Here is a 46,207-nt window from a genome sequence, read left to right as displayed (position 1 = left end):
ACGAGCGAACGAGGTGAACACCTCACCCGCAAAATCCTCAAGACGGCCACGCACCTCAGCCAACTCAGCCGGAGTCACCCCGAGATCATCTCAGACAAGATCTCCAACTAACAAAGTCCTACTAGTGCGTTGACCACATACGTTCACCGGGTCTGATGACACGCCGTTCCAGGTCCATGGCGGGTGTGCCGGGTGGCCCCACCAGTTAGCCCGAGTGACGGGGCGACTGTTACGTTCCGGGCATGAAAAGAGTCCCCTTCACTGGTGGTGAGAAGGAAAGCCTCCAGGCCAGCATGGACCGGCATCGCGACGCGGTGCTGTGGAAGGTCGAGGGCCTGGACGACGAGGCGCTGCGACGCCCCATGACCCCGTCTGGGACGAACCTCCTGGGCCTGGTCAAGCATCTGGCGGCCGTCGAGTACTGGTGGTTCGCCGACACGTTCGGGCAGGAGCACGAGGAGCTCCCGTTCGACGACGATGACGAGGACGCCGACCTGCGCGTCGACCTCGGCGAGACCACGGCCGACATCCTCGCCTTCTACGCCCGCGCCCGCGCGTCCTCGGACGAGGTCATCGAGAAGTTCGGCCTCGAGGACCTCGGCACCAACGAGCGCGGCGAGAGGATGACGCTGCGCTGGGTGCTCATTCACATGATCGAGGAGACCGCCCGGCACGTCGGCCACATGGACATCGTGCGCGAGCTCATCGACGGCGCGAGCGGCGACCACCGGCGCGCCTAGTGCTGTCACCGGAAACGATCATCAGGTTGGGTGGGGATTTCAGGCGGCTGGTGCAAGGGGTCGGCCGCCCCAGCGGAGACCCTTCTCGCTTCGGATGCGGGCGCGTTCGCGGCGTTGGGCGGCAAGCACGTCGGGGTGACGGGCGTGGACGTTACGCCAGCGCAGGTAGGCGTGCAGGGCCCCGGTCTGGACGGTGTGGTTGCGGTGGCTGGAGTTGGCCACGGTGAACTGGCGCAACGGTCCGAAGTGCGCCTCGATCGGGTTGGCCCAGGAGGCGTAGGTCGGCGTGAACAGCAGCCTGACCTTGTTCTTCTCGGCCCAGGCGCGGATGCGCCAGTTCTTATGCGCCGACAGATTGTCCAGGATGACGTAGATCGGGGCACCATCCGGCCGGGCGGCACGGATGGATTTCAGCGCGGCCCAGGTGGGGGCCTTGCGTGCGCGGTTGACGCCCCACAGCAGGTCGTCGCCGACGGAGTAGCAGCCATGGAAGTAGGTGACGCCCTGGGTGCGGCGGTAGGTGGCCGGCAGCCGGTCCGGCTTACCCGCAGGTGCCCAGCCGGATCCGGCGGTGGGCCGGATGCCCAAGGGTCTGAACTCGTCGAAGGCGAAGGTGCGTTCGGGCGCTTCGGTGGCGCGGCTGGCCTGCCGCTGATTCCGAGGACGTCGAGCGGGTCTGCGGTTCGGGCAGTTCGCTGTCAGCTGGCTCATAACGCCAGACGAACGCCGCCAGGCTGCCCTCACGGTCGATCAGCACTTCGGCGCGGCGGGCGTTGTTGACAACGGCCTCGATCTTGTCCCTGTGCCGTACGATCCCGGCGTCCGCAGGAGACGGTCGGCGTCGCTGTCGCTGAAGCGAGCGATGCCGGCAGTGCCGGTGAGCTCTGCGATCGATCTGGTCCACGAGCTTGTCCGCACTGGGCGCGCTTGAGGAGGTGGAGCGCGGTCGCCGTGAAGCTGTCGTGCTGTCGGATCACTGACGACCGGCTTCCCGGGAAATTCTTCAAAGAAGTCCGGGAGGCGGTGTCGGATCGGGGTGGTGGTGTTCGTAGCAGGGGTGAGACCGCCCGCAAGGGGGCGGCGCCAAGGCAGAGGAACCGCGATCATGAAGCTGACGACCATGACTCAGGTCACCATCGATGGAGTGATGCAGGGAAACGGCGGCGCGTCGGATGAGGACCGCAGGAACGGATTCGAGCGCGGCGGATGGGCCCTGGGCAAGGGCGACAACGAGACGCACGCGTTCATCAACGAGACCTACCAGCGCGCCGACGCGTTCCTGCTCGGCCGGCGGACCTACGAGCTGTTCGCCGACTCGTGGGGGTCCTGGACGGCCCAGGATGTCCCGGGCTGGGAGCCCGTCGCGCGGGCGTTGAACACACGGCCCAAGTACGTGGCATCGACCACACTCGCCGATCCGGCGTGGTCGGGCACCACCGTCCTGTCCGACGACCTTGTGACCGCCATCGCGGACCTGAAGGCCAAGCCGGGCGGTGAGCTGCAGGTGCACGGAAGTGGCACCCTGACCCGGTGGCTGCTGGAGAACGATCTGGTCGACGAGATGACTCTGATTAACGTTCCCGTGATTCTCGGCCAGGGCGCGCGGTTGTTCCCGGACGCCGGTCAGAATCTTGCGCTCGACCTGGTCGAGTCGCGCGTCGACTCGAAGGGCGTGACGATCCAGGTCTACCGGCCGGCCGGGCGTCCGCGGTATGCGACAGCTTGAAGTCCCTGACCACCGAACCACGCCGGCTTCACACCACAGGAGATGATCTTTAGATGCAGTACCTGGTTTCCGTGATCCACGACCAGGCCGGCCTCTCCACCCCGGACGAGGAGGCCGCGATCGACGTGTTCAACGATCGGCTCCAGGCCGAGGGCCACTGGGTCTTCGCCGGCGGCCTCGCCTCGCCCGACACGGCCACCGTCATCGACAACCGGGGCGGGGAGGCGATGGTCACCGACGGGCCCTTCCTGGAATCGAAGGAGTTCCTCGCCGGCTTCTGGATCATTGAGGCAGTCGACCTCGACGTGGCGCTCAAGCTGGCAGCCGAGGGGTCGAAGGCCTGCAATCGGAAAGTCGAGGTGCGGCCGTTCCTGTGAACAGAATCGACGTCCGCGAGGCGATCACCCAGGCCCACCATGAGGAGTGGGCACGGGTGGTCGCCTCCCTGACCAGGCGGTTCGGTGACCTCGACATCGCCGAGGAGGCGGCGGCCGAGGCGTTCGCGACCGCCGTCCAGCGGTGGCCGGCCGACGGCGTACCGCCCAACCCGGGCGCGTGGCTGACCACCACCGCCAACCGCAAGGCCATCGACCGGATCCGGCGCGAGAACAAACGCGACGACAAGCACAAGGAGGCTCAGATGTCATATGACGACCCGCCCGAGCCTCTCGGCGCCATCGACGACGACCGGCTCCGGCTGATCTTCACCTGCTGTCACCCGGCGCTGGCGATGGAAGCGCGCGTGGCGCTGACGCTGCGTATGGTCGCCGGCTTGACCATGCCCGAGATCGCCCGCGCCTTCCTGGTGGCCGAGAGCACCATGGGGCAGCGCATCACCCGCGCGAAGGCCAAGATCAAGGCGGCTCGCATTCCCTATCGGATGCCGTCCGCCGACGATCTCCCGGCGCGCGTCTCCGGCGTCCTCGCCGTCCTCTACCTCGTCTTCAACGAGGGCTACCTTGCCAGCGGCCCCGACACCGATCCCGTACGGCACGACCTGACCGCCGAGGCGATCCGGCTCACCCGCCTGATCCGTGCCCTCCTGCCGGACGACGGTGAGGTGGCCGGCCTGCTGGCGCTGATGCTGCTCATCGAGGCCCGCCGCCCCGCCCGGGTCTCGGCCAGCGGCGAACTGGTCCCCCTGGCCGAGCAGGACCGCGGCGCCTGGGACGCGGAACTGATCGCCGAGGGCCACCGGCTGGTGCGCGAGCGCCTCGCCGCTGCCGCCGCCGGGGTGGCTCCGGGTCGCTATCAGATCCTCGCCGCGATCAACGCGGTGCACACCTCCGCCCGCGACATCCGCGACACCGACTGGTCGCAGGTCCTCGCCCTCTACGACCAGCTCGTCCGCCTCGACCCCTCGCCGATCACCGCCCTCAACCGGGCCATCGCGGTCGCCGAGCTCGACGGCCCGGAGCTGGCACTGGCCATCGTTCACCGCCTCGCCGAGGCATTGGCCGGCTATCACGCCTACCACGCCACCCGCGCCGACCTGCTGCGCAGGCTGGGCCGCGGTCATGAGTCGCGCGCGGCCTACGACCGGGCCATCGAGCTGGCCGGCAACACCGCCGAGACCGCCTACCTGACCCGCCGTCGCGACCAACTGCGGTAGCGCCCACGGACGCATCTCGCACGGGAAGCCCGGTGGTGTTCCGTAAGGCGATCGCTCACCGGGCACTCCTCAAGGCGTCCGGTGGCCCCTGTGACCGGCCAGGCCTCGCGCAGCCAGCCCAGCTCGTCGGAGTACAGCACCACCGTGGTCCAGCGACGGGCCGCGGCACCTTCGGGCAGGTCGTCATCGCCCTCGTAGGATCCGGGCAGCTTCACCGCGATCCATACGTGGGAATGACGCGCTGAGCCGCCCCCGGCGCCCGCTTCGAAGGCCGCTGACCCCAGCCATCTCGATAGAACCAATTCAAAATTAGTTACCCCGTTCACTGGACAATCCCCGCACGCTATGGCCAGCAGCCGAACGAATAGTCAGTGGCCGGGGAGATATGTGATGAAAATTGAGATGTCTATCTCGTTGCGCGAAGCGGCATTTCATGCCCTTGCCAGTGGAGTCGACCTGCTGACGACCCTGCTGACCTGGGGGTGGACCATCTCGGACGGCAGAACGAGTGCGTGACTTCGGCCAGTGAAGGTGGCCGTTTCGACTTTTCCGGCGAATGCGGGCGACGTGTGTGGGGACAAGCGTCTACGGCAGGCCGTTAGAGTCAACTCCATGGAATGGAATTTTCAGGCGGCCGAAGACCTCGCAGCTGCATTGCGTGCCGGTGAAGTGAGCTCGGTGGAACTGACCGACGAGGCGATCGCCCGTATCGAGCGGGACGACGAGGTGATCAACGCTATTTGCGTGCCGGACTTCGACCGTGCGCGGGCCGCCGCGCGCGGTGCCGACCAGGCACGCGCGCGTGGTGAGGACCGGCCGCTGCTCGGCATTCCGGTGACGGTCAAGGAGTCGTACAACATCGCCGGGCTGCCCACGACCTGGGGCATGCCGCCGCACCGGAACTATATGCCGGCCGAGGACGCCGTACAGGTGTCGCGACTCAAGGCCGCGGGCGCGGTGCTGCTCGGCAAGACCAATGTGCCGTTGGGGCTGCAAGATATACAGAGCTTCAACGAGATCTACGGCACCACCACCAACCCGTGGGATCACGGTCGCACGCCGGGCGGATCCTCCGGCGGGTCGGCGGCGGCTCTGGCGTCCGGGTTCGGCGCGCTGTCCATCGGCTCCGACATCGCCGGCTCGCTGCGCACCCCCGCGCATTTCTGCGGCGTCTACGCGCACAAGCCGACGCTCGGACTGGCGGCTAGCCGCGGTATGGTCCCGCCGTCCGAGCCGGCATTGCCGGCCGACCTCGACCTCGCCGTCGTCGGTCCGATGGCGCGCACCGCCCGCGACCTCACGCTCCTGCTCGACGTCATGGCCGGACCGGACCCGCTGACGCTCGGCGTGGCGCACCGTCTGGCACTGCCGCCCGCCCGCCGCGAGCGGCTCTGCGATTTCCGGGTCTTGGTCCTCGACGAGCATCCGCTCATTCCGACCGGGTCCGCCGTGCGGGCGGGCGTGAACCGGGTGGCCGCCGCGCTCGTCGACGGCGGCGCCCGCGTCGAACGGCACAGTCCGCTGCTGCCCGATCTGACCGAAGCCGCGACGCTCTACATGCAGTTGCTAATTTCGGGCTCCGTTGCGCGCTTTCCCATCGAATCGCACGAGCAGCTGCGGACCCGCGCCGCCGGACTGAGCGCGGACGACCAGAGTCTTGACGCCGTGCGGCTGCGCGCGATGGTGTTCAGCCACGGCGACTGGATGGAGGCGAACAACCGCCGCGAGCTCCACCGCCACGGCTGGCGGCAGCTGTTCGCCGAGTTCGACGCCGTGGTGTGCCCGATCACGCCGACGCCCGCGTTCCCGCACGACCACCACCCCAATCCGTTGGAACGGCGTATCGACATCGACGGCGTCGAGTACCCGTACTTCGACCAGCTCGTCTGGGCCGGCCTGGCCACCATGCCCGGCCTGCCCGCCACCGCCATACCAGCGGGTCGGTCCCCCGAGGGCCTGCCGGTCGGAGTGCAGGTCATCGGTCCGATGTTCGAGGACCGCACCCCGCTGCGGCTGGCCGAACTGCTCGAGCAGAACATCGGCGGCTTCCACGCACCGAAATAGAGCGTATTGCTGGGTATCCGTCCGGCACGGGAAGTCCACGGTGCCGGCGATCCGGCGTCGGCACCCCCCGATGACGCCGCCATCGCGCCCCACGCCGGCCGTGGCTCCCTCTGCCGCACCGGCAAGGCCCGCTCATCTGGCCGGTTTACTCAGCGTTCCTACATATCCGGCTGGCCCACATCCAGTACGCGACAAATCCGGACAATGCTTCCCGGGTATACGGAGTTCGCATGGCAAAAATGGGAAGCGGCGAGGCGTAGGACAGAGCTAGGCTTCCTGGTGTTCCAGGCGCGAAGGCTCCGGCTACTTCTTTGGGTGAAACTACGCCGGTTGTCGTCCCCGACCTCTGGAGCGCACAACTTGATATGCACCTCCCGGTGCGAAGGCAACGGCTACTTCCTCTTCCAAAGGAGCAACGCGGGTTCGAATCCCGCCGCCGACTTGTTCGGCGTCGTCTAGTGGCCTAAGACGCTTACGTATCCCGTCGCCGAATTTGATCTCGGGGGGCACAACTTCATATGCACCTCCCGGTGCGCCGACAGCGGATACTTCGAGGTTCGATTCCTTGCAGCCCCCGTCTGGGGCTGTCGCCCGATTGGCGGGCAAGCCGCAGTCACCTTGATCTCGGGGGGAACACGACTTCAGAGCGTGCTCGGTGCGCAGGCGAGGCCTACTTCCACTGTTAATGGGGTTGTCGCTGGTTCGAGTCCAGCCGGGGGCTTCGGTCTCCGTAGCTCAGTTGGCAGAGCACCACGTGGCTTCACCGACTTGATCTCGGGCACGGTCTCTGAACGCGGGCTCCTCCCATCGCGGAAGGGGCCCGTTTTCATGTCCAAGTTCAACCGTGGCACGACCCAGGCCGCGACCAACAGCCCGGTAACCACCGAGGCGCAGCCGACCGGCCGCACGCACGAGGGTGCGCCCGGCTACATCCGCGACGCCAAGTCCGAGCTGTTCCTGCTCGCCGTCTCGAACATGGTCGGCGAGGACACCTTCTATGAGAAGGCCGGCGACCGCGACGGGCGCTTCCGCGCCCTCGTCCACCAGGTAGCCGTCGAGGACGGGGACTGGATGGCCCGCTTCCTGCCTTGGCTGCGCGGCGAGGCGAACATGCGGTCCGCACCGGTCGTGGCCGCACTGGAGGCCGTACGGGCCCGCCTGGCGGCTGGACAGCAGGGCGGCAACCGCGAGCTGGTCGCCTCCGTGCTGCAGCGTGCCGACGAGCCGGGCGAGGCACTTGCGTACTGGACGTCGCGATACGGCCGGGCCGTCCCGAAGCCGGTGAAGCGCGGCATCGCCGACGCCGTCCAGCGGCTCTACACGGAGCGGTCCCTGGCGAAGTACGACAGCGACGCCCGCGGCTTCCGCTTCGGCGACGTCATCGATCTCGTCCACCCCACCCCGGCCGGCGACAAGCGGCTGTGGCAGGGCGACCTGTTCGCTCACGCGCTCGACCGGCGTCACGGCCGGGACAAGCCGGTCCCGCAGTCGCTGCGCATGCTGTGCGACCGGACCGAGCTGCTCTCCATCCCGGTTGGGGAGCGACGCTCCGTGCTGGCCGACCCGCGCCGCCTGGCTGCCGCGGGCATCACCTGGGAGGCGCTCGCCGGCTGGCTGCAGAGCCCGATGGACGCCCAGGCCTGGGCGGCGGTCATTCCCTCCATGGGGTACATGGCGCTGCTTCGGAACCTGCGCAACTTCGATGAGGCCGGCATCAGTGACGAGCTCGCGGGTCAGATCATCACAAAGCTGACCAACCCGGAGGAGGTCGCGCGGTCGCGGCAGCTGCCGTTCCGCTTCTACTCGGCGTACCGGACGGCGCCGTCGCTGCGGTGGGGCCACGCGCTGGACACGGCGCTGACTCTGGCCACCCGGAACGTGCCCTCATTCCCGGGGCGGACGCTCGTGCTCGTCGATACGTCGGCGTCGATGTCGTCCGGCGCGGTCTCCGCGCGGTCGACGGTCACGCCGGTCCAGGCCGCTGCGCTGTTCGGCGTCACCTTGGCGGCGCGCGGCGACCAGGTGGACCTCGTGGGCTTCGCAGACGGCACGTTCCGGCACGAGATCCGGCCGGGAGCGTCGGTGCTGCGCGAGGTCGAGCGCTTCTGCGGACGGATCGGCGAGGTCGGCCACGGCACGCAAGTCGCCGACGCGCTGAGCAGGTCCTGGAAGGGGCACGACCGGGCGGTGATCCTCTCGGACATGCAGACCATGACGGGCTACTACGCGAGCGGGGTCACGACCGCGGTCCCGGCGCATGTGCCGCTGTACGGGTTCAACCTCGTCGGATACAAGGCGGCGGCGATGCCGACCGGCTCGGGCAACCGCCATGAGTTCGGCGGGTTCTCCGACGCGTGCTTCCGGCTGATCCCGCTGCTGGAGGCGGGCCGTCACGCCGGCTGGCCTTTCTGACAATGAGGCCGCCTCGCCTGCCATACGGTCGGGCGAGGCGGCCGTGAGCGGAGGACATGACGAACCCGATCTACGACAACCCGCCGCAGCCGAGCGCGGCGAGCCTGTACGGTTCCTCGCCGACGCCGTCGAGGTCCTCCGCCCGAACAGGCGCTGACGATCCCCAGACCGGCTGATCAGACTAGGGCGGATCGCGCTACCGTTCGCGTATGGAGGACGACGCCGCCCCGCCTCTAGCGAACCGATGGGTTGACGCCGTCGGCGAAGGTGAGCACTTGGCCGACAGGGAGATCTGCCGGTGTTTCGATCAGTACGAGGTACGTCCACCTCGCGTGGTGCGCTTCCACGGACAGCGTCAGGACACTGCATCTTCTGGGTGGCAACACCTGCTTGAGCTCGTGGAAGAAGCGGCGGCTGACGGCCGAGAGGTGTTCCGGCCCCTGCTTGAGCTCAGCCCGGCCGAACGGCGACAGATCATTACACTGCCACCGACCATTGCCAAGCTTGTTGAGGTTAAGCATCTGGTCCTCTACGGCAGCAATTTGCTGCGGATCCCACCGGAGATCGGCGCAATGACCAACTTGCAGGAGTTCACCCCCTACACGTCGCATCGCCTGCACTGGTTCCCTTACGAGCTGACCCGGTGCCGACAATTGAAGGCCAGCACGGTCAGCACCCGTTCGCTGTACGGCAACTCCAAGATTCGACCGCCGTTTCCTCCACTGCAGCCGAACAGAACATCAACCCGGGACCTCAATCTCATGAACCTCGACCCTGCGATGTGGGGGACCGAGATGATTCGGGCATGCAGCGTCTGCGATCGGCCGATCGCCGACGCCGGCCTCTACCAAGTATGGATCTCTCTACGGGTCGGCACCGACACTCTTCCTCTGTTGGTCAACGCCTGTTCGCTGGACTGCATCGACGCGCTTCCCGCTCCTTCGGAGGGCTATGTGCCAACGCCGCACACGGGTGGGGTCGGCATTGTTCAGCCCCCCGCCGACTACGCGTAGCGGGCCGGGGCACTCTGGGGGCCCATGGCCAGGACTACCGGCCCCTCACCCCACAGCAGCGCGAGTGTCCGGAAGACGCCTGATCCGATTGCGACCCCCAACAAGAGAGCCACCACGACCAGCTTCACCAGCGCGCGGTGAGCGCTGGGTTGAGTGCTGGGAAGTGTCAAGGCACTGATCCTTCGTCACCAGTGCCCGACTGGCCACGGTTGCTCTGTCGGAGGCACGGGACAGGATGAAAGTGTACGGAGCCGCGCGCAGGGTGAGGAGATCAGAGAAGCGGCCGCTCACGCACTGCAGAACCCGGACGGGGAAACGGGCCAGGTGCGGCCTGGCCCATTCACCGTGAAGTTCCTGTTGGTGCTCGGTGCCGAGATACTGCTGTTGTCCTTGGTGTTTAACGACTTCTGAGAATCGGCCAGGCACCCTGGTCCATCCGTGCCCGGAGGCGCTCAGGTGAGCCGGGCCCACCGCCTGAGGGTGTCCGTGGCCTCGGCGTAGTCGCGAGAGGACAGGTGGCTGATGCTCGCGCCGTGGTTGGCGCTCGGGGCGACATACACATGGCAGTCCGTCCCCTTCGGCGTGAACCGCTCGGCACTCCAGGGATCCCGCCCGCCGTAGACGAACATCATCCGGCTCGCCTGCCGGGTCACCCACGCGTCCACGTCCCGCATGGCCCTGCCGTCGAAGTGGGAGCGGAGGGACGCGGGCAGCACCGAGTTCGGCTGGTAGAGCCCCGGATACCGGGTCAGGCCCTTGAGGTGGGCGAAGCTCAGGGACGCCCAGCCGAGCTGGGTGGCCGCCTGGTAGTAGTAGGGCAGGTACGGCTCGATGCCCTGGTCGGTGTACTGCTTCCAGGTCTGGATCTTGTCCACCCATCGGAAGATGGCGGCGTCGGAAGCCTTCTCACCGGGGATTCCCTTGCAGTCCTGCTGCCGGAAGTACTGCCAGAACGTCCAGGCGGAGTCGAGCACGCTCATCTCGAAGGAGCGGTCGGCCGTGCCGATGGTGCGGCGGAAGGTGAGGCCCTCGCGCCTGGCCATGGCCGTAAGCCGGGGCACCAGGCTCTTGCGACGCTTGAGCGCCTCCCGCTGCACGGTACGCAGGGCGGCCCGGCACGACGGCGTGCCCACGGTCGTGAAGAACCGCTCGTAGACGCGGTCGTCATCGTTGACCGCGTCGTTGGGCGCGACATAGGCCACGACCCCGTCGAGGTCGTCCGGATAGAACCGGTGGTGGTAGACGGCGGTCATTCCGCCCTTGCTGGCCCCAGTGCCGATCCAGGCGCCGCCGTAGACCTGCTTGAGCGCCTCGACGATCGCGTGCTCGTCGCTCGCCTCCTGCCAGATGTCGAGCTTCGCCCAATCCTTCCGCTTCGGAAGCGAGGCGCCGAAGAAACGGTGCTCGACGGAGAGCTGGTTGGCGTCGAGCCCATAGGTGGGCTCCTGGAGCCACACCTTCTCCGGCATCAAGTATCCGCTGGTGTAGAGGACCATGGGCCGGTCCACGGACCGGTGCGAGAGAGTGAGCCGCTGCTGGAACGTGCCGCCGCGCGGGTTCCGGTGGTCCACCGGCTGGGTGAAGGTGAGGGTGTAGTCCTTGTAGCCCTTCGCCCGCCCCTTCTTCACCCTCACCACCCGGAGACCGGGGACGGCCCTGAGCCGCGCCAGGAGGTCGTCCTTCGCGATCCAGGCCGTGGAAGCCGCGGATTTCGCCAGGACCGTCCCGGCACCGGCCGCAGGGACGGCCGCCGCGGGGACCGCGACCAGGAGGGACGACGCCAGCGCCGCCGAGAACAACGCCAGGGGCCCTCGCGTCCGCCGGACCGGACTCTTCAGCCGCGCGTACCGGCGACCCGCCATGCCGTTTCCCCCCATGTCGACGTAGATCCACAACAGTGATCGGAAAGACTCTGGCGTATCCGTATATGTCGGCACAACCGCAAAAAGGGATCCGGCTCACGGCCGAACGTGTCGCCCCAGACCAGGCAGATGTTGTCGGTGGCGTAGTGCAGCATCGGATCACCGAGCTGTCGACGGAATGGGAGATCGCGGTGGCGCCGACGAACCGGCAGGTGGCCGAGCATGCCTTTCTGAAGGCCATGTACGAGGACGAGTACTTCCCCGATCACGTCGTCGGCAAGGGGAAAGCCATCCTCCTGCGGCTCTGCGAGCGGATCGAGGCCGAGCGACCGCCGGACCTGGCGGCGCTGTACGTGCTCACGGAGGCTGCGACAGAGGAGTTCAACGCGCTGGAGGCGGAGTTCGAGGCGGCCGGCAGTGAGATCGAGACTTGCGCACGAGAGGCGATCGCCGAAGACTTCTGGTTCGTGGCGTCGGCATACGGGTTCGCGGAGGCGGACGCGGAGGAGTTGATCGCCGGCCGGGAATGGTGAGCCGAGTCCCATAAGCCGCAGAGGCGGGGCACGCCGTGATCCGCCCCTTCCCTGGGCGGATCACGGCTCGTCGACCTTCTCGGACTTCGCGGGCTCGGCCCCGGGTCAGCGGGCGGGGCGGGGCAGCGCCTGGACCAGCGCGGCGACGGCGGCGGCCAGACCGACCAGGAGCGCCAGGCCGAGAGCGAAGGCGTGCGGGTAGTGGGCCGGGGCGGGAGCGCCAAGGGCGCCGTAGAAGACCATCCCGACCAGCGCCACCCCGATCGCGCCGCCCGCCTGCTGGGCCGTGCTCAGGACGCCCGAGGCCGCGGCGGCGTGCCGGGGATCGGTCCCCGCCAGGACGATCGCGGGCAACGGGGCCATGATCAAGCCCATTCCCGCACCGGCGACGAGCAGGCCCGGGATGATCCACGCGACGGGACGCCCGGTGCCCAGGGCCGAGGCCGTCTCGACCAGGGCCGCGTACCCGAGGGCGACGACCAGGGCTCCCAGGGCGATGACCTGGCGGCCGAGCCGGGCCGCGACCCGGCCGGACAGGGCCGAGGAGACGAAGTAGCCGAGGCCCAGAGGAAGGAAGATCAGGCCGGAGCCGAGAGCGTCCAGGCCGCGGCCCTCCTGGAGGTAGAGCGCCAGGACCAGGAAGAACGAGCCTGTCGTCATCGAATAGATCAGGCTGACGACCACGCCCGCGGAGAACGAGCGGTGCCGGAACAGCGCCGGGTCGATCAGGGGCGCGGCCGTCCTGCGCTGGTGCAGGGCGAAGGCGGCCAGGAGTGCGACGGCGGCGGCCAGGCAGAGCCACGTCCAGGCCGGCCAGCCCTGCTGCGGGCCCTGGACGAGCGGGTACACGATGGCCACCAGGCCCAGGCAGACCAACGCGGCCCCGGTCAGGTCCAGGCGGGCCCCGGTGGCCCGTGATTCGGGGATCAGCCGCCGGGTCAGCAGCAGTGTGACCGCGCCCACCGGGACGTTGATCAGGAAGATGGTGCGCCAGCCGAGGCCGGCGATGTCGGCCCTGATGAGCGCGCCGCCGATGAGCTGCCCGAACACGCCGCCGAAGCCGAGGGCCATGCCGTAGGCGTTGAACGCCTTGGTGCGGTGCTCGCCGGTGTAGAGGGTGTTGATGAGGGCGAGGACCTGCGGCATCAGCAGAGCCGCCCCGGCGCCCTGGGCCACCCGGGCACCGATGAGGAACCCCGCGGTCGGGGCCTCGCCGCAGGCCGCCGAGGCCAGGGTGAAGACGGCCAGGCCGATCGAGAAGAGCCGCCGGCGCCCGTACAGGTCACCCAGTCGTCCGCCGAGGACGAGCCCGGAGGCCAGGGCGATACCGAATCCGGCGACGATGAACTGGATCGCCGACGGGCTCGCGTTCAGCTCGCGCTGTGTCGCGGGAATCGCGACGTTGACGATGAAGAAATCGAGAGTGGTGATGAAGACACCGGTGAGGAGCACCAGCAGGCTTCCCCACCCGGCGCCGCCGCCGGTCGCCGCAACCCGCGTGGACCGCGGTGACGTGATGGTCGTCAATGTTCTCCTCCTGCTCGCGCCGTTCCACGCCCAGCTTCGCCGTGGGTACGGCATTACGGCGATTACGCCTGAGGTCATGAAGCCCGTGCGGATGCGGGCGGGGACTGACCGGGGCGTGCGGCCCGCGCGGGTGGCGCGGGCCGCGCCCCAGGGTCAGATCCCGGCCGGCACCTTGTCGAGGAACCCGTACACCTTGCCGATGCGTCCGTCGGCGGTGAGGACCGCGACGTCGAAGCCCACGACGAGGGCCTCGTGGCCGGCCGGCCCGAGTTCCCAGCAGAAGCGGGCGATGTCGTGGTGGGCGTCCACCGGGCCGGCCAGGGTGAAGGTGAGGCCCGGGAACTGGTCCTGCACGGCGGCGATGGTGGCGTCGATCTCCGCGCGGCCCTCGGCGACCGCGATCGGGTCGGTGTAGGCGCCGTCTTCGGCCCAGATCTCGTCGATCGCCGCGCGGCGGGCGGCCGGGTCGGTCTCGTTCCACGTGGCGATGTAGCGGGCGACGAGGTCGTTGACGTCGGACATGTGTTCCTCCGGTGTTCGTGCTTCGTGTCGATGCAGGTCACGAAGGTACGGAGAATCACCGGACGGGGAATCCGTCGTGCTTAGGCAACCGTGATCGCTGTGACCGGATTCGTATAGGTAACTTGTCCTCCATGCTGCACGGACGGGAACCGGAGATATCGGCCATCGATCGGCTTCTCGCCGAGGTTCGCGCGGGAAGCAGCGGCGCACTGGTCGTGCGCGGTGAACCGGGCATCGGCAAGACGGCGCTGCTGGAGTACGCGGCGGCGCACGGCGGCGACCTCCAGATCATGCGAAGCGTCGGCGTGCGGTCCGAGAGCGATCTGGCGTTCGCCGGGCTCCACCTGCTGATCCGTCCCATCCTCGACCGGATCGCGGCGCTGCCCGAACCGCAGCGGCAGGCCCTCGAAGGAGCCTTCGGCCTGGCCGACGCGCGGGGCGCCGACCGCCTGCTCGTCGGCCTCGGCGTGCTCTCCCTCCTGGCCGAGGCCGCCGAGGACGGGCCGGTCCTCTGCCTGGTGGACGACGCGCACTGGCTGGACCGCTCCTCGCTGGACGCGCTGACCTTCGCCGCGCGGCGGCTCGGCGCCGAGAGCGTCGCACTGATCATGGCCACCCGAGGCGACCACATGCCCGGCCTGCCGGAGATCAGGCTGCGGGGGCTGAGCGCGGCCGCAGCGGCGGCCGTACTGGAGGACGCGGCGCTGACCCCGGCCCTGCGTTACCGCGTGCTCGCCGAGGCGCAGGGCAACCCGCTGGCGCTGATCGAGCTGCCTGCCGCGCTGAGCGGCGACGCCTCGCCGTCGCGGCCCGGCGGCCTTCCATTGACCAGCAGGCTGCGGGCGGCGTTCGCCGGACAGGTCGACCACCTGCCCGAGGCGACCCAGACCCTGCTGCTGGTCGCGGCCATGACCGACCGGCTCGGCGAGGTGCTGGCGGCGGGAGAGCGGTTCGGCTTCGGCGCCGACGCCCTGCTGCCGGCCGAGAAGGCCGGGCTCGTGGCGGTCGACGAGCGGGCGGTCACCTTCCGCCATCCGCTGATCCGGGAGGCGGTCTACCAGCGCGCGCCGGTGGGCCTCCGCCTCGCCGTCCACGCCGCGCTCGCCGACGTCCTGTCCGGTGACCACAACGCCGACCGCCGGGCATGGCACCGGGCCGCGGCGGCTGTCGGGCCGGACGAGGAGACCGCGGCGGAGCTGGAGCGCACCGCTCTGCGAGCCGCCGGCCGCCGCGGCTACGCGGCCGCGGCGGCCGCGTACGAACGCGCCGCGGCGCTCACCGACGACGCCGGCGCACGGGGAAGACGGCTCGCCTTGGCCGCCGAGGCCGCCACCGAGGCCGGCGAGCTCGACCGGGCGGGGGCGCTGGCCGGGGAGGCGGCCGAGCACCTCACCGACCCGCTGCTGAAGGCGAGGCTCCTCCACGTCCGGTCCACCGCCGACTTCTGGCGCGGGCGGTACGGCGAGGCCCACCGGCTGGTGCTGTCGGCCGCCGACCTCGTCCGCGAGATCGCCCCGGCTCAGGCCGTGCGCATGCTGACGCAGGCATTCCACACCGGGTGGTACGTCGGCGAACCCGAACTCAAGGACGTGGCGCGGCGGCTGAGCCGCATCCCGATCCCGGCCGGTGACCCGATGGGAGCCGTCGCCCGGGTACAGGCCGGGGCGTTCGCCCGGCTGGTCGGCGGGACCGCCGCGGGCCTGCCTCCGCTCGACGAGGCCGTCGCCGACGCGCGGGCCCTGCTGACGAGCGATCACCCTCGCGAGCAGGTGCTGCTGGCGGGGGCCCCGCTTGTCATCGGGGCCGACTTCCACACCCTGGAGATCACCACGCGCCTGGCGGAGGAGTGCCGGGCGCGGGGACGCATCGGCATCCTGCCGACGGTGCTGTTCTTCCTGGCGGAGGCGGAGCTCTTCCACGAGGGGCGCCACCACGACGCGCTGACCACGGTGTCCTCGGCGCTGCGCATCGCCGAGGACACCGGCCAGCACCAGTGGGTCATCCAACTGAAGAGTGTCCTGGCCTATCTGGCCGCCCTCGCCGGTGACGAGGAGGGGTGCCGCCGGCTCTGCGACGAGGCGGTGGGCGGAGCGGTCGTCCCGATGCAGGGGGCGCTGTGGGTCGACTGGGCGCGTGGCGTGCTCGACCTCGGGTGCGGGCGGGTCGAGGCCGCCCTGACCCGGCTGGAGGCCCTCGCCCAGGGACCGGGCTGGTACCACATCTCCGCCATGCGTTGCGTGCCCGACCTGGTCGAGGCCGCCGTGCGTCACGGCGAGCCCGCGCGCGCCCGGCCCGCCTTCGCCCGCTACGAGCGCTGGGCACTGCTCTCCGAGCAGCCCCTGCCCCAGGCGCTGGCGGACCGGTGCCGCGCACTCCTGGGCGCGGAGGACGAGGTCGAGGACCGTTACCTGGCCGCGCTGAGCCACCGCGGCCAGCCGTTCGAGCACGCCCGCACGTCATTGCTGTACGGCGAGTGGCTGCGCCGGTCCCGCCGGAAGGCGGCGGCGGGCGGCCACCTGCGTGAGGCGCTGGAGACGTTCGAGAGGCTGGGCGCGCGCCCCTGGGCCGACCGCGCCAGGGCGGAGCTCGAGGCGACCGGTACGAGGGCCCCGAAGCTCCGCGCCAGGGGGATCCTGGCCGACCTCACGCCGCAGGAACTGCAGATCGTACGCCTGGCGGCCCAAGGCTCGTCGAACAAGGACATCGCCGCCCAGCTGATCCTCAGCCCACGCACCGTCGGCTACCACCTGTACAAGGCCTACCCCAAGCTCGGTGTCGCCTCCCGCGCCGAGCTCGCCGCCCTCGAACTGAGCGATCCCGCCTGAGCCGACATGTCTCACCGGGCGGGGCCGTCGCCTCATCGGCGGGGAACGACCTGTGCGTGCGCCAGAGAGGTCGTCGAATTCCCCGGTCAGGGGGTGGCCAGTGCTTCGGTCGGGGACAGCCGGGCCGCGCGGATCGCGGGGTACAGCCCGGCGACGCCGCCGATGAGCGTGGTGGCGGCGAGTGCCCCCGCTGTCGCCCAGATCGGCACGACTGCCGGCCAGCTCTGGTGGGCGGTGTACGCCGCGGTGACCGTGATGCCCAGCAGCACCCCGCCGACTCCGCCGAGCACCGACAGCAGCAGCGACTCAGCCAGGAACTGCACCCGGATCTGCCCCCGGGTCGCGCCGAGCGAGCGGCGCAGACCGATCTCGGCCCGGCGCTCCAGCACCGAGATCACCATCGTGTTGGCCACCCCGATACCGCCCACCAGCAGCGCCACCGCGCCCAGGCCCAGCAACAGCCCGTTCAGGGCGGTGTCGACCGCCTGCCGCGCGGCCAGCACGTCCGAGGGACGGGACACCGCGACGTCACCCGGTGACTCCGGGTCGGCGGTGGCGGCGAGCACGGCGTGAACCGCCTCGACCTGGCTGTCCCGCGATCTGGTGTAGACGGTTGTCGCACGCCCGTCGAAGCGGAACAGGTCCGCCGCGACGTTCCAGCCGATCAGGACAGCCCTGTCGAGCTCGGGCGCGAGTGCGACCTCGTCGAGCACGCCGATCACGGTGAACCGTTCGCCGCCGACCAGGATCGCCACATCCGGGCTGGGCCGGACGATGCCGAGCCGCTCCGCCGCCGACATGCCGAGCACCGCGGCCGGATACCGGCCGGTGGCGCCGTTCAGCCAGGCGCCCGCGCGCAGGGCCGCGCCGACGGTCCGCGGAAGGCTCGTCCGGGCGGCCATCACGACCAGCCCGTTGGTCTCCACCTTGGGGATCCTGTCCGAGCGATACACCCTGGCGTTGCGGATCGCCCCGGTCGCCGAGACGGCGGTGACGGGGCCGATCCGCGAGATCATCGCCTCGGCCTCGGCGGGCAGCTTCGCGTCCCCGCCTTCCATGGTCTGCCCGGGGGAGACCGTGAGCAGGTTCGTGCCGAGCGCGGCGAGCTGACGGTCAAGCTGTTCGCGGGAGGAGGACGAGATGCCCACCACCGCCACCATCGCGGCGATGCCGATCGCGACGCCCAGCGCGGACAGCAGCGCCCGAGCCGGCCGGGTGCGCAGCCCGGCCGCCCCCACCCGGGCCACGTCACGCGGAGCCATCCGGGCGGGCGTGAGCCTGCGCCGGGTCTCCTGCGCGGTCACCACCGGGCCACCTGCGCCTCCCCCCGCGTCGCCTTACCGTCGGCGATCACCCGGCCGTCGCGCATGCGCACCTGGCGGTCGAGCCCCGCCGCGACCTCCCGGTCGTGCGTGATGACCACGAGCGTCGTGCCGGCGGTGTGCAACTCCCGCAGCAGGGCCATGACGCCTTCGCCCGAGGCGGAGTCGAGGTTGCCGGTCGGCTCGTCGGCGAGCAGCAGCGCCGGGCCGCCGACCACCGCCCGGGCGATCGCCACCCGCTGCCTCTCGCCGCCGGACAGCTCGTGCGGCTCGTGGTCGAGCCGGTGCCCGAGCCCGACCCGCTCCAGCGTCGCCTCGGCCCGCCGCCGCCGCTCGGCCAGACCGACACCGGCATAGAGCAGACCGTCGGCCACGTTGTCCAGGGCCGGTACACCCGAGGCCAGGTGGAACTGCTGAAACACGAAGCCGATCCTGGTCGCGCGCAGGGCCGACAGCTGCCGGTCCGACAGCCGCGACACGTCGTGGCCGTCGACCACCACCCGGCCGGAGGTGGGCCGGTCCAGCGTGCCCAGCATCTGCAGCATGGTGGATTTGCCCGAGCCGGACGGGCCGACCACCGCGACCAACTCGCCGGCGCCGATGTCCAGGGTCACGTTGTCGAGCGCACGGACGCCCCCGGGGTACACCTTCGTCACGTCGGTCAGCTCGATCACCGCGGCATCCCCACAGTCATACCCTCCTTCAGCCCGTCGCCGGTGATCTCGACCCGGCCGTTCGCGAACAGGCCGGTCGTCACCCTGACGTAGTGGGTGGTGGATCCCTCGACGACCTCGACGCCGTACCCGCCCTCGGCCAGCGCCACCAGCGCCGCGACGGGCACGGTGAGCACGTCCTTGCGCTCGGCCGCGCGGAAGACCACGGTGACCACGGCGGCCTCGATCCCCGCGGCCGCCCCGGAGCCGCCCAGCGGGATGACGGCCTCGATCAGGGTCTCCGCCTGGCCGCCCGGGTCGGCCGGCTGCTCGACCACCGTATGGATCCCCGCCACCCGACCGGTGACCTTCTTCCCGTTGGGCATCCGGACCTGCACCTTGACCCCCTTCCGGGCCAGCCGTTGCCCGGACACCTCGAGCCTGGCGGTCACCTGACGGCTGGTCCCGGTGTATCGCAGCACCTCCTGCCCGCCGCCGGTGGACCGGTTCACCCCGGCCGTGACCGTGTCGATCCGGATCCTCCCCGGAGCGAAAACCACCCGTCCCTGCTCGACCTGGCCGGTCTGCGGCAGGCCCATGTGCCGCTGCCACCGCCTCACCGCGGTAGCGGTGAGCCACGTGTACGTGTCGTCCACCGGGAACCCGGCGTAGCCGAGCGCCTTCAGGTTGCGTTCGAGCTGCCGTACGTCCGCGCCCTTGTCGCCCGGGCCGAGCGTCCGATACGCGGCGACGGTGCCGTACATCAGCACGACTGGCTTGTCGTCCACCCGGTAGATCGTTCGGCCCCGGCGGACGACGGCGCCGGGCAGCGGCACCTTGGTGATGACACCCTGGATCCGGCCGGCCAGCGTGGTCGTGGCGCCGTAGCCCAGATCGCCGGACACCTCTTCCGTGTCCAGCATCGTCTGCCGGGTCACTTGAGCGGTGGCCGGTGGCAGGCTCGACACGGCAGGCGTATCCGTGCCGCCCCCACCGAACCCGATCGCGGCCACGGCCGCCGTTCCCACCGCGAGCACGGCCGCACCGGCTGCCGCGACGGCCCGCCCGCGCCGCCGCCGGCGAACGGGGGGCCGGTCCTCCGCCACCCTGTCGGCCAAGGGAGCGCTCACGACGGGCTCGGCCGCAACGACGCCGACACCGCATCGATCTGCGCGTCGCAGGTCGTCCTCGCCTCGCGGTACTGCGGGTCCTGCCCGACCTCCGGGCCGGTCTGGGTAGGGCCATCCGGGTTAGGGTCGGGGAACTTCTTCACTCCGTGCTCCCGCATGCACCGCGCGAACCGGCGCGCCAACTCGTCCTTCAGCGCCATCCCGGGGCCGGTCTCCCTGGGTGGGCGGTACTGCTTGCACGCCTCTTCCGCCGCGGCCACTTTGCGCATGTCGACGGAATCCTTGTCGTATGTTCCTGCTCTGACGTTGTCTCCTTCGACCTCCGGGTCGGTCATCGGCACGCCTTCTTTCCGCATGCACTGCGAGTACCTGAGGAACTGGTCCACCCGGCTGAGGCTCTGCGAAGCGCTCGGCCTGGCGGAGCCGTCCACCGAGGCCACGCCCTTACCGTCGGCCGCATTGGTGCAGGCGGCCGACGTGACCAGCAAGAGCGGTGGCAGGCAGACGACCAGGAATCCCGTTCTCATCGGCGATCTCCTCTGGTTCGGTCAGCCCAGTGGAGCAGGAGGCAGGCATCGGCACTGTTACCGTCCGTGTAACACCGGTGTAATGCCCGATCACCGAGACTGCCGGTCAAGGAGGTTTGCGGTGCGGGTGCTGCTCATCGAGGACGAGGTGCTGCTCGCCGAACAGGTCGCCGACGGGCTGCGGGACCAGGGCATCGCGGTGGACCTCGCGGCCGACGGGCTCGACGGCCTGCACAAGGCCGGGGCGAACCGCTACGACGTGGTCGTGCTCGACCGCGACCTGCCGCTCGTCCATGGCGACCAGGTGTGCACCGCGCTGGCCGCGGGCGGCGGCGATGCCCGGATTCTCATGCTCACCGCGGCGGGTGAGGCGGCGGACCGGGTCGCCGGCCTGACCCTCGGCGCCGACGACTACCTGCCCAAGCCGTTCGTCTTCGACGAACTGGTGTTGCGGATCCGCGCGCTGGCCCGCCGGGCCAACAACGCCCCGCGCGTTCTGCGGCGCGCCGGGCTGACGTTCGACACCGCGCGGCGGGTCGTCACCCGCGACGGCCGCGTCATCCCGCTGACCACGAAGGAACTGGCCGTGCTGGAGATCCTGATGGGCGCCGACGGCGCCGTCGTCAGCGCCGAGGACCTGCTGGAACGGGCATGGGACGAGCACGCGGACCCGTTCACCGCCACCGTCCGGGTCACCATCGCCAGAATGCGCCGCAAGCTGGGCGACCCCCCGCTGATCGAGACCGTCGTCGGCGCGGGGTACCGGCTGTGAGGCCACGTGGGAAGCACCCGTCCATCCGGCTGCGGCTGACCCTCGTGTACACGGTCGTGCTCGTGACCACCTGCGCGGCGCTCCTCGCACTCAACTACGCGCTGCTGTACCAGAGCCTCTACACCGACATGAGCGGCCAGATCCGGGCCAAGATGGATGCGGCTGCCGGCGCTGAGGCGAGACGAGAGCCGCCGTTGTCCCCGGACATACAGAAGCAGCAGTACATCCGGATGGAGCAGGCCGTGATCCCCCAGTTGCGCGCCAACACGCTGCTGAGCACCGCCAGAACCTCGGCGATCGGGCTGGCGATCACCGGCATGCTCGGACTCGGTGTCTGCTGGGTCGTCGCAGGCCGCATGCTACGGCCGCTGCGAACACTCACCGCCGCCGCCCGGCGGATCTCCCAGGACCGGCTGCACGAGCGCGTCGCGCTCACCCGGCCACGGGACGAGCTCAAGGAGCTGGCCGACACCTTTGACGAGATGGTGGCCCGGCTGGAGACCTCCTTCAACAGCCAGCGAAGGTTCGTCGCCGACGCCTCGCACGAGCTGCGTACGCCCCTTGCGATCGTCCGTACCGGCGCCGAGGTGCTGCTGGCCAAGCGGGAGAGCGACATCGCCCAGTGGGAGGCCATGGGCCGGCGCGTGCTCACCGCGACCGGCCGGGCCGAACGCCTGGTGGACGGCCTGCTGGCACTGGCCCGCAGTGACAGCGGCGTCATCGCCCACGAGGCGCACGATCTGGCCGTCGTCACAGCCCATGCGCTGAGCGAGGCGGACGAAGAGGCCGCGACCGGCGGTCTGTCGATGACCACCGACCTTCGCTCCGCCCCGGTCGTCGGCGACCCGGTCCTGCTCGATCGCCTGGTACGCAACCTGGTGGACAATGCGATCCGGCACAATCGCCGGGGCGGCTGGGTCGACGTGACGACCGGCGGCGGCGACGGCTACGCCCGCGTCAGCGTCCGCAACAGCGGTGAGGCGATCCCCCCGACGGAAGTGGACCGGTTGTTCGAGCCGTTCCAACGGCTGTCGTCGGGCCGCGCCGCGGGCTCCAAATCGACGGGTCTGGGCCTCGCCATCGTCCGGTCCATCGTGCGCGCGCATGACGGCACGGTCACGGCAGCACCGAACGCCGAGGGCGGATTGACCATTACCGTCACGCTGCCGACCGGAGCCGTCCTGCCACTGGACACTCTCGCCGGCCCACGCCTACTGATGTGACAGAGCTCTACCTCATCGATACCGGTGAGAAATGCCATGAAACTGTCAGTACGCTGGCCGGGGTCAGTGGGCGGCGGCGCCGGTGACGGCCTTCCAGGCCGGCCTGGCGCATCAGCCGGGCCACCCGCCGACGGCCACACCGCCGGCCCTCACCGCGCAGGACGGCGTGGATGCCTGGAACCCCGTAGGTGCCGTGCAGGCGAGGGCCTGGCGGACGGTTTCATCACCAGTGGTACGCAGGTGATCGGCGAGCAGTCCCGGCAGATCGAGGGTCGCGTCCGGGCCCAGCGCGGGCAGGCGATGCGGCTCGCCGATGTCGGTCGGCGGCGCGTCGGGCTGGCCGGGCAGGTTGCGGGCGTTGGCGGCGTCCAGGACACGGCGGATGGTCTTGGGGCGACTTGGTGCCGCCGGGCTAGGGCTTTGACCGCGGCGCCCTGGCGGTACTCCTCGACGATGGTGGTGGCCTTGTCGTGGTCGAAGGCGGCGGGGCGGCCGAGGGTCTTGCCGGCGGCCTTGGCGGCGGCGACGCCCTCGCCGGTGTTCTCGGCGATCATGTCGCGCTGGAACTCCAGCACGGCGGCCAGGACGGAGACCATCATTTTGGTGCCGGGGTCGTCGCCGGCCAGGTCGATGCCGGAGAGCAGCCCGGATTCGACGCGCAGGTGGAGGCCGCGGCGGAGGAGCACGGGGCGCAGGGCGAGGATGTCGGCGACGGAGCGGAACAGGCAGGCGGCGTCGGCGATACGGATGGTGTCGCCGACGGCGGCCTCATGCAGCAGTGTGGTGAAGCCCGCGCGGTCGAGGGAGAGCTGCCGACTGGAAATGGCGGGGTCTTCATAGACCGGGGCGCCTGCGATCAGCAGGGCGGTGAGGGCGTGCCGCTGGCAGGCGTCGGTCTGCTTGTCGGTGGAGTGCCGCAGATAGACCAGGTCAGCCACGCCCGGCATCCGCGGAGTGGTTGCTGATGAAGGGGACCTCCGTGCCGTTCCAGTCGGTCTGCTTGACCAGGGCCATCGTGTCCCCTTCCCGAAGGCCGACCTTGTGGTGGCCGGTGGGTGTCTGCGACCACTGCAAGGGGGCGGAAAGGAAAGGCGGAAGTCTGTAGCGGATTCCATTGGATCGACCGGTCGTTTCCGCTGGTGGCGGACGGCGGCTTGATTGGATCCGCCTAAGGGGGCGCAATCGACCGATTCGGCCCCTGCTCGTTATTCGACCGGGTATCCAGACGATCACCCATGTAGAAGTTCCGGGCCGTCACGTATGTTCTGGGGACTTGGCCGGAAGCTGTAGTCCAGGTGGATTCAGGTCATCCGGTGCCGCCGGGAGAGACCAGGCCGGTCTCGTAGGCGACCACCACGGCTTGGACACGGTCGCGCAGGCCGAGCTTGGACAGGATGCTGGCGACGTGGGTCTTCACCGTGGCCACGCTGAGCGACAACTGGCCGGCGAGTTCCGCGTTGCTCAGGCCGGTGGCCAGCAGGCGCAGCACGTCCAGTTCGCGAGGCGTCAGGTCGGACAGGTCGCGGTGGAGGGTGGGCTTGGCGTTGTCGCGGCGGGCGAAGCGCTCGACCAGGCGGCGGGTGATGGTGGGCGCGAGCAGAGCGTCGCCGGAGCGCACCAGGCGTACCGCGGCCACCAGGTGCTCGGGTGAGACGTCCTTGAGCAGGAACCCGCTCGCGCCCGCGGTGAGCGCGGCGTACACGTAGTGGTCGAGGTCGTAGGTGGTCAGGATCAGCACGCGGGTGCCCTCGTTGCCGCCCGCGAGGATGCGTCGGGTGGCTTCGAGGCCGTCCATCTGCGGCATCCGGATATCCATGAGCACAACGTCGGGCCTGGTACGGCGGACCGCGGCGACGGCTTCGTCCCCGTTGGCGGCCTCGGCCGGCACTTCGATGCCGTTGGCGGTGAGGATCATGCGGAAACCCGTGCGGACCAGTGCCTGATCGTCGGCGATGACGGCGCGCAAGGGCTCGGTCATGCGGTCCTCCACGGGACGCGGGCCTTGATCCGGAATCCGCCCCCGGCCGTCGGTCCGGCGTCCAGGGTCCCGCCGTAGACCGCGAGCCGCTCGCGCAGCCCGATCAGCCCCCTGCCGCCGCCGGTCCGGGGCTCGGCGCCGCGTGTGCCGCCGGTGTCGGTCACCTGGATCTCCAGCCAGTCGCCGTCATGGCCGATCGTCACGGACGCGGCAGCTCCGGGCGCGTGCTTGATCGTGTTGGTGAGTGCTTCCTGCACGACGCGGTAGGCGGCGAGGTCGATCCCGGGAGGCAGCGGCCCGGGGGGCGACACCGCGGCGTCCACCGGCACTCCGGCGGCCCGGACCCGTTCCACCAGGGCGTCGAGCTGGTCGAGCCCGGGTTGGGGTTCGAGGCCGTCGGACGGCCCGTCGAGGCGTTCGCCGCCTGGGCCGGCCAGCAGGCCCATGACATGGCGCAGCTCGGCCATGGCGGCCCGGCCGCCGGACTCGATCGCGAGCAGAGCCTGTTTCGACTGTTCCGGCTCCGCGTCCATGACGCTGCGGGCGGCGCCGGCCTGGATCACCATCACGTTGACATTGTGGGTCACCACATCGTGGAGCTCGGCGGCGATCCGGGAGCGCTCCTCCGCAACGGCCCGGCGCATGGCGTCCTCCTGCTCCTGCCGCACCTCGGTGAGCCGGCGCCGCCAGAAGCGGACGAAGTTCCCGAGCACGCCGGCGCTCAGCAGGGCGAAGAACGGCCCCATCCAGCCCGGCAGTGCAGGCGTGATGTCCCCGAACCCGGCGCCGAGGAGCCCGCCCGCGAGCACCAGGCCACTCATCGCCAGGACCCGGTTGCGGCTGTGGACGATGGCGCCGTACGCGGCGATCGTGCAGGTCAGGACCGTGATCCAGGTCGCGTCCGCGTGTGTGGCCCGCGCCGCCAGCAGCACCACCCAGAAGGCGATGAGCGGGTACCGGCGCCTGACTGCCAGCGGCAACGCCGTCAGCGCCACGAGGAACGCGGGCGCCTCGTGGGACGGAAGCTCGACACGCGGATGATCGACGAGCTCCGACGGGCTCAGGGGCAGGACGCGGGGAGGCGGTGGGGGGTCAGCCCGCAGCCGCAGGCTCTCGATCACTCCGGGCTGGTGCGCGGCGGCGCCGATCGCTGGATACTGCGCCGCCACGGTCACCGCGAGGACCGTCAGGACGATCGCGACCACCACGTCGAAGGCGAGGGCCCGGAGAGACAGTCCCGGAGACCCGCCGCCGCCCCGCCCTGGCGCGTCCCGAGCCGAGCCGTCCTCGTTCAGCCGGCTGTACAGGTCGAGCACACGCCGCCACCACGGCCGTCGTTCGCTGGTCTCCACCGGCACATTGTCACGCCCGCCCCATATGTGCCACATCGGCCGTCGTGACGGGGCTGCACGCTCTTCGGGACTAGGCCGCAGGGATGACCTGGCCGCCCCTCGTTCTCAAGCGCTAGGTGATCTCGGCAGCACGGCCGAAGCGCGACGGCAGGAGCGGCGCCTAGCTTCATTCCCGGCGCCAGGCCGCGGTGCAGCCGCGGACCCGCATGGCGGCCTCAACGATCGAGGCGCTGTTCATGACCATCCTTTCGAACCTCTGCTCAGGAGGACATAGCGTGACCGCTGTCCTGCGAGCCCAGGCACTGGGCAAGAAGTACGGCAGACGCTGGGCGCTGCGCGAGTGCACCATCGACATCCCGGCGGGCCACATCGTGGGGCTGGTGGGCCCCAACGGGGCCGGCAAGTCCACATTGCTGAAGCTGGCCTGCGGCCAGCTCGAACCCACGGCGGGCGGCATCGCCGTGCTCGGCGGCCGACCGGGAAGCACGCCCGCGCAGCTGGCCAAGGTCGGGTTCGTCGCCCAGGACACCCCGGTCTACGCGAGCCTGACCGTCGCCGAACATCTGCGGCTGGGAGCGCGGCTCAATCCCCGCTGGGACGACGGCATGGCGCGTGAACGCATCGCGCGGCTCGGCCTCGTCCCCGCGCATCGGGCAGGCAGGCTGTCGGGCGGCCAGCGCGCTCAGCTCGCCCTCACCCTGGGCCTGGCCAAGCGGCCCGACCTGCTGATCCTGGACGAGCCCGCGGCCGCCCTCGACCCGCTGGCCCGTCACGAGTTCCTGCAGCACCTGATGGAGGCCGCCACCGAGCACAAGCTGAGCGTGGTGCTCTCCTCCCACCTGGTCTCCGACCTGGAACGGGTCTGCGACTACCTGGTCGTGCTCGTCGACTCCCGCGTCCAGATCGCCGGGAGGGCCGACCACCTACTGGCCACCCATCACCGGCTCACCGGTCCGCGCTGCGATCCCGGCAGGCTGCCCGCCGGCCAGTACGTGGTCTCCGCCCGGCACACCGACCGGCAGAGCACGTTCGTGGTCCGCGCCGGCGCCCCGATGCACGATCCGGCCTGGACGGTCAGCCGGATCACTTTGGAAGACCTCGTCCTGGCCTACATGGACCGGCGCACCGCCGAGCACCGGCGGGCCTCCCAGGAGGTGCGGGGATGATCTGGCTGACCTGGCGCCAGTTCCGCGGCTCGGCCGCGATGACGGCCGCCGTACTCGCCGTTGTCGGTATCACCCTGGCCGTAACCGGCCCGGGCCTGGCCTCCCGCTACGCCGCCGGAATCGCCGACTGCGCCCCGAACGACACCTGCACCGACTTCTTCGACCGGTTCTTCGGCGAGTACCAGATCCCCTTCCTGGCCCTCACCCTCGTCGTGCTGATCCTGCCGGCGCTGGCCGGGCTCTTCTGGGGTGCCCCGCTGGTCACCCGTGAGCTGGAGGCGGGCACGCACCTGCTGGTGTGGAACCAGAGCATCACCCGCGCCCGCTGGCTGGCCGTCAAGCTCGGGCTCACCGGCCTGGTCGCCATGGCCGCCGCCGGCCTGTGCGGTCTTGCGGTCACCTGGTGGTCCGACCCGCTGGACAAGTCGGCCGTTCCGGAAATGGCGCGCATGGCTCCTCTGGTGTTCGGCGCGCGCGGTATCACCCCGATGGGGTACGAGGCCTTCGCCTTTGTCCTCGGGGTGACCGTCGGCGTGCTGGTGCGCCGCACCCTGCCCGCCATGGCCCTCACCCTGATCGCTTTCGCCGCGATTCAGCTCGCCATGCCTCTACTGGTCCGGCCCCACCTGATGCCGCCAGTCACGTCGACGTTCGAGCTCGGCCCTACCAACGTGGAAGGAATTGTGCCGCAAGGTCGGCAAGGCGGAGCCATGCACATCTTCCTGAGCACGTCGGCCGTGCCCGGCCACGCGGGCGCCTGGGTCCTGTCCAGCGATCTAATTGATCCGTCCGGACGCGTCGTCGTCGGGGATGGAGCCTCGGGGCCGTCCTCGACGATCGCGCGGTCCGTCCCGATTTCCACAACGTCGGGACCCTGCGCGCCCACGCGGGGACTGGGCGCCGACGCCTGCACAGCCGAGATCAACCATCTCGGCTACCGGCAGCAGGCGACCTACCAGCCTCTGGAGCGCTTCTGGCCGTTGCAGTGGATCGAGACCGGGATCTACGCCCTGCTCACCCTCGGACTCACCTGGCTCTGCTTCCGGCGGGTAGGCAGAGGCCTGTCATGACCGCCGTCAGGGTCGCGGCCGCCGGGCTCGCCCTCCTCCTGGCGGCGGCCTGCACAGCGCCGGCGCCGCCGCGCGGCGAGACCGGCACGACGGCCGGTACGGTCTGCGCACCCCCCAAGGGCACCCCCGGCAAGGAGACCGCCACCACGATCGACGTCATCGAACAGGCCTACTTCTGCATCCTCGGCAACCACTACAGCAGCGCCGAACTGGACGCCCGCTCCCTGCTCGCCGCCGGATTCGCCGCCCTGACCCAGGAGCTCAACCGCAACGGACGCGACCTGCCCGACGCGGGCATGCCGACGCTGAACGGCGACCGGAAAGCCGACTGGGCCGCCTTCGAAACCGTCTACCGGAAGATCACCGATCAGGTGCCCGACCTGCGCGACAGGCTCGCCGTCGTCACCCTGGAGGCCGTCGTGGCCGCCCTCGATGACGAGCACGCCTCCTGGACGCACGACGTCGAGCAGCCGCCGGACTACTACGACGGCGACGGCTACGGCCTGGGTCTCGAAGCGAACGTGAACACGTCGCAGGCCGGCGGCAACCTCGCCGCCGCCGTACCGCCGCTGTTCCTCACCACCGTGCCGGGCGGCGCGGCACAGGCCGCCGGCCTACGCCCGGGCGACGTCATCGAATCGATCAACGGATCGGCGCCCTTCATCGATGGCAAGGCCACCCACGCGATCGCCGCGCTCTACCCGCGCTACCCGCAGGCGCGCCCGGTCGAGCTGAGCCTCCTGCGGCAGAGCACCGGCCGCCGCTGGAGCGTGACGCTCCAGCCCGGCCTGTTCCGGCAGGACCTGGCCGACCTTCAGGTGGTGCGGTCGAAGCTGCTGAACGACGACATCGCCTACGTACGGGTGACCAGCTTCCTGCCCGACTCCGCGGACCGGATCCTGCGGGCGATCTCCCGGCTGCGCAAGGACCGGACACTGTCCGGCGTTGTGCTCGACCTGCGCGGCAACAGCAGCGGCAGCACCACGGAAGCCACCCGGCTGCTGAGCGCGTTCGTCCACGGCAAGGTCACCGCCTATCACTGCACCGCGGGCAACACCTGCCAGAGCCTGCGGACCGACGACACCGTCGAACTGCTCGGCCTGCCGTTGGCGGTGCTCACCGACCGCGGCTGCGCCTCGGCCTGCGAGCACTTCGCCTCCGCGGTCAAGGATCTGCGGGTCGGCCTGCTGGTCGGCACCAGAACCGCCGGCATGATCTCCGGACCGGTGCAGCCGTACCTGCTCGCCAACAACACCATCCTGAGCCTGCCCGCCAGACACCACCTGGGCCCGAACCGTGAGGTCATCGACCGGATCGGCGTGCCGCCCGACCACCACATGCCCCTGACCCCCCAGGACGCGGCCAATGGGCGCGACTCCGCCCTGGCCAAGGCCCTGACCCTGCTGCACAAGTGAACGGACCTCCCGATGAGACACCTCCTGGCAGTCGCCACAGGGCTGGCCCTCCTCGCCACGTCCGCGTGCTCCGCACCCACCCCGCCCCGAGCCGCCGCCGTGTCACCCACGCCGGCCGGCCCCGTCACCCTGCCCGCCCCCACCGGCCCCCACCCGGTCGGCACCACCGCCCTCTATCTCAAGGACACCTCCCGCCCCGACCCCTGGAACCTCGACGCCGAAGCCCGGGAGCTCAAGCTCACCCTGTGGTACCCGACCGAGCAGCGCGACGGGCAGCGCGCTCCGTACATGACGCCCAAGGAATCCGAGCTCCTCCTGAAAGGCACCGGAATCGCGAGCGCGCCGTACGACACACTGAGCAAGACCCGGACGAACGCCATCAAAGACGCTGAACCCGCAGGCAAGATGCTGCCGCTGGTGGTGCTCTCTCCCGGCTTCACCAAGCCGATGAGCACCCTCACCTCCCTGGCCGAGGACCTGGCCAGCCGCGCCTACGTCGTGGCCGGCATCGACCACACCTACGAAAGCTACGCCACCACCTTTCCCGACGGGCGGGTGGCCGAATGCCTCGCCTGCGACAGCAACTCCGATCCCGGCTTCGGCGCCGGCCTGGTCCAGGGCCGGGCCGCCGACGTCTCGTTCGTGCTCGACCAGCTGCCCTCCAAGTGGGACGGATCCGGCCGGATCGACCGCGCCCGCATCGCCATGGCCGGCCAGTCGATCGGCGGGTCCAGCGCCATGGCGACCATGCTCGAAGACCCCCGCGTGCGGGCCGGAATCGACATGGACGGCACCGCCTACGCCCGGATCCCCAAGAGCGGCTTCTCCCGGCCGTTCATGTTCCTGGGCTCGGCGCAGCACGTTTCCGGAGGCCCCGCCCCCACCTGGGACCGCGACTGGAAGCTGCTCACCGGGTGGAAACGCTGGATCGTGCTGTCGGGCGCCGAACACCAGTCCTTCACCGACACCCCGTTGCTGTCCGACGCCCTCGGCATCACGCCCCTACCCGGCGTGCTGCCCGCGGCGCGCGCCGCCGAGCTCACCCGCACCTACGTGGCGGCCTTCCTCGACCAGCACCTGAAGGGCAAGCGGCAACCCCTCCTGGACCAGCCGTCCTCGCGCTACCCCGAGGCAAAATTCTGCCCCGGAAGCTGCGCTCCGTCCTGAGGCCCGGCGGTCCCTGAAGCCGTCGACGGATGCTGAGGACGCCGGATGCCTGCATGGCCCGGGTGCACGCCGGCGAGCCCAGGCCTCTGGAGTTGCTGCAGGTCCTCGGTCTCGACAAGGCCGCTACCGCACGCTGTTCCCATCCCCGGACAACGGCCCCGCCGGTGGCAGCGTTCGACTCAGGCAGCGCCGCGCCAGCTGCCTATCAAGATGTTGAAATCTTCTTCGTCGGGCGCTGCACCACCCCTGGCCGGATGGCATGCGGTTCAGGCACGGACAGGCTGCTCCCTTGGGGATCCTGTTGGCCACACATGCCTCAGAGGCTAAAGGATGTCATCTTCCCAATCCGGCTCATCGGGGTTGCAGGTAGTTCTGCACCACGTGCGACAACCGTCCGCGCTCCAACGCCGGCGTGCCCGCCTTCACCACCGGCGCGTACCCGATGTTCAGCGCTTGAGCCGTCAGGCAGGCCGCGACCGAGACGTGGAAGTCGGCGAGCTTGCTCACCCCGCCAGCTACAGAGGTGAACGCGGCCTCGAACTCCGGAACGCGGCCCATCACCTCCAGCAGTAGCTCGGGCAGGTCCACCCGTGGCAGCATCGCGAGGACTCGCTTGCGCAGGTCGATCAGGGAGGGCGGTTCGGGAAGGGCGGCCAGCTTGGCCACGTGCAGCCGTCCCTCCGAATCCACACTCACATCCACGCCATCCTGCCCGGCCCGGCCCGCGACATCGTTGAGTGCCAGATGCAGCACCAGCGCGTGCTCGGCGAGCAGCCGCCCGGGATCCTCGGGAAGCTGGAGGTCGACCAGCGCCGGACCTTTGGCCGCCTCCCACTTCGCACCGTCCAGCAGTTGCCCGCGTGGATCCCGCCAGCGCGCCGAGGCCTCGGCATAGACGTCGCGGCGCTTGAGGTGCCGGTGAAACTGGGTGAGCACGCACATGGTGTAGGCGTTCGTGTCCACGGTGCTGCCGTTCGGCAGGCTCTTGAACACAAGCCGCTTCCAGGACCCGGTCACCAGCTCGGAGTCAATGTCGGCCTCGGTGACCTTCTTCTTGCGTCCGTCCAGCAGCCGGGGCAACTGTTTCATTGCCACAAGGGCCCGCGCGCCTTCGGCGTTGGTGCCGAACTCGATCACCGTGGTCAGCGTCTTGAGGAACCCCGACACGGTGGCGATCCGCGAGGCCAGCAGCGCCCGCATCTCACCATCGGCATTGGCATCGGCGTCGGACGGCGGCACCGTCTCCGTCACCGCCGCGACGGCCTCCCGCAACTCCCGCCGGGGCACGATCGCGTCGATCGCCTCCCACACCTGATCCAGCCTGAGCTCCTCGCCATACTCAGTGACCTCCAGCAGAGTTTCCACCGCCGCAGGTGCCCCACGCCGCTCAACGATCAGAGCCCGATCCGCGTCGTCCAGGTAGAAAAACCGGTCCAGCTCCGCCTGCGACGGAGCACCCGGAGAAGCGGCCGTACGCGGCCGCCTCACCATCACTCAAGAACTCAACCGGCATAGACGCCGAAGGTAGGGCAGGCCAGGCAAGCAGGACGAGCTGGAGCCACCCGCTAACGGGACTTTTCGTTCGGATGCTCATCATGCACCGAACCGGCCGGAAACGGGGGAGACCTGTCCGGTTTCGATAGCTTGCGAGAATTACCCATCTCCCAAGTGATCCGAGCGCTGCAGCCACGCAACAGATGGCCTTTTCTGTTTTCTATTTCCAGAAATCCAGAAATTCGCTACGCTGGGCCGCCGTGACGACCTCCGTGACCATCACCGCGTGCAAGCACTGCGGCGCGCCCATCGAGCAGCCGGTCCGGCGGGGGAGACCGCGGGAGTACTGCCCGGACGGCGACTGCCAGGCGGCGGCCAAGAGGGAGCGGGAGCTCCGCCGCGCCACACCGGGCCTGGAGGGCGCGCTGGCGCGCGTGGAAGACCTGTACGAGCGCATGGAGAAAGGCCTGGCGGCGGCGATCGATCCGCTGGCGCAGGTGCTCGCCCAGGAGCTGAGCCCGGCGGGAGTCGAGGCGAAGCTGAGCGCGATCCAGGCCGAGGCGCACACGAGCGTCGCCATCGCCCGCGCCGAGCGCGAGCAGGCGCTGGAGCAGGTGCGGCTGGCCCGCGAGGCCGCCGAGGAGGCCCGGCGGGAGGCGGAGGAGGCCCGTCGCCGGATGGAGGAGGCCTACACCGAGCGGGACACCGCCTTCGCCGACGCGGAGACCGCCCGCGAGCAGGCCCTGGCCGCGCTGCGGGAGGCGGCGAGCACGGAACGCCGGGCCAGGCAGGAGGCCGACCAGGCCGTCCGCCGGGCCGAGATCGCCGAGGCCGCCCGCGAGCAGGCCGTACGCGAACTGGCCGACCGGGTGGACCAGGCCGCGGCCGAGGTCCGCCTGGCCCGGGAGCAGGCGGAGCAGGCCGTTCAGGAACGCGACGAGGCGCGGGCCGATGCGCGGACGGCGCGGGCGGAGGCGGAGCTGGCCCGCCGCGCGCATCGCGAGGCCGAGCAGTCCAGCGCCGCCGCGCTGGCCCGTGCCCAGGCGGCCGAGGCCGAACGCGACCGCGCGGTCGCGCGGGCGGAGGCCGAGCGCGATCGGGCCGTGGCGCAGGCCCACGACGAGCGTGACCGGGTGCTGGCCAGGGCCGAGGCGGCGGAGGCGGCCCGCGAGCAGGCCGTCACGGAGGCCGCCCGGCTGCGCGCGGAGGCCGCGCAGGCCGAGGCCCGCGCCGGCGCGGCTGACGCGGAGGCCGCCCGGGCGGAGCAGGACGCCCGGGCCGCCACGGCGGAGCGGGAGCGGATCCAGGCGGAGCTGTCGTTGGAACGGGCCCGGCTGGCCGACCTGCGCGCGCAGCTCGACGTGGCCCGGGCCGAGGCGGCCCAACTGCGCGAACGCGCGGTCGCCGCCGAGCTGCGGCTGCGCCAGGAGGCTCCCGAGCCCCCGCCCGGGCCGTGACGACGCTCCGTCGCCTCCTCCGGCCGCCTGCTTGGCTCTACGCCGGCGCCTTCACGGCCGAGCCCGCCGCGGCCGGCTTCCGCGTGACGCGGCGGCGCCGGGTGGGCAGCCCGAGCGTCGGGTTGGCGACGCTCCAGGCGGCGCCCTTGCAGATCAGCTCCTTGTAGACGGCGGCCAGCCGTCCGGTCAGGACCGCCCGCACGGCGCGGTCGTCGGCGGTGACGTACTGGATCAAGCCCTCCTTCCGGCCCAGGGAGATGCACTGGTTGAAGTAGCGGATCGGCGCGTTCGGGAGCTTCCCACCGGTCAGGCGCGCCGCGATCGCGTCGGCGGCCTGCCAGGCGGCCGGGGTTCCCGAGGCGCACGACATGCGCAGCGGCTTGTTCCCGGGGCCCATCGCCATGGCCGCGTCACCGATGGCGTACACGTCCGGGTGGGAGACCGAGCGCATGGTCCCGTCGACCACGATCTGGCCGGTGCCGGTGACCTCCAGGCTGGTGGCCTTGGCGATCGGGTGGACCGCGAAGCCGGTGGCCCACACGGTGACCGCGGCGGGGACGGCCGTGCCGTCGGCGGTGAGCACGCGGTCGGCTTCGACGCCGGTGACGGTGGTGTGCTCGTGCACGGTGATCTTCAGCCTGCCGAAGACCTTCCGGAGGTGCTCACGGCCCTTGGGCGACAGCCAGTCGCCGAGATCGCCGCCGACGGCGAGTGCGACATCGAGGTCCGGGCGGGCCTCGGCGATCTCGGTCGCGGCCTCCACACCGGTGAGGCCGCCGCCGACGACGACCACGGTCTGCCCGGCGTCGAGGAGGGCCAGGCGCTCGCGCAGCCGCAGTGCTCCGGGACGGCCGGCGATCTCGAAGGCGTGCTCGGCTGCCCCGGGGACGTCCTGGGCGTTCCAGCCGCTGCCGAGGGCGTAGACGAGCGTGTCATAGGCGAGTTCTTCGGCGCCGGACCCGGGTGCGGTCACGCCGGCGCCGTTCGCGTCGGTGATGGTGACGGTCTTGCGGTCGACGTCGACGCCGGTGACCTTCGCCAGCCTCAGCTCGACGCCGGTGCCCGCGAACATCTCGCTGAACGGCCGGTGCTTGAGGTCCTGGCCGGTCGCCAGCTGGTGCATGCGGACGCGTTCGACGAAGTCGGGCTCGGCGTTGACGAGGGTGATGGCGACGTCATCGCGGCGGAGCCGCTTGGCCAGGCGCCCGGCGGCGATCGCTCCGGTGTATCCGCCTCCGAGGACGATGATGCGGTGCTGCATGCCCTTGCTCCTGTCTTGCGCGATTGCCTTGCGCGTTTTGCCACCTGAACCGGGCGGCGCGCCGTTTCCTGACAGGAACGCGGTGTGAAGCACCTCACACAGCGATCAGAAAGCCGTGAACAGGGGCTCCCCGTGGTCGCTGACTGCCCACTGCTCGGTCGCGCGTTCGAGCTTGTCGGGGTTGACCTGGTTGCGGAACGCGGCGATGCCCTCGGCGGTGACCTCCAGGCACATGACACCAACGACCCGGCCGTCCACGACGGCCACCACGGCGGGCTCGCCGTTGGCGGTCCAGATGTAGACCTCGGGCGTGCCGCCGACCATGGCGCGCTTGACCTCGGCCGGTTTGAACAGGCCTCGCAGGAACTTCGCGACCGCGACGGCGCCCTGGAACGCCTTGGCGCGGGCCGGCACCTTCCCGCCGCCGTCGCCGATCGCGATGGCGTCCTCGGTGAGCAGGCGCACGAGCGGCTCGATCCGGCCGCTGGTGGCGGCCGTCAGGAACTCCTCGACGATGCGCCGGGTGACGACCTCGTCGATCTCGGTGCGGGCCTTACCGTCCGCGACGTGCTTCTTGGCGCGGTGGAAAATCTGCTGGCTGGCGGCCTCGGTGATGTCGAGGATCTCGGCGATCTCCCGGTGCGGGTAGTCGAAGGCCTCCCGCAGCACGTACACCGCCCGCTCGTTGGGTGACAGGCGCTCCATGAGGGTGAGGACCGCGTACGAGACCGATTCGCGCTGCTCGGCGGTGTCGGCCGGGCCGAGCATCGGGTCCCCGGCGAGCAGCGGCTCGGGAAGCCACTGGCCCACATAGGTCTCGCGGCGCGCACGCGCCGAGGTGAGCTGGTTGAGGCACAGGTTGGTGAGGACCTTCGTCAGCCAGGCCTCGGGGACCTCGATGAGGCCGACATCGGCGGCCTGCCAGCGCAGGAACGTCTCCTGCACGGCGTCCTCGGCCTCGCCGGCGGAGCCGAGGAGGCGGTAGGCGATGGCCTCCAGGCGCGGCCGGGAGGCCTCGAACCGGTCGACGTCGTCCGCGGTCAAGGGCATGACCCGATCCTAGATCGGGCGGCGTGCACCGCCGCCGTCGCATCCGCTCCCGCAGTTGCTCGCCGTACGCGTTGTGAGCAGGCCGGTCATCGGGTCTCGGCTTTTTCGGCGCCGTCGGCGAAGTGCCGCAGAACCATGTCGACCAGTGCGGTGACGTCGGCGTCGGCCATCGGCGAGCCGGTCATGCCCATCCGGTGGAGCAGGGTTCCGACGACGACGTCGATGAAGAACAGGACCCGGTTCTCCGGCTCGCCGAGCGCGTCCTGCAACTGGAGCCGGTACGGGTCCTGGAACCGTGCGGACAAGATCTCGCGCAGGGGCGGATCGCTGACGGCGTCGCTGAACACGCCGGCGAACGCGTCGCCGATGCCGGGCTCGCCGATCTTCGCCGCGATCCAGCGGATGGTCGAGGACATCAGCTCCGCCTGGCCGGTGCCCTCCAGCGGCACCGGGCCGAGCGCGTCAAGCAGGCAGTCCACGATCAGCTCGCCCTTCGACGGCCAGCGACGGTAGATCGTCGTCTTCGCGACACCGGCCCTGGCGGCGATGCGGTCGACCGTGGCACGCGCGTAGCCGAGCTCGTGGACCGCGCTCAGGGTCGCGGCGAAGACCACGGCGTTGACGCCGGACCGCGGGCGACCGGGTGGTCTGGCTGATGCGGTCCCTCGAGTCATGACCACACGATAACCTCTTTCGCTACCATGGGTATCGATACTCGCGGTAGCGAAACTATCGGGTCGAGGAGGAGACATGAACGAGGTCACCGGTGCGGAACGGCCGCCGATGGGCATCCGGCTGCTGCATGCCCTGCAGAAGGAACCGGACTGGCCGGCGATGACGGCCGAGGAGCTGGCCGCCCTACGCGAGGCGGTGAACCGCAAGCGGGCGTCCCCTCTGGCACGGCTGATCACCGGGTTCCCGGACCGGGACGCCACAATCCAGTGGCAGGAGGTGGCGCTGCCCGGCCGCGGGCTCCAGGTCCGGGTCTACCGGCCCTCACCCGGCCGGGCCGGCGTACGCGACGACCTGCCGCTCGTGCTCCACGTGCACGGAGGCGGATTCGTGGGCACGGCGGTGCAGAGCGACTGGGTGAACAGCCACCTCGCCGCACGACTGCCCGCGGTCGTCGTCTCGGTCGAGCATCGCCTCCTCGACCATGACACTCCGCTGTCGGCGGCCGTCGACGACGCCTGGGACGTGCTCCGGCACGTCGTGCAGAACGCCCCGCAGTGGGGGATCGACCCGGCGCGGACCGCCGTCTTCGGTGAGAGCACCGGCGCGATGGTCACCGCCCTGGCCGCGATCCGGGCCAGAGAGTGCGGCCTGCTCCTACGGGCGCAGGTGCTGGTCAACGCCGCTGTCGACCTGACCTCGACGGGGTTCGAGCACGCCTCGATGAGCCGTCACGCCAACAGCCCGACCCTCACCATGCCGCAGATTCGGCTGTTCCAGCGGCTCGCCGTTCCGCCGGGAACCGATCCTCGTGCGTTGTCGCCGGTGTACGCCGACGATCTGAGCGGGCTGGCCCCGGCGCTCGTGGTGGTGCCGACCCTCGACCCGGTGGCCGATCACGGCCGCTGTTACGCCGAACGACTGCGAGCGGCGGGGACGCCCGCGCGGTTCACCGAGTATCCCGGAGCGACGCACGCGTTCCTCAGCATGCCGAGGCTGGTGCCGCAGGCGAGGGCCGCGCGAGCCGAGATCGTCGAGTTCCTCCGGGAGGCCCTCGCCGGATGACGGCCCCGCTGGAGCCTCCGCGCACGCGCATTCTCAGGGGCATCACTCGGTGGCGAGGGGAAGACGCAGGACGAAGCGGGCTCCGCAGTGGTGTTCCGCGGCGTACAGCCGGCCGCCGTGCTCCTGGGCGATCTCCCGGGCGATGGACAGGCCGAGCCCGGACCCGCCGGGATCCAGTGCGCGGGCCTCCTCCCGGCGGTAGCGGCGCTCGAAGACCCGTTCGCGGTCCTCAGGCGGGATGCCGGGGCCGTCGTCGATGACCTCGAGGACGGCGTCGGGAGGGTCGGCGGCGACCACGACCTCGATCGTGGTGCGGGTGTGCCGCTCGGCGTTGGTCAGCAGATTGCCCAGCAGGCGGGCCAGGCGGATCGCCGAGGCGCGTACGCGCACGTCCGGGTCGAGGCGGGTGAGGACGGCGGCGCACGGGGTGCGGCGGTCCAGTTCCTCGCTGACGAACTCGGCGAGGTCGATCAGGTGCTCGCCCTCGTGCGTCTCGCTGTCGAGGCGGGCGAGGTCGAGCAGGTCGGCCACGATGTCGTTGAGCCGTTCCGCGTCGCGCAGCAGCTTGCGCAAGATCCGCTGCAGGTCGGTGCCGGGTTCGGACAGCGCGACCTCCAGCTCGGTGAGCAGGCCCGTGATGGGGTTGCGCAGGTCGTGGGAGGCGTCGTGGACCAGCCGCCGCTGCCGTTCGATGGCCTCCCGCAGGGCGGAGGTCGTCTCGCGCTGCTCCCGGTGCGCCCGCCTGAGCTGGTCGTTGAGAGTCTGCAGTTGCAGGGCGAGGGAATCCTGCTCGCCTGCCACACCGGAGCGCCGCAGCGCGCGAACGAAGTCGGTGACCTCCTCGCTGCTGAGGACGATCCATCGGACCTCGCCGTGCGGGCCGAGCACGGGTGTGTTGACCGTGCTCCAATACCGCTCCTCGAACACCCCGGGCCGGCCCGGTGCCTCGATGTCGTACCTCTGCAGGGGCATGAAGTCGCGGCGGCGGGTGGTCAGCACCTGTTCCAGGGAGATCCGCAGTATCCGCGCCCCCTGCTGCTCGGCGTCCTGCGGTCCCGCGGGATTGGGCGGGAAGACGTCGAACAGGTTGCGGCCCAGCATGTCCTGCGCGCTGCGCCCGGCCAGTTTGAGACAGGCGTCGTTGGCGGCGAGCACGACGAAATCGGCGGTCAGCAGCATCGACGGGGCCTGGCCGGCCCTGAACACCGCCTCATAGTCGATCTCTGACCTCATGACCACGGTGTCCTTCTCGCACCCCGTCTTCCAGCCCCCGCAGTCGGCATGCCTCCCGGCCGTCCGTCCCACGGCCGTGCCCTCTCCATTCCCCCGAGGCCGCAGGTCAACGGGGTAGGCCCCCGAACGGGCCACGGAAAAAGAGATGAACGCGCCCGCAACCATCACCACGAGCGTCAATCCGCGGCGCCTCACCCGGCCGGGCGCCGGGTCGGCCGGGCGATGGCGACGGCCGCCGCGGCGCAGACCACGGCCGGCACGACCAGCGCGTACGCCGCGCCGCGGTGCCCCTGATCGGGAACGCCGACGGTCACGAACGCGCCCGTCACGGCGACGCCGATCGTGGCGCCGCATTGCCGGGCCGCGTTGAGCAGCCCACCCGCCACCCCGGCGGTGCCTTCGGGGGCCGCGGTCACGACCAGGGTGGCCAGGGCGGGCAGCGCGAACGACACACCGAAGCCGGTGGCCACCAGCCCGGCCAGCAGGAACGGGTAGGAGGCGCCCGCCCAGACGGCCGCGCCGAACGCGACGCCGCCGGCCGCGAGCAGGCCGAGCCCTGCCAGCACCGGCGGCCGCGGCCCGGACCTGGCGACGATCCTGCCGGTCAGCAGCGGATTGACCGCGAAGGGCAGCGTCATGGGCAGGAGCGCCGCCCCGATCTGCCCCGGCGTCAGGCCCAGCGCCTGCTGGAAGAACAGCGGCAGCACGAACAGCACCCCGCTCATCGCGAAGTTGACCGCCGCCCCCGCCAGCAGCGCGCCGGGGACGCCGGGTGTCCGCAGCACGGCGGGCGCCAGGACCGGTGCGTGGCCGCGCCGCTCGCGTACGGCGAAGGCGCACACCGCCACGGCCGTGGCACCCGCCGACCAGGCGGCGTGGACCAAGGAGTGGGCGCCGAGCGCGATCAGCGTGTCGGTCAGCAGCGCCACCGCCGCACAGGCCAGGATCTGGGCGGCCCAGTCGATACGCCGGTCACCGCGCGGGCAGCGTACGGCCGCTCCGGCCGTGAGCGCGAGGGTGACGGCGGCGAGCGGGGCGTTGATCAGGAAGATCGCCCGCCAGCCCGCCAGGTCGGTCAGCGCCCCGCCGGCCACCGGACCGGCCACGAGCGCGGCGCCGCTTGTCGCCGCCCAGACGGCGACCGCCCTGGCCCGCTCGGCGGGCACCGGATACAGCCGGGAGATCATCGCCATCGACGCGGGGACGCAGCCCGCCGCGGCCAGGCCGAGCAGTGCCCGCAGGCCGACGAGAGCCAACAGCGACGGCGCGAACGCGCTCAGCAGGCTGCCGAGGCCGAAGGCGGCGACGGCCACCCGGAACACGCGGTGCGCGCCGTACCGGTCGGCCACCGACCCGGCCGTCAGCAGCGCGGCGGCGAACACGAGGGTGTAGCCGGTCACGGTCCACTGCAGCCCCGCGACGCCCGCGCCGCCGAAGGACCGGGCGAGGTCGGGCTCGGCGACCGACAGGACGGTGGTGTCGAGCAGCACCATGAAATAACCAAGCGCGATCCCGGCCAGCGCGCGGGCCCGGGCGGGTGCCGCGGGGGGAGCGGCGGAAACAGTCGACGTCACGAGGATCTCCAGGAGGTAGACAACCTGGGGTCACTGTGGCGTCGGCCGCCGTAGGGCTCCACCGTCCAAGCCGCAGGCGGCGTTCGGAATAACCGAACGCTCCCGGCCCGTTCGGTGCGGCATGGAACTGCGGCAGTTGCGCACCTTCGAGGCGGTTGTGGCACATCGGACGGTCACCGACGCCGCCGTCGCCCTGGATCTCGCGCCGTCGTCGGTGTCGGAGCAGATCAGGACGCTGGAACGGGACCTCGGAGTCGCCCTGTTCGAGCGGGGTCCCCGAGGGATGCGCCTGACCGCGGCGGGCGAGCGCCTGCGCGGCTGGGCGCGCCGTCTGCTGGACCAGGCCGACCAGGCCCGGCGCGACGTCGTGGAGGCCCGCCCGGTGCTGCGGCTCGGCGCCCTGGAGACGATCGCCGCCGTGCACGTGCCCGCGGTCCTGGCCCGGCTGGCCGAGCGCCGTCCCGACCTCGTGGTGGAGGTGCGGTCGGACGGCGCCCGCGACCGTCTCCTGGACGCGGTCGCGGCCGCGGACCTCGACGCGGCGCTGCTGCTCGACAACGGGAACGATCTGGGCGGGCTCGGCTTCGGCGCGCCGGCCGCGCCGCTGGCCTTCCTCGACCTCGATCCCGTGCCGCTCGCGCTTGTCGCCGCGCCGGACCATCCGCTGGCCGCCGCGTACCGGCTGCGTAAGGAGGACCTGTACGGCCAGCGGCTGCTGGTCAACGTGCCCGCCTGCTCGTTCTGGCTGGCGGGGGAGCGCCTGCTGGGCGACCGGGTGGAGCGGGTGCGGGCGGGCGGCGTGCCCGTCATGCGGGCGTGGGCCGAGCGCGGCCTCGGGATCACGCTGCTGCCGTGGTTCGCGGTCGCCGATCAGGTCGCCGCCGGAGCCCTCGCCCGGCTCGCGTTCGACGTCCCCGGCCTGAGCCTGCGCCTGGTGTGGAGGGCCGACCGCGAGACCCTCCCCGGCATGCGCGAGATCCTGTACGCGAGCGCCGCCTCCGACGCGGTCGGCCTCCCTTCGCCCGCCGATCACGGCGCCGCGCGGCGGTGAGTCAGGCCGCCCCGGTGAGATCCGCGCGATTTCAGGAGCGAGACGGGCTCGTATCCGGGGTTGAACCACGAGAATGGGATCGGACCCGGCGTTGTCCTCCGGCACCGGCCGGACGCTGCACGATCCCGCGCTGATCGCCGTCGGCGCGAAGATCGATGCGTTTCTCCAGCCTCACGGCCCTTCCCCTGCACGCTCCTGGCGAAGACCCGGACGACAGACGCGATGACGCAGGGGCCCGGCCAGCAGCTGGTGCCGCTCGCGCTCAAGCCGGGTCAGCTTCCGGCCAGGGGCCTGCGTGCCGGCGACCGCGTCCTGGTCGCCGCCGAACTGACCGACCCCGGCCAGGAGACCAGGGCCGTGGTGAAGGACCTTCCCGCCGTCGTCGACCGGGTGGGGGAGGCCGACCCCGACGGGGTGCGGGTCGTCGACCTGCTGGTCGGCCTCGTGGCGGGTTCATCGCGCGTGAGGCCATGGGCGGCCACATCGCCCTCATCCTCACCTCCCGGAGGGACACCCCGTGACCGGGCGAGGTTTCGTCGTGTGGTGGTCGCGCTTCTGCCGGTACGGCTCGCGCGGACCGGTCGTCGGTGCTCCGGTGTTCGCCGTGCCGCTGTCGTCTGGCCGGGGGGTGGGCGGATGGCGCTGATCGCGGTCGCGTCTCCCGGCGGGGCGCCCGGGGTCACCACGGTGTGGCCGCCGCGTTCACTTGGCCCGACCCGGTGCTGCTCGCCGAATGCGACCCCTCCGGTGGCGGCGTGCTGCAGGGCTACTTCGCCGGGCGGCAGTCATACCGGACCGCCAAGGTCCCGCAAGATCCCGAACGGAACCGTGCCACCGGAGATGACCGCCATCCAGGTGACAGAAATCCCAGAACCGAGCGAGCCGTACGAGTAAGCCGACCGATGATCAGGAGTGCGGCCCGGCATCGTTGCAGCGATCCTCTTGTTCGAAGCGTGGTAGCGCGCGAAACAACGGCAGTTTCACCTGCCTTTCGAGATCCATGCCAGTACCACCGCAGTTGTGAGGAGTCCTTCGTCGGCTCGCGGCTGTCAGCCGTGGCCGTCCGGGCGGTCGGCGGCGTCGAACGTGTCGCAGTTGTGCTGGATCAGGGGCATGTACTGCTCAGCCCAGGCTCGCAGACTTCGCAGCGGTCCGACGAGCGTGGTGCCCAGGTCGGTCAGACGGTAGTACACCCGTGGAGGCTTGCTCGCCTCGACACGACGAGCGACAAGTCCGTCTCGCTCCAGCGCCCTGAGGGTCTGCGCCAGCATCTTCTGCGACACGCCGGTCATTTCACGCTTCAACTCGGTGAACCGCAGCTCGCCCTCGGCGGCGGCAAGCGACAGCACCGCCATGGTCGTCCATCGCGACCCCACTCGGTCGAGCAGGAGCCTTGTCGGACACAGGGGATCAAATAGGTTCCCCTGCCGCGAGGCGGTCACCACGAGGTCACCTGGTGTCGGGAAAGTGCCGTCTTCCCCGTTCATTGAAGGTCTCCTACGGTTACCACGTTCCCAAGCGTAACCAAGGAGGGCACTCGTGCGCCAGATGACTCTTTCTCCTCACCTTCCCGGCGCGACCGTGCACCGGATACCGATCGACGGGGTCGAACTCGCCGTGGAGACTCTCGGGCAGGGGCCGGCTGTGCTGCTGCTGCACGGCTTCCCGCACACCCGCGCTATCTGGCGCGATGTCGCACCCCGGCTGGCCGCGGCGGGTTTCCGGGCCGTCGCGCCGGACCTGCACGGGCTGGGCGACAGCACACCCGCCGTCCGCGGCTACCAGGCATCCGCGATCGCCACGGACCTGCTTCGAATGTTGGACGTCCTCGGTGACCGCGAGGCACACGTCGTCGGCACCGATCTAGGTGTCACTCCGGCATTCGTCCTGGCAGCATCGTCACCTGAGCGCGTAACCAGTCTGACCCTGTCCGAAGGGTTGATCGGATTTCTGCCCGGCGCCGAGGCCTTCCTACGGCAGGGGCCGCCGTGGTGGTTCGGCTTCCACCAGGCGCCCGGTGGTCTGGCCGAGGACGTTCTGGAGAACTCGGCGGAGCGCTACGTCCGCTTCTTTCTCTCCGCTGGCAGTCGCCGAGGTGTGCCGGCAGACCTTACACGGCTGATCGTCGAGGCCTATCGGGGCAGACCGAGTCTCGGCAATGCCTTCGACCACTACCGCGCGGTGCCGGCCACCGCGGAATGGATCGGGAACTGGGCGCAGGACCACCGACTGACGACGCGGACCCTCGCCATCGGCGGTGGCGCGATCGGCGCGGCCACCGCCCGCCAGCTCGAACCGATCACCGGCTGCCTCACCCAGCACCTGCTTGAGGACTGCGGTCACATCACCCCGATCGACCAGCCGGACGCCTTCGCCGACCTTTTCATCGAGCACGCCCGGGCCGCCTGAGCTGAACGTCAAGACCCGTACGGAACAAAGCCGACCAACCCACAGCAAGGAGCAGATATGAGCCGCGAGCAGCGAGAGGCCATCCGGCAGTTGCGCGCGTCGTCCCCCCTCGATCTCGGCGGTGCGGTCCACGAACAGCGCGCCCTGTTCGAGCAGCTGTTGTCCCACCATCCTGTCCCTGAGGACGTCATCGTCACCGAAGCCCACTACGACACGATCCCTGGCCTTCTGGTCGAACTCGCGGAAGAGCCCTGCGCCGGCACCGTCCTGTACTTCCACGGCGGGGCGTATGTCCTCGGGTCGGCGCGCAGCTCGCTGGCGATCGTCGCAGACCTCGCCCGCAGGTCACAGACACGGGTGATCACCATCGACTACCGCTTGGCACCCGAGCATCCCGCCCCTGCCGCCACCGAGGACGCGGTACGCGCTTATCGCGCCCTGATCGCCTCCGGCGTCGATCCGCAACAGGTGGTGGTCGCCGGCGAGTCGGCCGGCGGCGGGGTAGCGCTCGACCTCCTGGCGGCGCTTTCCGCCGCCGACGAGCCGATGCCCGCCGCGGCGTTGCTGTTCTCGCCATGGGTTGACCTCACCCTCAGCGGCGATTCGATGACGGTCAGGGCCGAGGCGGACTTCATCGTGAACCGCGCCGCCCTCGAACGCCGCGTGCGTGACTACCTCGGCGACGCATCCTCGGCGGAACAGCGCAGCCCGCTGTTCGCGGACCTGCACGGTCTGCCACCCACGTTGATCCAGGTCGGCACTGACGAGGTGCTGCTGGACGACTCCACCCGGCTCGCGGCAAGGCTCGTGGCGGCCGACGTGTCGGTGACGCTGGACGTCACCGCGCACGCGACACACGTCTTCCAGTCATTCGCCGCCTCGTGGGACGAGGCCGACGCGGCGATGACCCGCGCGGCCGCGTTCGTCCGCACGATGGTGAAGCCGTGAGCGGCAAGCCACCTCGATCTGCTCGACGCCGCCGCGGGTACGGGAACCTCCGCTCGCGTCTCAGGTCTTGCGAGCGGTGGCCGGAGTGACGGGGCGACCGGCGCACCAGGCGGCGCGGATGTCGCGGGTGGCCGTGATGTCCCGGGTTGGGTCGCCGTTGACCAGCAACAGGTCGGCCCGCATGCCCGGCCGGACGGCGCCCCGGTCGGTCAGGCCGAAGGCGCGGGCGGGCAGCACGGTCGCCGAGCGCAGGATCTCCACCGGCGTCATCCCGGCCCGCGCCATCAGCTCGAACTCGTGATGCAGGCTCTCGCCGTGAGGCACCGGCACCGGCGTGGACGACTCAGCGTTCGCGTCCGTCCCGGCGAGGATCTCAACACCGGCCCGGTGCAGGCGGCCGACGTCGCCCAGCACCTCCTCAAGGTGGTCGGCCCGCCCAGGCGGCGGGCCGGAGGTCACGAAGGCGGTGAGCAACGCCTCCATCATGGTGATCGTCGGGATGGACCTCTGGCCGGCGCTCCTCATCGCGGCCACGTCGTGCGCCCTGACCCCGCCGGCGATCGGCGTGTGCGTGACGAACTCCGCTCCCGACTCCACGGCCATCGTGTAGGCGCCCGGCGTGGCGGCGTGCACGATCGTCTTGAGCCCGTACTCGCGCGCCGCCTCCACCAGCGCGCGCAGCGCGTCCGCGGGCGGCCCGCCCTCGCCGGGGGCCTCGGCGACGCCCTTGATGTAGTCGACACCCTCCGCCGCCCGCGCCTCGACGTGCCGCCGGGCATCGGCTGCCGTCAGGATGACGGCTTCCGGCGGCATTCCCGGCATGCGGGCGTGGTGGCCGCCCGGCCCGATCGCGGGCAGTCCGGCAGTGCGGAAGTCGGCCGCTCCCTCGGTCTCGCGCAGCGAGGCCACCCGCTCGGCCGGCCAGCAGGCCATGTCGAGTCCGGTCGTCACCCCCCAGGCGGCCAGGGCGGCCAGGTTCCCCGGGCCGTGCAGGTGGACATGCGCGTCGATCAGCCCGGGCAGCAGCGCTGCCCCCGCCGCGTCGATCTCCTCCGCCCCTGCGGGATCGTCGCCGATCAGCGCACCGTCGATGACGACGGTACGGGGCTCGCCGAGCCGCTTGCCATCGAAGACCCGCACATTGCGTAAGGCTGTCCTGCCGTCAGTGGACATGGGTCACCCGTCCCCAAATAAGGAACAAATTTGTTCACTAACGGAGGCTAGCACGGCGAAGTACGTGATAATCCGTCCTCATGAGTCCCACCCGCCGCCGCGGAGACGCCCTCACCACCGCGATCTTCCAGGCCGTCCTGAGCGAACTGGCCGGGAGCAGCTTCGAGGAGCTGACGTTCGACAAGATCGCCTCCGCGGCCGGAACCGGG

Annotated in this window: 41 protein-coding genes, 1 tRNA gene and 2 pseudogenes (1 of these 44 only partly in view); 23 read left to right on the top strand and 21 right to left on the bottom strand. The window is 70.7% G+C overall.

All coding sequences use genetic code 11. From position 1 onward, the window contains the following. Positions 1-242 precede the first annotated feature (242 nt). Positions 243-740, top strand: coding sequence for a DinB family protein (locus tag HHX35_RS24310; RefSeq protein WP_182901026.1), 498 nt, complete (start codon positions 243-245; stop codon positions 738-740). A 39-nt stretch (positions 741-779) separates the two neighbouring features. On the opposite strand, the pseudogene HHX35_RS24305 reads toward HHX35_RS24310, so the two are convergent. Beyond that, a pseudogene (locus HHX35_RS24305) lies at positions 780-1,361 on the bottom strand (transposase); the annotation flags it as partial. Next, positions 1,282-1,644: a DNA-3-methyladenine glycosylase I gene (locus tag HHX35_RS45180; protein WP_220505789.1), complete on the bottom strand. Its 363-nt coding sequence runs from the start codon at positions 1,642-1,644 to the stop codon at positions 1,282-1,284. The gene HHX35_RS45180 and the pseudogene HHX35_RS24305, both read right to left, overlap by 80 nt. A 201-nt stretch (positions 1,645-1,845) precedes the next feature. On the opposite strand from HHX35_RS45180, the gene HHX35_RS24295 reads away from it, so the two are divergent. From HHX35_RS24295 to HHX35_RS24265, 7 genes are all read left to right on the top strand, one after another. Then, entirely contained in the window at positions 1,846-2,466 is a 621-nt protein-coding gene (locus tag HHX35_RS24295) for a dihydrofolate reductase family protein (protein ID WP_182901025.1), read from the top strand. 53 nt (positions 2,467-2,519) lie between these two features. After that, a complete protein-coding gene (locus HHX35_RS24290) occupies positions 2,520-2,843 on the top strand; it encodes a YciI family protein (RefSeq protein ID WP_182901024.1) in 324 nt (107 codons plus the stop codon). Beyond that, positions 2,840-4,078: an RNA polymerase sigma factor gene (locus HHX35_RS24285; RefSeq protein WP_182901023.1), complete on the top strand. Its 1,239-nt coding sequence runs from the start codon at positions 2,840-2,842 to the stop codon at positions 4,076-4,078. The genes HHX35_RS24290 and HHX35_RS24285 overlap by 4 nt, the downstream gene beginning before the upstream one ends. A gap of 612 nt (positions 4,079-4,690) precedes the next feature. Then, complete coding sequence (locus HHX35_RS24280; protein ID WP_182901022.1) at positions 4,691-6,142, top strand: amidase; 1,452 nt, start codon at positions 4,691-4,693, stop codon at positions 6,140-6,142. Between the two features lie 375 nt (positions 6,143-6,517). Next, a tRNA-OTHER gene (locus tag HHX35_RS24275) sits at positions 6,518-6,582 on the top strand. Between the two features lie 388 nt (positions 6,583-6,970). Beyond that, on the top strand, positions 6,971-8,554 hold the full coding sequence (locus HHX35_RS24270) for a TROVE domain-containing protein (RefSeq protein WP_182901021.1): 1,584 nt from the start codon (positions 6,971-6,973) through the stop codon (positions 8,552-8,554). Between the two features lie 209 nt (positions 8,555-8,763). After that, positions 8,764-9,567 (top strand): hypothetical protein, encoded by an 804-nt coding sequence (locus HHX35_RS24265; protein WP_220505788.1) that lies wholly within the window; start codon positions 8,764-8,766, stop codon positions 9,565-9,567. Between the two features lie 452 nt (positions 9,568-10,019). Here HHX35_RS24265 and HHX35_RS24260 read toward each other — a convergent pair whose 3' ends face one another. Beyond that, entirely contained in the window at positions 10,020-11,429 is a 1,410-nt protein-coding gene (locus tag HHX35_RS24260) for a S28 family serine protease (protein WP_182901020.1), read from the bottom strand. Between the two features lie 35 nt (positions 11,430-11,464). Between HHX35_RS24260 and HHX35_RS24255 the strand changes: the two genes are divergently transcribed. Continuing rightward, on the top strand, positions 11,465-11,962 hold the full coding sequence (locus HHX35_RS24255) for a DUF5713 family protein (RefSeq protein ID WP_310739269.1): 498 nt from the start codon (positions 11,465-11,467) through the stop codon (positions 11,960-11,962). 105 nt (positions 11,963-12,067) lie between these two features. On the opposite strand, the gene HHX35_RS24250 is transcribed toward HHX35_RS24255, so the two are convergent. Both HHX35_RS24250 and HHX35_RS24245 read right to left on the bottom strand, forming a co-directional pair. Beyond that, positions 12,068-13,489 (bottom strand): MFS transporter, encoded by a 1,422-nt coding sequence (locus HHX35_RS24250; protein ID WP_220505787.1) that lies wholly within the window; start codon positions 13,487-13,489, stop codon positions 12,068-12,070. A gap of 153 nt (positions 13,490-13,642) precedes the next feature. Beyond that, positions 13,643-14,011: a nuclear transport factor 2 family protein gene (locus HHX35_RS24245; RefSeq protein ID WP_182901019.1), complete on the bottom strand. Its 369-nt coding sequence runs from the start codon at positions 14,009-14,011 to the stop codon at positions 13,643-13,645. A 131-nt stretch (positions 14,012-14,142) separates the two neighbouring features. Here HHX35_RS24245 and HHX35_RS24240 point away from each other — a divergent pair, with 131 nt between their 5' ends. Next, positions 14,143-16,836, top strand: coding sequence for a helix-turn-helix transcriptional regulator (locus HHX35_RS24240; RefSeq protein ID WP_182901018.1), 2,694 nt, complete (start codon positions 14,143-14,145; stop codon positions 16,834-16,836). A gap of 86 nt (positions 16,837-16,922) precedes the next feature. Here the strand turns inward: HHX35_RS24240 and HHX35_RS24235 are convergent, their stop codons facing one another. The 4 genes from HHX35_RS24235 to HHX35_RS24220 are packed head-to-tail and all read right to left on the bottom strand — an operon-like array spanning position 16,923 to position 20,468. Continuing rightward, a complete protein-coding gene (locus HHX35_RS24235) occupies positions 16,923-18,098 on the bottom strand; it encodes an ABC transporter permease (RefSeq protein WP_182901070.1) in 1,176 nt (391 codons plus the stop codon). 38 nt (positions 18,099-18,136) lie between these two features. Further along, positions 18,137-18,832 carry an ABC transporter ATP-binding protein gene (locus HHX35_RS24230; protein WP_182901017.1) on the bottom strand — a complete coding sequence of 232 codons (696 nt, stop codon included), beginning with the start codon at positions 18,830-18,832 and terminating at the stop codon, positions 18,137-18,139. Next, positions 18,829-19,941, bottom strand: coding sequence for a peptidoglycan-binding protein (locus HHX35_RS24225; protein WP_220505786.1), 1,113 nt, complete (start codon positions 19,939-19,941; stop codon positions 18,829-18,831). Before HHX35_RS24225 ends, HHX35_RS24230 begins: the two co-directional genes overlap by 4 nt. Further along, positions 19,938-20,468 (bottom strand): hypothetical protein, encoded by a 531-nt coding sequence (locus tag HHX35_RS24220; RefSeq protein ID WP_182901016.1) that lies wholly within the window; start codon positions 20,466-20,468, stop codon positions 19,938-19,940. Before HHX35_RS24220 ends, HHX35_RS24225 begins: the two co-directional genes overlap by 4 nt. Before the next feature lie 121 nt (positions 20,469-20,589). Between HHX35_RS24220 and HHX35_RS24215 the strand changes: the two genes are divergently transcribed. Together HHX35_RS24215 and HHX35_RS24210 are read left to right on the top strand one after the other, a co-directional pair. After that, the gene (locus HHX35_RS24215; RefSeq protein WP_182901015.1) at positions 20,590-21,240 is read left to right on the top strand and encodes a response regulator transcription factor; all 651 of its coding nucleotides are present in this window, start codon (positions 20,590-20,592) and stop codon (positions 21,238-21,240) included. Continuing rightward, positions 21,237-22,463: a cell wall metabolism sensor histidine kinase WalK gene (locus tag HHX35_RS24210; protein WP_182901014.1), complete on the top strand. Its 1,227-nt coding sequence runs from the start codon at positions 21,237-21,239 to the stop codon at positions 22,461-22,463. Before HHX35_RS24215 ends, HHX35_RS24210 begins: the two co-directional genes overlap by 4 nt. A gap of 73 nt (positions 22,464-22,536) precedes the next feature. Here the strand turns inward: HHX35_RS24210 and HHX35_RS24205 are convergent. From HHX35_RS24205 to HHX35_RS44740, 4 genes and pseudogenes are all read right to left on the bottom strand, one after another. After that, a pseudogene (locus HHX35_RS24205) lies at positions 22,537-22,656 on the bottom strand (IS3 family transposase); the annotation flags it as partial. Continuing rightward, positions 22,613-23,410, bottom strand: a complete 798-nt coding sequence (locus HHX35_RS24200) for a recombinase family protein (protein ID WP_259405315.1) — start codon at positions 23,408-23,410, stop codon at positions 22,613-22,615. The gene HHX35_RS24200 and the pseudogene HHX35_RS24205, both read right to left, overlap by 44 nt. Positions 23,411-23,769: 359 nt before the next feature. Further along, positions 23,770-24,441, bottom strand: coding sequence for a response regulator transcription factor (locus tag HHX35_RS24195; RefSeq protein WP_182901012.1), 672 nt, complete (start codon positions 24,439-24,441; stop codon positions 23,770-23,772). Then, positions 24,438-25,793: a histidine kinase gene (locus HHX35_RS44740; protein WP_310739266.1), complete on the bottom strand. Its 1,356-nt coding sequence runs from the start codon at positions 25,791-25,793 to the stop codon at positions 24,438-24,440. Before HHX35_RS44740 ends, HHX35_RS24195 begins: the two co-directional genes overlap by 4 nt. A gap of 275 nt (positions 25,794-26,068) precedes the next feature. Between HHX35_RS44740 and HHX35_RS24185 the strand changes: the two genes are divergently transcribed. From HHX35_RS24185 to HHX35_RS24170, 4 genes are read left to right on the top strand one after another with little or no spacing between them, the layout of a single operon-like run. After that, positions 26,069-26,959 carry an ABC transporter ATP-binding protein gene (locus HHX35_RS24185; RefSeq protein ID WP_182901010.1) on the top strand — a complete coding sequence of 297 codons (891 nt, stop codon included), beginning with the start codon at positions 26,069-26,071 and terminating at the stop codon, positions 26,957-26,959. Next, a complete protein-coding gene (locus HHX35_RS24180; protein ID WP_182901009.1) occupies positions 26,956-28,029 on the top strand; it encodes an ABC transporter permease in 1,074 nt (357 codons plus the stop codon). Before HHX35_RS24185 ends, HHX35_RS24180 begins: the two co-directional genes overlap by 4 nt. Continuing rightward, positions 28,026-29,444 carry a S41 family peptidase gene (locus HHX35_RS24175; protein ID WP_182901008.1) on the top strand — a complete coding sequence of 473 codons (1,419 nt, stop codon included), beginning with the start codon at positions 28,026-28,028 and terminating at the stop codon, positions 29,442-29,444. The genes HHX35_RS24180 and HHX35_RS24175 overlap by 4 nt, the downstream gene beginning before the upstream one ends. Before the next feature lie 12 nt (positions 29,445-29,456). Then, positions 29,457-30,611 (top strand): alpha/beta hydrolase, encoded by a 1,155-nt coding sequence (locus HHX35_RS24170; RefSeq protein ID WP_182901007.1) that lies wholly within the window; start codon positions 29,457-29,459, stop codon positions 30,609-30,611. Between the two features lie 351 nt (positions 30,612-30,962). On the opposite strand, the gene HHX35_RS24165 is transcribed toward HHX35_RS24170, so the two are convergent. Beyond that, positions 30,963-31,976: a Tn3 family transposase gene (locus tag HHX35_RS24165; protein ID WP_182901006.1), complete on the bottom strand. Its 1,014-nt coding sequence runs from the start codon at positions 31,974-31,976 to the stop codon at positions 30,963-30,965. Between the two features lie 389 nt (positions 31,977-32,365). Between HHX35_RS24165 and HHX35_RS24160 the strand changes: the two genes are divergently transcribed. Beyond that, complete coding sequence (locus HHX35_RS24160) at positions 32,366-33,562, top strand: hypothetical protein (RefSeq protein WP_182901005.1); 1,197 nt, start codon at positions 32,366-32,368, stop codon at positions 33,560-33,562. Positions 33,563-33,599: 37 nt separating this feature from the next. On the opposite strand, the gene HHX35_RS24155 is transcribed toward HHX35_RS24160, so the two are convergent. From HHX35_RS24155 to HHX35_RS24145, 3 genes are all read right to left on the bottom strand, one after another. Further along, positions 33,600-34,823, bottom strand: coding sequence for an NAD(P)/FAD-dependent oxidoreductase (locus HHX35_RS24155; protein WP_182901004.1), 1,224 nt, complete (start codon positions 34,821-34,823; stop codon positions 33,600-33,602). A gap of 105 nt (positions 34,824-34,928) precedes the next feature. Next, on the bottom strand, positions 34,929-35,873 hold the full coding sequence (locus HHX35_RS24150) for an RNA polymerase sigma-70 factor (protein ID WP_182901003.1): 945 nt from the start codon (positions 35,871-35,873) through the stop codon (positions 34,929-34,931). A gap of 86 nt (positions 35,874-35,959) precedes the next feature. Beyond that, positions 35,960-36,547, bottom strand: coding sequence for a TetR/AcrR family transcriptional regulator (locus tag HHX35_RS24145; protein WP_182901002.1), 588 nt, complete (start codon positions 36,545-36,547; stop codon positions 35,960-35,962). A gap of 76 nt (positions 36,548-36,623) precedes the next feature. On the opposite strand from HHX35_RS24145, the gene HHX35_RS24140 reads away from it, so the two are divergent. Further along, entirely contained in the window at positions 36,624-37,610 is a 987-nt protein-coding gene (locus HHX35_RS24140; RefSeq protein WP_182901001.1) for an alpha/beta hydrolase, read from the top strand. A gap of 42 nt (positions 37,611-37,652) precedes the next feature. Here the strand turns inward: HHX35_RS24140 and HHX35_RS24135 are convergent, their stop codons facing one another. After that, positions 37,653-38,843: a PAS domain-containing sensor histidine kinase gene (locus HHX35_RS24135; RefSeq protein ID WP_182901000.1), complete on the bottom strand. Its 1,191-nt coding sequence runs from the start codon at positions 38,841-38,843 to the stop codon at positions 37,653-37,655. Between the two features lie 191 nt (positions 38,844-39,034). Beyond that, a complete protein-coding gene (locus tag HHX35_RS24130) occupies positions 39,035-40,417 on the bottom strand; it encodes an MFS transporter (RefSeq protein ID WP_182900999.1) in 1,383 nt (460 codons plus the stop codon). 121 nt (positions 40,418-40,538) lie between these two features. Here HHX35_RS24130 and HHX35_RS24125 point away from each other — a divergent pair, with 121 nt between their 5' ends. After that, positions 40,539-41,468: a LysR family transcriptional regulator gene (locus HHX35_RS24125; protein WP_182900998.1), complete on the top strand. Its 930-nt coding sequence runs from the start codon at positions 40,539-40,541 to the stop codon at positions 41,466-41,468. Positions 41,469-41,690: 222 nt separating this feature from the next. After that, on the top strand, positions 41,691-42,362 hold the full coding sequence (locus HHX35_RS24120) for a hypothetical protein (RefSeq protein ID WP_182900997.1): 672 nt from the start codon (positions 41,691-41,693) through the stop codon (positions 42,360-42,362). Between the two features lie 155 nt (positions 42,363-42,517). On the opposite strand, the gene HHX35_RS24115 is transcribed toward HHX35_RS24120, so the two are convergent. Beyond that, positions 42,518-42,955, bottom strand: coding sequence for a helix-turn-helix domain-containing protein (locus HHX35_RS24115; protein WP_182900996.1), 438 nt, complete (start codon positions 42,953-42,955; stop codon positions 42,518-42,520). A gap of 61 nt (positions 42,956-43,016) precedes the next feature. On the opposite strand from HHX35_RS24115, the gene HHX35_RS24110 reads away from it, so the two are divergent. Continuing rightward, positions 43,017-43,877: an alpha/beta hydrolase gene (locus tag HHX35_RS24110; protein ID WP_182901068.1), complete on the top strand. Its 861-nt coding sequence runs from the start codon at positions 43,017-43,019 to the stop codon at positions 43,875-43,877. Between the two features lie 57 nt (positions 43,878-43,934). Further along, positions 43,935-44,825 (top strand): alpha/beta hydrolase, encoded by an 891-nt coding sequence (locus tag HHX35_RS24105; RefSeq protein WP_182900995.1) that lies wholly within the window; start codon positions 43,935-43,937, stop codon positions 44,823-44,825. Between the two features lie 60 nt (positions 44,826-44,885). On the opposite strand, the gene HHX35_RS24100 is transcribed toward HHX35_RS24105, so the two are convergent. Then, positions 44,886-45,965, bottom strand: coding sequence for an amidohydrolase family protein (locus HHX35_RS24100; RefSeq protein WP_220505782.1), 1,080 nt, complete (start codon positions 45,963-45,965; stop codon positions 44,886-44,888). Positions 45,966-46,078: 113 nt separating this feature from the next. Between HHX35_RS24100 and HHX35_RS24095 the strand changes: the two genes are divergently transcribed. Next, positions 46,079-46,207 carry the start of a TetR/AcrR family transcriptional regulator gene (locus HHX35_RS24095; RefSeq protein WP_182900993.1) on the top strand. The gene runs 450 nt beyond the window's last position, so only the first 129 of its 579 coding nucleotides appear in the window; the start codon lies at positions 46,079-46,081; its stop codon lies beyond the right edge, outside the window.

This window comes from Microbispora sp. H10830, from assembly GCF_014161375.1.
Lineage (GTDB): Bacteria > Actinomycetota > Actinomycetes > Streptosporangiales > Streptosporangiaceae > Microbispora > Microbispora catharanthi.
The sequence above is the reverse complement of the archived record's forward strand: the minus strand, read 5'-3'. Positions and strand labels throughout refer to the sequence as shown.

What these genes read in the sequence shown, in the direction of transcription:
- HHX35_RS24195 (WP_182901012.1), bottom strand. Translation starts at nt 24,441, where the DNA reads ATGACCGAGCCCTTGCGCGCCGTCATCGCCGACGATCAGGCACTGGTC.
- HHX35_RS24245 (WP_182901019.1), bottom strand. Translation starts at nt 14,011, where the DNA reads ATGTCCGACGTCAACGACCTCGTCGCCCGCTACATCGCCACGTGGAAC.
- HHX35_RS24145 (WP_182901002.1), bottom strand. Translation starts at nt 36,547, where the DNA reads ATGACTCGAGGGACCGCATCAGCCAGACCACCCGGTCGCCCGCGGTCC.
- HHX35_RS24265 (WP_220505788.1), top strand. Translation starts at nt 8,764, where the DNA reads ATGGAGGACGACGCCGCCCCGCCTCTAGCGAACCGATGGGTTGACGCC.
- HHX35_RS24135 (WP_182901000.1), bottom strand. Translation starts at nt 38,843, where the DNA reads ATGAGGTCAGAGATCGACTATGAGGCGGTGTTCAGGGCCGGCCAGGCC.
- HHX35_RS24180 (WP_182901009.1), top strand. Translation starts at nt 26,956, where the DNA reads ATGATCTGGCTGACCTGGCGCCAGTTCCGCGGCTCGGCCGCGATGACG.
- HHX35_RS24170 (WP_182901007.1), top strand. Translation starts at nt 29,457, where the DNA reads ATGAGACACCTCCTGGCAGTCGCCACAGGGCTGGCCCTCCTCGCCACG.
- HHX35_RS24150 (WP_182901003.1), bottom strand. Translation starts at nt 35,873, where the DNA reads ATGCCCTTGACCGCGGACGACGTCGACCGGTTCGAGGCCTCCCGGCCG.
- HHX35_RS24235 (WP_182901070.1), bottom strand. Translation starts at nt 18,098, where the DNA reads ATGGCTCCGCGTGACGTGGCCCGGGTGGGGGCGGCCGGGCTGCGCACC.
- HHX35_RS24295 (WP_182901025.1), top strand. Translation starts at nt 1,846, where the DNA reads ATGAAGCTGACGACCATGACTCAGGTCACCATCGATGGAGTGATGCAG.
- HHX35_RS24240 (WP_182901018.1), top strand. Translation starts at nt 14,143, where the DNA reads ATGCTGCACGGACGGGAACCGGAGATATCGGCCATCGATCGGCTTCTC.
- HHX35_RS24115 (WP_182900996.1), bottom strand. Translation starts at nt 42,955, where the DNA reads ATGAACGGGGAAGACGGCACTTTCCCGACACCAGGTGACCTCGTGGTG.
- HHX35_RS24105 (WP_182900995.1), top strand. Translation starts at nt 43,935, where the DNA reads ATGAGCCGCGAGCAGCGAGAGGCCATCCGGCAGTTGCGCGCGTCGTCC.
- HHX35_RS24155 (WP_182901004.1), bottom strand. Translation starts at nt 34,823, where the DNA reads ATGCAGCACCGCATCATCGTCCTCGGAGGCGGATACACCGGAGCGATC.
- HHX35_RS24140 (WP_182901001.1), top strand. Translation starts at nt 36,624, where the DNA reads ATGAACGAGGTCACCGGTGCGGAACGGCCGCCGATGGGCATCCGGCTG.
- HHX35_RS24110 (WP_182901068.1), top strand. Translation starts at nt 43,017, where the DNA reads ATGACTCTTTCTCCTCACCTTCCCGGCGCGACCGTGCACCGGATACCG.
- HHX35_RS24270 (WP_182901021.1), top strand. Translation starts at nt 6,971, where the DNA reads ATGTCCAAGTTCAACCGTGGCACGACCCAGGCCGCGACCAACAGCCCG.
- HHX35_RS24280 (WP_182901022.1), top strand. Translation starts at nt 4,691, where the DNA reads ATGGAATGGAATTTTCAGGCGGCCGAAGACCTCGCAGCTGCATTGCGT.
- HHX35_RS24220 (WP_182901016.1), bottom strand. Translation starts at nt 20,468, where the DNA reads ATGAGAACGGGATTCCTGGTCGTCTGCCTGCCACCGCTCTTGCTGGTC.
- HHX35_RS24200 (WP_259405315.1), bottom strand. Translation starts at nt 23,410, where the DNA reads ATGCCGGGCGTGGCTGACCTGGTCTATCTGCGGCACTCCACCGACAAG.
- HHX35_RS24260 (WP_182901020.1), bottom strand. Translation starts at nt 11,429, where the DNA reads ATGGCGGGTCGCCGGTACGCGCGGCTGAAGAGTCCGGTCCGGCGGACG.
- HHX35_RS24290 (WP_182901024.1), top strand. Translation starts at nt 2,520, where the DNA reads ATGCAGTACCTGGTTTCCGTGATCCACGACCAGGCCGGCCTCTCCACC.
- HHX35_RS24175 (WP_182901008.1), top strand. Translation starts at nt 28,026, where the DNA reads ATGACCGCCGTCAGGGTCGCGGCCGCCGGGCTCGCCCTCCTCCTGGCG.
- HHX35_RS24120 (WP_182900997.1), top strand. Translation starts at nt 41,691, where the DNA reads ATGACGCAGGGGCCCGGCCAGCAGCTGGTGCCGCTCGCGCTCAAGCCG.
- HHX35_RS24125 (WP_182900998.1), top strand. Translation starts at nt 40,539, where the DNA reads ATGGAACTGCGGCAGTTGCGCACCTTCGAGGCGGTTGTGGCACATCGG.
- HHX35_RS24310 (WP_182901026.1), top strand. Translation starts at nt 243, where the DNA reads ATGAAAAGAGTCCCCTTCACTGGTGGTGAGAAGGAAAGCCTCCAGGCC.